The organism is Allobosea sp., assembly GCF_017308015.1.
GTDB lineage: Bacteria > Pseudomonadota > Alphaproteobacteria > Rhizobiales > Beijerinckiaceae > Allobosea.
Genome location: NZ_JAFKFW010000008.1, coordinates 55,396 through 113,066, shown reverse-complemented (window position 1 = coordinate 113,066; position 57,671 = coordinate 55,396). Strand labels below are relative to the sequence as shown.

The following is a 57,671-nucleotide window of genomic DNA, read 5'->3' as shown; positions in this document are numbered from 1 at the left end:
ATCCGCCAGCTGGGAGCAGCGCCAGGTGCCTGACTGCAGGCCGCCCCGAATCATCTTGATTTAAAATAACTTGAAAGCAATCCTCCTTAACGGTATATTACCCTGCGGCATTGTGGAGTGGGAGCGATGAGAAGAATCAAGCTTCTTGCGACGGTCGGCGCCTTGGCGGCCGTCATGTGTATGGCCGAAAGCGCTTCGGCGGCCTTGGTCGTCGGGGGATACACGCTTGAGGCTGGCAGCTTCGGTGGACAGCTGGGCGTACATTCGAACGGGACGCAGTCCGGCAATTTGGTCGGCGGCTTTGTGAATCAAGATGGCTCTGCTGTGACGTTCAGCAGCACCAGTACATTGTCGCTCAATGGCTCCGGTGAAGCGACCGTCCAGGGCAACCCGACCATGGCGAATTTGCTTGTTACGTTCGCTAAATCGTGGGGCGCAGTGACCTTTGACTTCGAGACAGAGAAGAAGACGCCGTCGACCATGAGCCTGTTGGTCAATGGTGTTGACCTCTTTTCGGGAGCGATGTGCGGCACGCTCTGCGATTTGGGCAATGGCGCCAACAAATTCGTTCTGACAGGTCCTGCTATCCAGACTTTGGCGTTCAGCTTCGATCCGGCCATTTCCGATGCGAAGCAGTTCCGTCTTGAGGTAGCAACAGGCGTTCCAGAACCCGCCACCTGGGCGATGATGTTGCTGGGCTTTGCAGGACTGGGCTATGCAGGGTATCGCCGACGCAGCGCAGAGCCCGCTACCGCCTGATGTGTCGGTGCGGTAAGAGGTGTCCTGATGGTCCCGTCAGCTCCCGCTGGCGGGGCCTTATCTTTTGGGTCGGCAGGAGTAAAGCAGAGGCTCTCGTCGCGGGCTCATAGAGCCCTGCGCTGATCAAGATCACGGCTTCGAAATCACTTGTAACACACGGGGCGATGGTGAGCTCCCGCCAGGAGGCTGGCTTCTCTGCGAAGTCGGCACTAAGGCCGCTTCATGATCAGGTCGGATGGGTAGGCGTCTCTATCTTTTTGTCGAACTGCCAGCCTGAGCCAGCGTTCAGCCCCGCCTCGAGATTGCCTGCCCACTTGTCCCTGGACGGGATCTCTATCCACGCAGCGCAGCGGAACTCTTCGCTGGGTTCAGGCGGCCTCGGCCCCCAGCGATAAGGTGTGTTGTCGATCCACATCCGAAGCAGGATGGCCGCCAGGCGCCGGGCCACAGCCACGGTCGCCTTTGCCATACCTCGACGGCGGGCAACGGCGAGACCCCAGGCCTTCAGTGGCGAGCTCTTCTTCGATATCCGCATCACGATCCCAGCAGCCTCGAGCAGATTCCAACGGATCCCGGCATCGCCACAGTTGGATATATCTCGATCCCGATCGATCTCGCCGGATTGATAGCGCGAGGGCGTTAGCCCCAAATGGCCGGCGACCGAGCGGGATCGACCGAAGCGTGCGGGTTCATCGACGCCGGCCCAGAAGCTCAGCGCGACCATCGGACCAACTCCCGGCGCCGCCATCAGCAACTTGCAGGTCTCCTCGCTCTCGGCCAGCCGCCCCATCGTCTTTGCGGGGCTTAGCTATGCAGGCTACCGTAAACGTAAGCGGGCCATCGTCGCTGAAATTGAAAGACCGCCTTGATTGCGCGCTTTTCGTGGGCACTACCCGAATAGCAGGTTCCATCCGGTCCACGCGATCGACCCAATCCAGAGGGTCATCACGAATGCTGCGACTGCAAGATAGATTGGAGCAATCAGCCTTTTCATCGGTCCTCAGAAGCCAAGCAACGACCCGGCCAGCGGTGCGGCCACCAACCGGGCAAGCCAAAGCCAATCGTAAGGTATGGCCAGTCCTCACACTCAAATTATCAGCTTACCATGACGTTACGTCGCCAAAAATTTGAAGGGTTAATTCGCCGACCCTGAACTCATCACCCAAGCTGCCCTGCAGCCTGGGCGCGATAAACCCGCCGTTTAGACACGGCGTCTAAAGTATGGGCCGGTACATTGGCTGAAAGCTGTGCGCATGACCTGACTTTGGATTTTGAACCTGCATCTCGCCGGCTTGGCCATATTCTTGGACATGGCCGAGAACGCGCCCGAGCTTGATTGACACGATTGAGCGCGAGCTGGACAGCAGGTACCACGCGGTTAAACGAGGGCGCGCATTGAACTGCCCCGGGTTCGCCGGAGGCCATTTGGTTTGAGTCACGCCGCGATGGCTGGCTCGTCCTGCATCGCGTAATAGCGTTCCTCGGCTTCGGCCGGCGGAATGTTGCCTATGGGCTCAAGCAGCCGGCGATTGTTGAACCAGTCGACCCAGGTCAGCGTCGCGAACTCCACGGCTTCGAAGGATGGGGGATTCAACCGGTCGTCGCAACACCGGCATCTTACTGCTGAGCGAGGAACTGATCGAGCATTTCGATCGGTGTTTTCCATCCGAGCGTTTTGCGAGGCCGCGTGTTCATCGCGTAAGCGACGGCAGCCAGCTCCCCGGTTGAGTGCCGGCTGAGATCGGTGCCTTTCGGGAAGTATTGGCGCAAAAGGCCTTTGGTGTTTTCGTTTGAGCCGCATTGCCACGGGCTTTGCGGATCGCAGAAGTAGACTTCCAGCCCGCTCTCGATGCGGAGCCGTGCATGCTGAGCCATCTCGGCTCCCTGGTCCCAGGTCAGCGATTGACGAAGCGTCGCCGGCAGTTCGCTCATGGACTGGACGATCGCCGTGCGAACAGCTTCAGCACCGTGTCCGGCCAGTGGCGGGCCGTTCTTGACCCTCTGTCCCCGCTGATATCCCTCTTGGCGCGGCAGGTGCAGCAGCATCGTGAAGCGCGAGCTGCGTTCGACGAGCGTGCCAATCGCCGAGCTGTGCAGGCCCAGGATGAGATCACCTTCCCAATGCCCCGGTATCGCCCGGTCTTCGACCGCCGGTGGTCGTTCACTGATCATGATGGCGTCGCCCACGAAGGCCTTTCCACGACCGCGGGTCCGCTCACGCGGAACACGCAGAGCTCGGCCCGAACGCAAGCAAGCCGTCAACTCCCGGCGCAACGCGCCGCGACCCTGGATGTACAAGGACTGGTAGATCGCCTCGTGGCTGATGCACATGCTGGAATCGTCCGGGTAATCGATCTGAAGTCGGTGGGCGATCTGCTCGGGGCTCCACGCGGTTGACCAGCGCCGGCTCTGCCGGAGTACGGCGCGACGCTTCTTCCATATCACCTTGGGGCCAGCGAAGCCGGCGCCATCGACGTTCGTCACCTCTCCCGAGAGATGCTGCTCGACATAGGCGCGTAGAGCCGGGTTGCTGGCCAACTTGCCCGGGCGAGGCCGTCGTGCTGCACGGTCGGCATGCCACTGCGCGGCGAGGGCGCGATAATCGAGGTTGCCGCTGCGCGTCGCAGCGTTACTGCGCACCTCCCGCGAGATCGTGCTGGGCGAGCGCCCCAGCTTCCGTGCAATCGCGCGAATCGCTGCCCCCTTGGCAAGCTCGATCGCGATCTCTTCACGCTCGCCGAAGGACAGATATCTTCCGGTCGGGGCGGGCGCCGAAGGCGCAAGGTGGGTTGGCGGCATCCCTCCCGAACTCCGAAACCAGCGCGGGCCCAGCGGCGCCGAAATCCCGGCGTCGGCGGTCGCTTGCTCGCTCGTACGTCCGCGCGCGATAGCCTGCCAGAAGCGACAATAATGCTCACGCTGCCAGGCAGGGGGCCTTCCCGGCGAACACAACTTCCGCCGTGTGCATCGTTCTGACGCTCGTCGACCAGCCATCGTCACAACCTCCAATCTTTGGGTGTTGCGACGACCGGTTGAATCCGCCTTGCGAGCCGCGATCCGAGTGATGCCAGCCCACCGCGGTGTACAGGTCGGCGCTCGTGCAGCGCCTGCTCCAACGCGTCGAGCACGAAGCTCGCATGGGCCGTCCGCGACACCCTCCAACCGACGATCCGCCGAGCATAGGCATCGATCACGAAGGCGACGTAGACGAAGCCCGACCAGGTGCTGACATAGGTGAAATCCGAGACCCACAGCATGTTCGGCGCCGGCGCATGGAACACCCGATTGACATGGTCCAGCGGACACGGCGCGGCCTTGTCCTGAACGGTCGTGCGGAGGGGCTTGCCACGAATGACACCTTGCAGGCCGAGGTCGGCCATCAGGCGTTCGACCGTACATCGCGCAACGTCGACCCCCTCGCGCAACATCTGCCGCCAGACCTTGCGTGCGCCATAGACCTCGAAGTTCTCTCCGAACACGCGCTCGATCTGCGGCTTCAGCTCCAGGTCCCGCTTCGCCCGAGCCGACAGCTTCCGGGGATCGGTCCGCTTGGCGACATGCTCATGGTAGGTGGAAGGGGCGATCGGCAGCACGTTGCAGATCGGCTCGACCCCATAGGCCCAGCGGTGATCGTCGATGAAGTCGATTATGACCGGTGTCGGCGGTCGAGCTCCGCTTGGGCAAAATACGCCGATGCTTTGCGCAGGATCTCGTTCGCCTGCCGAAGCTCCCGGTTCTCGCGTTCGAGAGCTTTGAGCTTGGCTGCCATGTCCGTCGTCAGCCCGGGCTTGCGGCCGCTGTCGACCTCGGCCTTCTTCACCCACTCGTTAAGCGTCTGGGCTGTGCAGCCGATTTTGCTCGCGATCGACGTGATCGCCGCCCAGCGCGACGAATGCTCGGCTTCGTGATCAGCACCATCCGCACCGCACGCGCACGCACCTCAGGCGAGAACTTGTTCGTCGTCTTGCTCGTCATAGCCCCATCCTCTCAGGAGTTGGGGCCTCCGACAAACCCGGGGCGGTTCATTACAGCTTTCGTTCGAATGATGGATGACAAGCGAACGACTCGCTCGGCCTCAGACGAAGAAGCGCGTAATCCTCCCTGTCTAGTCGATCCGCCAACAGATTAGTAACAGGGCAATTCCAACAGCGCCGACCAGCAGCGCGCCCGACACCCGCGACCAGCGACGGGATACGGTCGGCAGCAGCGTCTCGCATTCAATGCAACGGGCGAGGGTGACTGGCACAGCACTGCCGCAGCGCGGGCAAATCACCGTCTTGAGTTTTAGACTGGATGCTTCCTGAGGCCTCATTGTTAAGAGCGCGCAGCGAAAGGAACTAATTTACTGTAAGCGAAAAGGTCATGGCGCTAGCGTTCGCTTGGCAACTACGTGCGCATTTGTTGATCTAATCGAATGCGAACGCAATGCGCTATAGCCAAGGAGGGCGACCCGGCTGATTAGAAGATGATAAGCGCGGTCAGGACGAAGTAGCCCATAATCTTCTCAGACCGACCGAACTCCAAGCGTTATCCGATCGTTTCGAATTTGGCCTATTTCATTTCGGCATTTCTTCAGATGCTGAAGGAGTTTCATAGGTCCTGTGCCAACGCCAGCCGGCGAACTATTTCTCGCTAGGCCAGCTTCGGCGTGGTCATGTCGAGATCTCGAGCATGACGAAACGCGCCGCAGCGACACCACGGTGATCGCTGCGGTGAACCACACCTGGATCATCACTCACGTATCCGCTGGAATCTAAGGTTGAATCTCGCGATATCACAACGTAGCTCTTACTAGAGCGGTTCACATAACCTCTTCACGCCTCAGTATAAGTGAAAACGGTTCAATGAGCACGCCTTTCGGTGGACATGCGCTCCGGGCCCATCACATCCAGAGCGTTAGGAGGCCGGCGAGATTGGTCGCCGTCAGCTGCCACTGCTGCACCAGATCGGCTGTTGCGTCGAAGCTTGCGTAATGAACGTCTATGTTGAGAGCTCACGGCGCGACCAGCAGCGGCAGCACAAATATAACAGCAAGGGCGACGACTATTCCCGTTCGTGTCCAAACGCCAGCATTACGACTACTCAACAGCACGTCAGTCCTCCAGATTTTTCACTATTGACGCAACAGATCACAGTCAGCCGGCCGCAGCAACACTAATCGACACTTGAAACGTTAATGGACACGACCGTGGTTCAGCGAGCACTGGTCGCACTTGGCTAATCTTTCGCCTTCCAGGGCGTGCTGGGCCCGAAGACACACGCGGCGCTTTAGACGTTCAAGCGCATAGCCTGGTTGACCTCAGATCGGGCGGTAGGCCCACGTACCGTTGCTGCGTTGCAAAGGTCAGAACCAGGAAAAGCGGTGGATCACCCTGAGGGGCCATGGCGCTCCCGCCGGCGCACCGATGCCGACGGCCCAGATGAAGCGCGGAATCGCTCATTGGACCGCCGGGGGGTCAGGTATCGACCGCAGTTATCACGTTATTCTGATCGAAGGCGACAGCAAGTTCGTTCAAGTTTTCCTTCTATCGACCTCACGACGCGCTCGGCTTGGGCCTTGGTTATGCCGCGCACTAACTGAACTACAACACCGGTTCGATCAGAACTTCTCCGTGCTGTATGGCCAGCACAGTCGAGAGCTCGTTAAAGGCCGAACATGCACCGACAAGACGCATTCAATAGGAAACGCTGCCTGCTATCTCGCCGACCTCTGCCGACGCTATATGCCTCTGGTGTCGCCACATACTGACCCCTCGCACGCCGACGTTCAGGACATGCTCCGGATAAAGCAGCGCGGCAGATCGGACATTTCGCAGCTCGCGTTCGACCCGAGCGTCATCGTAGCGATGGCTTGCAGCGATCATTTCGGATCATCGTCGCCAGCTTTGCTGGGCAGCTTGATTTGAAAAGAGGTGGAGGCTCCGACATCGATCAGCCCCTTCTTTCTTCTTTGGGCCTCAGCCCTCCTTGCATTGGTCATTCGGATGGAGGCCGAATAGTCGCTTCCTGATCTTCATTGCCAGCCCCCTGATGCCGCTAGGCCAAGAACTGGCCGTGCCTAAGATGCTGTATCTCGTAGCGGCCTAGTTCGCCGCCAGTTTCCGGAACATACCATGAATCATATTTTCCTGCTCTCGTCGCCCTAGCGACGTCGCGTTCGCGTCTGCATCGAAAGGCTGCGGGCTACAGCATGACCGTTGTGATGCGCCGTGACGCCAAACGTGTCATGTCCGCTTCACGGGCGAACATGACGCTGCGGGCGCACGATGCGCTGCGGACGCTCACGGATCGTCGGCGTCCTCGCCGTCAGATATTTGAGCGCCTGGCTCGTCGCATCGACCTGATCATCGTTGCGCGCCAGCGGGAAGGCCAGGAGCTCGCCGAGATAATCGGCAAGCCAGCTGGCTTCGCGGGGCAGGAACACCTGCCCCGCCTCAAAGCGCGCGGCCTGCGCCATCAGCCTGGCCTGCTTATCGATCCGCGACTGCTGAAGGAGCGTGTACAAGGCACCGGTACGCATCAGGTCCTGCGACAGCGCCCGCCCGAGCTCGGTATCCTCGACCAGCGTCGCGTCGGCAGCGTGTTTCCGCGAGAGCTCGATCATCTTGCGGCGCAACTCCGGCGCCTCCCAGCGACCGCGGACAAGGTCGATCAGGTAATAGCTCTGCCCGATCGCTCCCCAGACCATCCCGACCGACCAGTCGGAATGCTCGTTCTGAGTCGAAGCGGTATCCCAGGACGCAACCTTCAGATCGAACTCGGCCGGCCGCTCATCGTAGTAATGCAGCCAATCGCGCTTGATGATCTGGCCTTCGGCCGGCAGCGGGTTCTGCTGGTACTGCGCCGAGAAGTTCAAGGCGCCGAGATTGCGCTTGATCGCCTCGAGATCGGCAAAAGTATCGCGGCCGACATGCATGATCTCACCCTGGCGACGTCGATATACCGCCTCCCTCCCTTGGCCGATGCGATAGCTGCAATCCTCCGGCGCGATAGCGGGGATCGAGAGCACCTCCCAATCCTCCATCTCCAGGACATGCCCGACCAGATCATCCTCGTGCAGGCGCTGCATCACGATGACGATGGCGCCGTTTTGACGATCGTTCAGCCGGGAATAGAGGGTACCATCGTAAAAGGCCTGAACCCGACGTCGGGCCGCCGCCGACAAGGCGGCTTCGAGCCCGTTGATCGGATCGTCGATCACAATCAGATCGGCGCCGCGTCCCAACACCGAACCGCCGATCGACGAGGCATAACGATAGCCGTGTTCCGTGGTGCGGATCTCCTGGCCTCGATTGGCCTTGATCGCGAAGCCCGGGAAGGCGCGGCGATACCAGGCGGAGGTCACCACGCTGCGGAAGGCCGCAGCGTGGGTCAGCGAGAGTTCCTGCGCGTAGCTGATCGCCATGACCCGCTTGCGCGGGTTATGGCCCATCAACCAGGCGGTGAAGGCGATCGTGACGCAGATCGACTTGGCCGAGCGCGGCGGCACATTGATGATCAGCCGCTTGCATTCGCCGCTCCAGACCCGCGTCAGCTGATAGGCGATCGCTTCGATATGCCAGTTGTGCTGGTAGGCCGTTCCTGGCTCCAGCGTCACGAAGCAATGCTCGATGAAGCTCGCCAGATCGCGCCGCAGGATGGCGGTGAGGATGTCGTCGTCAGTCATCACCGCCTCCCTTCGCATTCTTGAGCTGACGCGCGAGGAAGCGCGTAATCAGCGCTTCCTCCTCCGCATCGCTCAGCGACGACTCCGCGTCAGTCTTGTTGTCGTTGAGGCTATCGTCCTTCAGGAGCAGCTTCATCGCGTTGAGATTGCCATCGAAGCTCATCGCGAGGAGCTTTTGATAGAGCGCTTCGCGCGCCGTCACCTTTACCCGCTTGCCGCCGAGGGTCATCGGCACCAGCCGAGACAGGACCATCTCACGATAGTCCTGTTTGGCCTGTTCTCCTTTGCGGCGGCCCGAGGGGTTGCCACTGCGTCCCTTCTGGAAGCGGGTGTGCAGCGGCGGCTTCTTGTGACCTACGGCCTTGGGATCATCCTCACGCGACATGGCCCCCTCCAACGCTCTCGTCCGACACCGTGCGGGCGTTGGCGTCGCGCCCGCGCTGCACCGCCATCTCCGCGAAGGTCAGCCCGGTCTCGGCGTGGCGCGCCTCGGCCTTGAACAGCGTCTCCCAGCGCCGGATCGCGCCGTCGACATAGAGCGGATCGAGCTCCATCACGTAGCCACGGCGCTTGGTCTTGGCCGCCGCGATCAGGGTCGTGCCGGACCCGCTGAAGCTGTCGAGGATGATGCCCTTCGGCTTCGAGCAATCCTTGATCGCGTCCATCACCATCGCACAGGGCTTCACCGTCGGGTGGCTCGCCAGCTCCGCCATCCGGCCCTTGCGGAACCCGTTGACGCCCGCATAGCTCCACAGAGTGGTGCGATAGCGCCCGTGCTTGCCGAGCTCGATATTGTTGATGTGCGGCGCCTTGCCCTTCTTCCACAGCGTGACCAGCTCGGTCTGGCTGCGATAGAGCGAACCCATCCCGGCATTGGCCTTGGCCCAGGTGATCACCGACTTCAGCTCGTCGAACACGCCATAGCCGGCGTTCAACATCTCGTGCAGATGCGGACCATCGATGCAGCTATAGACCAGTGCGCCATCCTGCGATGCCTCCGCGATCTCGGCGAAGACCGCGTGCAGGAAGCTCGTGAACTCGAGCTTGCTCATCTCACCGGACGCCATCGCGAACTCGCGATGCTTGACCTTGCCGAGACCGCTGACATGGCCATCGACCCGGACGTTGTACGGCGGATCCGTGAACGCCATCTGCGCGAGTTCACCGCCCATCAGTATCTGATAATCGCCCCGCTCACGCGCATCGCCGCACAGGATGCGGTGTTCGCCCAGCAGCCAGAGATCGCCCCGCACGGTCACCGCCACATCCTGCAGCGCCGGCAACGAGTCCGCCGGATCAACCTTCGCCGCCACCGTCGGGCCGGGATCGAGGAGCAAATCGATCTGCGCCGTCTCGAAGCCGGTGATCTCGACCTCGAAGTCGAGCTCGATCAGCTCGCCCAGCTCCAGCTTGAGGATCGCGTCGTCCCAACCCGACAACTCGGCCAGACGATTATCCGCGATCCGCAACGCCCGGATCTGCTGCGGACCGAGATGATCGATGCAGATCACCGGCACGGTCTTCATGCCAAGCAGCTTCGCCGCCTCGTAGCGACCATGCCCCGCGACGATCTCACCATCAACGGTCACCAGGATCGGCGTCGTGAACTTGAACGCCTTGATGCTCTCCGCGATCAGATGGATCTGTTTCTTCGAGTGCGTCCGCGCATTGCGCACCGACGCCTTGAGATCCGACAGGATCCGCTCGCTCACCTGCGGCGCGAACGACGCCGCAGCACGCACGAGCGTGGGATCTGTGGTGGCAGGCTGGATGCGGCGGCGAACACGCACCGGCGATGTTTGAGAAAGAGAGGACATTACGATCGTTTCCTTTTTCAAGGAGACGACCAGAACAAGCGAGCACTCGCAGCAAAGCGCGACCCGCCCAGCTCCGCTGGGAGGCCTACACCTTGCCTAACGAGGGCTGCTCAAAGAATGAAATGCCTCAATTAGGAGTGCCGAACACGATCTGATCGGTCTCGGCATTTGCTCGCGAATCACGAGCACACTGGACCTTAACGCACTTCCGACCGGGAGCAAAGGACAACAATCTCCACGCTAAGAACATATACTCGATTTGTCAGCTTGGGCGCTGGATTGGCTCTCGCCGCCCCAAAAAGCCGGGGTGCGAATCCCACCAACCGACACCCCTGATCTCGTCTTCCACAATCCCTGCTTATTGCAGGCGAATTCCCTGCTCGACAGCGGGACATTCCCTGCTTCTGAATTCGCCCTACTAGCGAATATCCCCACGCAAACAAGCGCTTAAACCGAAAGCCGGCCATTTCAAAGCCCGCTCTCAGCTTCGAATTCCCTGAATATTCCCTGCTATCAGGGAAAATCTGGGCTTGTGGAGGCTTCGCGCTAGGCGCCAATAAAGTCTCCAGGCTTGCTGACAGCTTCGCCTGGCGGCCGACCCATGCGACGTTTCAAACCCGCTTGTAGACGTCCTCGATCCGCACGATGTCATCCTCCCCAAGATAGGAGCCGACCTGAACCTCGATGATCTCGAGGGGAATCTTGCCGGGATTGGCCATGCGGTGGACGCAGCCGATCGGCAGGTAGATCGACTCGGTCTCGTGAACGATGATCGTCTCGTCGTTGCGCGTGACTTCGGCCGTGCCGCGCACGACGACCCAGTGCTCAGCGCGATGGAAGTGCTTCTGGAGCGACAGGATGCCGCCCGGCTTCACCGTAATCCGTTTGACCTGATAGCGCCCGCCCATGTCGACCGAGAGATACTTGCCCCAAGGCCGGTGAATCTCGAGATGCGCATTCGCCTCCGGCTCGCCATTCGCTGCGACGAGCGCTATCAGCTCCTTGACCTTGTCGACCTTGGCCTTCTGGGCCACCAGCACGGCGTCGCGGGTCGCGATCACCGCGACATCGTCAAGGCCGATGACCGCGACCAGACCGTCATCCGCACGCAGGAGGTTGTTGGAGCCGTCGAGGACATAGCCGCGGCCTTCGACGACGTTGCCACTGGCATCTTTGTCCGAGAGTTCCCAGATGGCGGACCAGCCCCCCACGTCCGACCAGCCGAAATGCCCGGCGATCACGGCGGCCTTCCGGGTGCGCTCCATCACGGCATAGTCGATCGAGATCTTCTTGACCGCACCAAAGCTCGCAGGCTCGAGGAGAAGGAAATCGAGATCCGGCTTCATCCCGGCCACCGCCTCGACGACCGGCTTCAGCACGTGAGGCTCGAAAGCCTCGATCTCGGCATGCATCGTCGCTGCATCGAAGATGAAATTGCCGGAATTCCAGAGATAGCCATCGAGCAGATATTGCGCCGCCCGCTTGGCATCCGGCTTCTCGACGAAGGCTGCGACGGTGCGGGCCTCATCGCCCAGCGCCTCGTCCGGCTGGATATAGCCATAGCCCGTCGCGGGATGGGTCGGCGGAATGCCAATTGTAACGATTCGACCCTGCGCGGCGAACTCGCCGGCCTTCCGGCAAGTATCGACGAAGAGGTCGGCCTCGCGGACAACGTGGTCGGCGGCGAAGACACCGACAACCGCCTGGCTATCGCGCTTGAGGGCCAGCTCGGTCGCAACGGCGACGGCGGCGGCGGAGTCCCGCCGTACCGGCTCCAGCACGATCTCGGCGCCGAGGCCCAACGCCTGCAATTGCTCCAGGACCGTAAAACGATACTCGACATTGGTGATCACGATGGGATCAGCGAAAACTGACCGGTCGCTCAGCAACTTCATCGTCCTCTGGAAGGTCGAATCCCGCCCTAGCAGCGGAACGAACTGCTTGGGCATCGTGTCCCGCGACACCGGCCACAACCGGGTCCCGGCGCCGCCGCACATCACGACAGGGATAATCCTCGGCGCCATCTCAAAGCCACTCCGCCTTGCGCGCCGCCTCCGTTCGAGCAGAGCGCATTTCCCATATCGCAGCCTAACGGCCTCGCTTTACGGAAAGGTGTATGTGGAATCCGATCGGCGGGATTGGTAGCGAAGTCCTTAAGGGAACGAACGGATTCCCGTCGCACCTTAGATCACATAAGTGACAGATCTTCCGAGAAATCGACTCAGGTGCCCGTCTCGGCTTCCTTGCTTTCTTGCGCTGCGAGAACGCGGCCAGCATCTGCATAGATGAAGCCCTTGGTGTGCACGGCGGTAAGAAAACAACATCCCAAATCGCTGGCCGTTTTTTGTGGCCGCGTTCGTCGCTCTGGTTGGCGTGGTCGCGTCTAAGCATTAGATGGACGGCTTGAAATGGATACAATCGCGTCACCTGCATGAAACATCGTTGATCGCTTGACAGCTCAGTCGATTGCTCGTCATCTGCTCCCGTTCCCAGGGGGGCCTCGCTAGGAGGCTGAGATTCCGCCGGCTGGGCTTTCGAGCCCAAGCAACGCGGTGACCCTCCGAACCTGATCCGGATCATACCGGCGTAGGGATGCGGGACATGCGGCCGTCACAGGCCCTGATTCCAGCTTGCGCTCGTGATCCTCCAACGATCGACGCTTCGGCTTGGCCGTGCGTCCGAACGGAGTGGGTTTAAGTGACGCAAGCCGAGATCATCGCGGCGCTGCTGGACTTCATCGCGCTTCCCGACGCCTCGGAAGCCGAATTCGAGGCGATGGCGCTCAAGGTCTTCGCCTATCAGTTCCGCAACAACGAGCCGTACAAGCGCTTCTGCCTGCAGCGCGGCCGCACGCCGCTCTCGGTCCGGCGCTGGCGGGACATTCCGGCCGTGCCGATCACCGCCTTCAAGGACCTCACGCTGAGCTGCATTCCGCCTGAGCAGGCTGAGCGCGTCTTCATGACAAGCGGCACAACGCAAGGCATCCGGGGCCGCAGCTATCACCCGACTCTCGATGTCTGGAAGCGCTCGATGCTGGTGAATTTCCGCGCGCGCTTCATGCAGGGCCGCGAGCGCATCCGCATGGGCATCCTCTTCCCGGACGAGACGGAGCTGCCGAACTCCTCGCTCGCCACCTATCTCTCGCTCGCCAAACGCGAATGCGGCACACCGGATTCCAAGACCTTCATCCATGCCGCTGGACTCGATCTGGACGGCCTTCTGTCGACTCTGGAGCAGGCGGAGGGGAGCGGCGAACCCTATGCCCTGCTCGGCGCAAGCTATTCCTTCGTCCCCGTACTGGATGCACTCGCGGCAAGCGGCCGGCGCTTCGCGCTCCCGGAAGGCAGCCGCATCCTCGATACCGGCGGCTTCAAGGGCCAGTCGCGCGAGCTTGGACCTGACGAATTCTATGACGGCCTCAGCGCCGCCTTCGGCGTGCCACGCGCGTCCTGCATCAACATGTACGGAATGACCGAGCTGAGCTCGCAGCTCTATGACGACGGCAACGCCGTCTGCCCGTCGGTGAAATCCGGCCCGCACTGGATCCGCAGTCGCGTGGTCGACCCTTTGACCGGCTCTGACCTGCCGGAGGGCGAGCGTGGCGTGATCGTCCATCACGACCTCGCCCATTTCAACTGCGTCGCGGCAATCCTGACCGAGGATGCCGGCCAGATCGTGCCCGGCGGTTTCAAGCTGCTCGGCCGGGTCGATGGCGAGGCCTCGAAAGGCTGCTCGGTCGCGGTCGCCGAATTCCTCGCAGCGGCACGAGGCTGACCGTCGTGATCGAGCATGCGGGCCATCTGCCGGGCCTGAATCGCGAAGCGTTGCGCTGGCGCAAGGCCAGCCATAGTGCGTGGGGCGAGAGCGCGACCATCGGGCTGCCGGAGCTCGACGAGGCACAGGCCGCGGCGCTCTGCGCTCACGTACGCGGCAACGCGCGTGCCCGGCTGAAGCAGATGGACACCGCCCGCATCGTCGCCGCGATCGACGCCGCCATCGCGCGCCTGCTCGACCGCCAGCACCCGTTGCGCCGCAAGGCGGAACATCTCCTGCCGATCGTCACCGGCTATGATCGCGAGACCGTCCGGCTCAGCCTCACCGGCTATCTCAAGACCTTCCGCAAGCCGCAGCTCCTGCGCTTCCTCGCCGAGGATTTCGCCAATCCCGGCGTGCTCGACGGCTTCCAGCCGACGCCCAAGGGCGGCTATCTGCGGGCCCATGGCCCGAACTTGCTGCTCCATGTCTGGGCGGGCAATGTCCCGGCGCTCTCACTCTGGAGCCTGATCTGCGGCTTGCTGGTCAAGGCCGGCAGCATCGGCAAACTCGCCTCGGCCGAGCCGCTGACGGCCGGCTGGTTCGCGGGCCTGCTTGCCGAGATCGATCCCGAGATCGGAGAATGCCTCGCCATCACCTGGTGGAAGGGCGGCGAAGCGGCGTCCGAACCGGTCTTCCTGCGCGAGGCCGATACCGTCATGGCCTATGGCGGCAACGAGACGCTGGCGGCTCTGCGCGCCAAGCTGCCGATCACCACGCGCTTCCTGCCGCATGGCCACAAGATCGGCTTCGGCGTGATCGCGCGCGAAGCGCTCGACAGCCGCAAGGCCCCTGCCCTCGCACACCTCGCCGCCCATGACGTCATCCGCTACGAGCAGCAGGGCTGCTATTCCCCGCAGATGCTCTTCGTCGAGCGCGGCGGACGGGTCAGTCCCGCGGAGTTCGCCCGCTACGTCGCGCAGAAGCTTGCCGCCCTCGCCTCCCGCCATCCGCGCCGCGCGCTCTCATCGGGCGAGGCGACGTCGATCGCGGCATGGCGCGGCGCACAGGAAACCCGCGCGATGGAGGGAGCGGCGGAATTGCTCGGCGATCCCACCGATGCCTGGAGCATCGTCCATGTCGAGACGCCGGAAGCCCTGAGCCCCACCGGGCTGAACCGCACGCTCAAGCTGGTCGCGGTCGAAAGCCTCGACGAGGTTCCCGCCCTCGTCGCGCCCTATCGCAGCTTCCTGCAGACGGCAGGTGTCGCCGCATCGCCGGAGCGGCTGTTCCGGCTTTCGGAGCAACTCGGCGAGGTCGGCGTCAGCCGCATCGCCCCGCTCGGCCGCATGACCGCGCCCGAAGCCGGCTGGCATCATGACGGGCGCTTCAGCCTGCTCGACCTCGTCACCTTCACCGAGATCGAACAATCAGCGGAAGCTGCGGCAGAAGGGTTTGCACCCTATGTCGATTGAACCCAAACCCGGCTTCGTCACCATCGAACGAGCCGGCTATCGCTACGATGCGGCCGGCCCGGCCGTCGTCGATGCCATCGACTGGACGATTCCGCGCGGCGAGATTCATTGCCTGCTCGGCCGCAGCGGCTGCGGCAAGACCACCTTGCTGAAGCTCGCCGCCGGCCTGCTGATGCCGACAGAAGGCGCGATCCGCATCGGCGGAGAGGCGCTGGCCGGCCCGAGCCCGCGCGCCGGCTTCGTTTTTCAGGCGCCGACCCTGCTCGGCTGGCTGAGCGCACTCGACAACGTCCTGCTGCCGATCTCGCTGAAGCGCCGCCCTGCAGTCGCCGACGAGGATGAAGCGCTCGACCTGCTGAATCGCGTCGGCCTCGCGGACTTCGCCCACCGCCGCCCCTCCGCGCTTTCCGGCGGGCAGCAAAGCCGCGTCGCGGTCGCCCGCGCACTGGTCGGCAACCCCGACCTGCTGCTCCTCGACGAACCCTTCGCCGCGCTCGACGCGCTCACGCGCGAGGAACTGCAGGACGACCTGCTGCGGCTTTGCGCACTCAATGGCACGACCGCGCTGTTCGTCACTCATGATATCGGCGAGGCGGTCTATCTCGCCGACACGGTTGCCGTCATGGAAGCCGGCCGGATTACGCATGGACGCCGGATCGAGCTGGCACGCCCGCGCCATCGCGACATGCGCTACGCTCCCTCTTTCATCGCTGCCTGCCGCGAATTGCGCGACGTCATGGACGGCGCGGCGACCGTCAGCCGGAGGCCGGCAGCATGATCGCGCGCCTGCCCTCGCTCCTACTGTTCGTCGCGCTGATCGCCGGCTGGGAAGCCTGGTGCCGGCTCGGCGGCTTGTCGCCGCTCGTCCTGCCTGCGCCTTCCAGCGTGCTCGCGACGCTGTGGAGTGAGATCGCGACCGGTCGGCTCTGGCCGCATCTGGCAATGACCGCGGCGGAGATGGCGCTGGGCCTCGGCATCGGCGCCATCGTCGGACTCGGCGTCGGCATTCTGCTGGCGGAATTCCCGGCGCTGAGCCGGTTGCTGCGGCCTTATGTGCTGGCGAGCCAGCTCGTACCCAAGCTCGCGCTCGGCCCGCTCTTCATCATCTGGTTCGGCTTCGGCATGACGCCGACCGTCGTCATCACGGCGCTGATCTGTTTCTTCCCGCTGATGGAGAACACGCTGACCGGCATCAGCGAGGTCGACCCCTCCCGGCGCGAGCTCTTCCGCATGCTCGGTGCCGGCCGCCTCCAGACCTTGTTGCGGCTCAAACTGCCATCGGCGCTGCCCGTCATCATGGCTGGCCTGCGCGTCGCCGTCGTCCTCGCATTGGTCGGCGCGGTGGTCGGCGAGTTCATCGGCGGACGCATCGGGCTCGGCGCCTCGATCATCGCCGCGCAGAGCGTGATGGATTCGAGTCTGATCTTCGCGCTGTTCATCGTCATCACCGCCCTTGGAATGCTGCTCTACGAGGCCGTGCGCCTGATCGAGCGCCGCGTCCTGCATCGTTTCTCGAAAGGCTGAATCCATGTCCGCGCTGCGCGCCTTCCTCATGCTTGCCCTCTCCTGCCTGGTCGCGGTGCCCGCAACGGCACAACCTCTCGACAAGGTCACCGTCGCCGGCTGGAGCCAGCCGATCAGCGAAATCACCAACCTCCTGGCCGAGCCCGACAAGGGCTTCTTCAAGGCCAGGGGCATCGCGCTCGACTACGTGCCCGGCAATGGCGGTGGTGCAGCGCTGCAGAACATGATCGCCGGGCAGGCCGACATCGCCTTCACCGACCCGGCCGCTCTCTATCTCGCGCTCGACAAGGGCGAGAAGCTGGTCGCGATCTACAACATCTATCCGCAGAACGTCTTCAACGTCGTCGCGCTCAAGAGCAGCGGCATCCGCACGGCGGCCGATCTCAAGGGCAAGCGCATCGGCGTCTACAGCCTCGCCAGCGGCACCTACCAGAACCTGCTCGTGCTGCTGCATCAGGTCGGTCTCGGCGAGAAGGATGTCGCGATCCAGCCGACCGGGCTGCTCAACTTCGCGCCCTTGATGCAGGGCCAGGTGGATGCCACCGCCGCGACCGATACCGGCCTGCTCGTCGCCCGCGCCAAGGGCCTCGGCGAGGCCAACGTCATCGAGGTCCGCGACCAGATCAACCTGCCGAGCGACATCTTCGTCGTGAAGGAGAGCTATTACGAGCAGAACAAGCCGCTGCTGAAGCGCTTCCTCGCCGCCTACCGCGATTCCGCCGCCTGGATGATCGCCAAGCCCGAAGAAGCCGCGCGCATCGCCGTCACCCGCGCGATCAACGGCCGCGATGAAGCGGTCAATCTCGAGATCATCAAGCTGCGTAACGCGTCCAGCATCTCACCGACGACCGATCGCGAGGGCCTCGGCCGCTTCGATCTCGACGCCCTGCAGAAAGGCGCCGACACCTTCCGCAGCCTCGGCCTGATCAGCAGCCAGATCGACATGAAGGCGATCGTGAAGAACGACCTGATCCCGCCGAAGGATGGCGCGCCGTGAGGTTTCACGACCGGGCCATCCTCGTCACCGGCGCCAGCCGGGGGATCGGGGCTGCGATCGCGAAGGCCTTCGCCGCCGAGGGCGGGATCGTCATCGTCAACTACCGCTCGAACGAGGCGGCGGCCGAGGCCGCCGCCGCGGAATGTCGCGCCGCCGGCGGCGAGGCGCTCGCCATCGCGGCCGATGTCACCTCCCCCGAAGCCGTCGCCGCCATGGCGACGCGCATCGCGGAAGAGGTCGGAAGGCTCGACGCCGTCGTCAACAACGCCTTCGCACCCTACCGCTTCGACCCGGACAACCGCGCACGCTTCTGGGAAACGCCCTGGGAAGCCTACGAGCAGCAGTTCGAGGGCGCGGTGAAGGCGGCCTATACGGTAAGCCGCGCGATGCTGCCTCTGCTCCAGCGCCGCAGCGGCACGGCGATCGTCAATCTCGCCAGCGATCTGGTGACGCGGCCGAGCATTCCCTATCACGACTATACCACCGCCAAGGCGGCGCTCGTCGGCTTCAGCCGCAATCTCGCGGCCGAGCTTGGCCCACTCGGCATCCGCGTGAACTGCGTCGCGCCGGGGCTGGTCTATCCGACGCAGGCGAGTGCGGATACGCCGGAAGAGGTGCGCGAGATGCTGATCGCGCAGACGCCCTTGCGCCGCATCGCGACGCCCGAGGATGTCGCCGGCCCGGTGCTGTTCCTCGCCAGCGACTGGAGCCGGTTCGTCACGGGCCAGGTGGTCCATGTCGATGGTGGATTGGTGATGGCCTGAACCAGTGATGAGAAGCAGGCCTCCCCTCCGCTCGAAACCTGTGGCATGCCCGCATCCACAGCTCCATTGAGAAGGCCATGACCGGGCCCGACTTCATCTTCATGCTCACGCGCCATGACCGGACGGTTCCGGAAGCCGCCAGCCATGTCGCGACTGCGCTGGAGGCCGGTATCCGCCATATCGGTTTCAAGGATATCGGCCTGTCCTTCGCCGAACTCGGAACCGTTCACCGCCTGATCAAGTCCGGCGGCGCGATGAGCTATCTCGAAGTCGTCTCGCTCGACCGCGCCAGCGAGATCGCCTCGGTGCGAGCGGCGATCGATCTCGGCGTCGACCATCTGCTCGGCGGAACCCATGTCGAGGACGTGCTGGCGCTGCTGCGCGGCACCGGCATCCGCTACTATCCATTCGCTGGCCGCGTTTCAGGGCACCCGAGCATCCTGGAAGGCTCCGTCGCGGAGATCGCCGACAGCGCGCGCTCCATCGCCGGCAGGGAAGGCGTCGACGGGCTCGACCTGCTGGCCTATCGGTCACGCACGGATGTGGAAGCGCTCATTGCGGCGGTCTGCGCCGCGACGGACAAGCCCGTCCTCGTCGCCGGCTCGATCGAGCGCCCCGAGCAGATCGCTGCGATCCATCGATGCGGAGCCGCCGGCTTCACCATCGGCACGGCGGCGCTGGAAGGCCGTTTCCCCGCCTCCGGCCCCGGCTTGCGGGCACAGCTCGATGCCATCGCCGCCTGCCTCTGAGCAGGCGGCGGCCGAGCCACTTCACAGAGCCGGACGTGGAAGGCCGTCAGGGTGCCTTCTTGCCGGCGGCGTCGAACTGCTTGAGATAGGCCAGCAGATCGGCGATGCGCTTCTCGTCCTTGAGGCCGGCATAGATCATCTTGGTACCCGGAACCTTGGCACGCGGGTTCTGGATGTATTCGGCGAAGGTCGCCTCGTTCCAGGTGAGGCCGGAGTCCTTCATCGCCGCGCTGTAGCTGTAGCCTTCGCGCGAGCCGGCCTTCTGGCCGATGACGCCGTTGAGGGCGGGGCCGATCAGGTTCTTGGCGGTCTCGCCGACCTGATGGCAGGCGCGGCACTGGGAATAGACCTTCTCGCCGGCGGCGGCATCCTGGGCGCGAGCGGGCTGCACGACGGCCGCCAGCAGGGCAGCGGCCGCGAAAACTGCAAACTTCATTCTGGAAATCCTATTGCTTGGGAGCGAAGGGGCTGACCCAGCCGCCTCCCTGGGCCGGTGCCTTCGGCGGGAAGGCCTGCGCGAGATAATCGAGCAGGGTCTTGCGCATCTCCGGATCGGGCTCCGGCATGTTATGCTTCTCGGTCATCCAGTTGAGCGTCTCGTCCCAGCGGACGCGATCCATGCCCTGCCGGCCGACGACCTTCATCGAATGGCAGGCGATGCAGTAGCCGAAGGTCTCTTCGCGGCCTGGGAAATCGGGCAGCGTTTCGGCCGTCTCTTCCTGGGCGAAGCCGGCGGAGGGGGCGAGGAGGATGGCCGCGAGAGCGGCCATCCGAAGCGATTGCGCGAGCACCATCGTCAGCCCACCAGGACCGCGATGCGATGCAGCGGATTCGAACCGTAACCCTGCGGGTTCCAGTTCGTCGCGACATGCGGCTGAGCGACGCCGCGAGAATCGGTCGCGCGGGCCCAGAGCTCGAAATAGCCGTCGCTCGGCAACGTGATCTTTCCGGTCCAGCGCACCCAGTCGTATCGATTCTTCGGCTTGGCGAGCGTCATGGCGTGCCAGCGCTGGCCCGCATCGAAGGAGACTTCCACCTTCGCGACCTCGTGATCGCCGGCCCACGCGGCGCCACGCAGCGCAACCTCGCGCGTCGCCGCCGGCAGGCGGGCGCCATTGGCGGGCGCGCTGATGATCGAGCGCACCGGCATCGAGGTCAGGTCGGTGAAGTTGGTCTTGCCGTCGGCATTCGAGCCGGGGACGATCGGCACCGTGGGAACGCGATAGGAGGTGCCGCCCATGCCCTGCCCGTCATGCGGCGTCGCCCGGACCAGGATGCGGTTCAGCCATTTCGAGGAAAGCGAGGCCGGCCAGCCCGGCACCACGAGACGCAGCGGGCCGCCGTGGATATGCGGCAGCGGCTCGCCGTTCATCGCCCAGACGATCAGGCAATGCGGCTCCAGCGCCTTCTCGATCGGCATGCCCCGCGAGACCGCGTCCTTGGCGGTGTCGCCGGAGAGATGCGGATCGGCACCATAGTGGCCGGTGAACTTGGCGGAGGACTTGAGGCCAGCCGCCTTCAGCACGTCGGCAAGGCGCACGCCGGTCCATTCGGCGCAGCCCGCTCCGCCATTGGTCCATTGATTGCCGCGCGCCGCCGGCGTGTAGAAGGAGCGGCCGTTGCCCCCGCATTCCAGCACCATCCGGAAGGTGTGCGGGGTGAAGCGGGACTTCAGCTCCTTGACAGTCAGCGTCAGCGGCTTGTCGACCTCGCCCTCGATCTTGAGCTGCCAGCCATCGACATCCTTCACCGGCTCCGGGATCTGGCCGTTATTGCGGACGAAGAACTTGGAGATCGGCGTCGTGTCGTCGTCGAGCAGGTTCTCGGGCGTCTCGGCGACGAGGGGGCGGTCACCGAGCAGGGTCAGGCCCTTGTCCTTGCCGGGATAGTCGAAGGGCTGGGGTCCCTTGGCCGGAGCGGCGGCCGGGGCGCCCTGCGCGGCAGCCGGCGAGGTCACCGACAGGCGCGGCAGGCCACCGGCAGCGAGGCCGAGCGCGGCAAGGCTGCCGCCGAGCAGAAGACGTCGGGATGTGCGAGGGGTGTCAGAGTTGCCTTCAGCAGGCACGGCATCGGTAGCGGCTGCGCCATCGCGCAGGTCGGCTTCATTGAGCATGGCGTTTCTCCCGAGGACATATTCCTCACCCGAGACGACGCATCACGACTTCGATTTATTCCAACCCGAGAGAATCTTTTTTCAACCGAGGCAGGCCGGTCCGACGCTGCGGGCCTCGGCCAGTACCGCGACCTGCTCGCGCGGGACGCCGGGCTCATCGCGCGTGATCCGGGCGACCAGCGCGGCGATGCCGTCGAGGCGGGCGGCGTCGATGCCGCGGCCGAGCACTGCATAGCTCGCCCGCTCGTCATGCCAGGCGCGGATCGCGAGGCCGTCGCGATCCTGCACCGCGGGATGCAATGGCAGCGCCTCCTCGACGGGCGCGATCCAGAGGCCGACGCGGCAGCCGTTGGGCCCGACATAACCGGCAAGCATGCCGCCTCCCCCGCGCCCGGCAGGGTCGAGCGAAAGATGCACGAGGCGCAGCGAGGCAAGCGACAGATCGGGCAAAGCACCGGCTTCGGCACCGGCAAGCTCGACGCCAAGGCGCGGCGCCGCGCTTGCCGGAGACTGGGCAAGCCAGCTTTGATGCGCTGCGACGGCGGCCGAAAGCGACGATCCCGGCGATTGCCGGTATGCGATACCGAGCGAGGCCGCGCCGATGAGCAGGGCAAAACAGGCGGCGGCGGTCCAGGGCAGCCAGCGCGTCATGGGCGGACGAGCCTGCGGCAGCACGAGCGGCGGCGGCGCCGGCACCGGCGAAGCGGCTTTGACCGTCGCGCGCAGCTTCGTCAGCGTCGCGACCCGGGCGGCGGCCTCGCGATCGTCGGCGAGCGCCGCGGCGACCTTCGCGGCCACGTCGGGCTTCAATTCGCCGTCGACATAGGCGTTGAGCGTGGTCCAGGAGAGTTGTTCGGGGTCGGTCACGTGTTGCTGGCTCGTTTGCGTTGCCGCGCGGCGAAGGGGCGGATCGCTCCGCCCTCGATCGCATTCAGAAGCGAAAGCCGCGCCCGGCTGAGGCGACTCATCACGGTTCCCACGGGCACCCCCAGGATATCCGCGGCCTCGCCATAGCGGAAGCCGGCGAGATCGACCAGTTCCACGATTTCGCGATGCAGCGGATCGAGACGTTCGAGCGCCTGTCTGACGGTGATGGCGGCAATCAATCGGTCATCATGCCGCCAGGACTCGTCTTCGGGCGCCTCCTCGGCAGCCAGCGCACCGGTCACGCCACGACGATGCTCGTCGATCCAGGTATTGCGCAGGATCGCGAAGAGCCAGGCCCGGATACGCTCCCCTTCCTCCGGCGGCGCAGCGGCAAGCGCCTTCGTCGCGCAGGATTGCAGGAGGTCAGCGGCGCCATCGCGATTGCCGCTCAGGCGCAGCGCGTAGGAGAACAGACGCTCCCAGTTCTGGCGCAGCGCACGCTCGACGATGATACGCAAGGACGAAGCCCTCCGCAGCGAATGCGCCCTGTCTATCTCAGCCACAGGGAGGCTCCAAGCCTCGCCGCGGCTGCGATCCCAATGGAAAGCCCCGCCGGCCGGGCCGACGGGGCTTGTGGCGGAGCCATGCTCGCAACGGGGATGTTACGCGAGATCGGCGCGATCGGCGTTCATCACCTTGGCCCAGGCCGCGACGAAATCGTCGACGAATTTCCGGGCATTGTCGTCCTGGGCATAGACCTCGGCATAGGCGCGCAGCACCGAATTCGAGCCGAAGACCAGGTCGACACGGCTCGCAGTCCACTTCACTCCGCCGGTCTTGCGATCGCGGATCTCGTAGAGACCATTCGCCACGGGCACCCAAGCGTGGGCCATGTCGGTGAGGTTGACGAAGAAATCGCTGGTCAACGCGCCGACGCGATCGGTGAACACGCCATGCTTCGTACCACCATGGTTGGTGCCGAGCACGCGCATGCCGCCGAGCAGCACCGTCATCTCCGCCGCAGTCAGGCCGAGCAACTGGGCACGGTCGAGCAGCATCTCCTCGCCGGTGACCACATAGGCTTCCTTCTGCCAGTTGCGGAAACCGTCGGCGAGCGGTTCCAGCACCGCGAAGGAGGCGACATCCGTCTGCGCGTCCGTGGCATCGCCACGACCCGGCACGAAGGGCACGGTCACGTCGAATCCAGCCGCCTTCGCCGCCTTCTCGACGCCGACATTGCCGGCGAGCACAATGACGTCGGCGATGCTCGCCCCGGTCGCGGCCGCGATGGGCTCCAGGACAGCAAGGACCTTCGCCAGGCGCGCCGGCTCATTGCCGGCCCAGTCCTTCTGCGGAGCGAGACGGATGCGGGCGCCATTGGTGCCGCCGCGCTTGTCCGAACCGCGGAAGGTGCGGGCGCTGTCCCAGGCGGTCGAGACGAGATCGGCGGTCGAAAGCCCGCTCGCGGCGATCTTCGCCTTGACGGCCGCGACGTCGTAGCCGACGCGGCCGGCCGGGACCGGGTCCTGCCAGATCAGTTCCTCGGAGGGGACATCCGGCCCGAAATAGCGCGAGGACGGCCCGAGATCGCGATGGGTCAGCTTGAACCAGGCGCGGGCAAAGGCATCCGAGAACGCGTCGAAATCGTTGAGGAAGCGCTCCGAGATCGCCCGGTAGACCGGATCGGCCTTCAGGGCGATATCCGCGTCGGTCATCATCGGGTTGTGACGGATCGAGGCATCCTCGACGTCGACCGGCTTGTCCTTGTCGGCGATGGTGACCGGCTCGTATTGCCAGGCGCCGGCCGGCGACTTGCGCAGCTCCCATTCGTGGCCGAACAGCATCTCGAAAAAGCCGTTGTCCCAGCGCGTCGGATGGGTCGTCCAGGCCCCCTCGATGCCGCTGACCACCGTGTCGCGGCCGACGCCGCGGCCTTTCCGGTTCATCCAGCCCAGGCCCTGATCCTCGATCGAGCCACCTTCCGGTGCCGGGCCGAGATTGGCGGCGTCGCCGTTGCCATGGCTCTTGCCGATGGTGTGACCGCCGGCCGTGAGAGCCACCGTCTCCTCATCGTCCATCGCCATGCGCGCGAAGGTCTCGCGCATCATCGCCGCGGTCTTGAGCGGGTCCGGCTTGCCGTTCACGCCTTCCGGATTGACGTAGATCAGGCCCATCTGGACGGCTGCCAGCGGGTTAGCGAGCGTCTTCGCATCGGCGAGATCGCCATAGCGATTGTCGCTCGGCGCGAGCCATTCCTTCTCCTCGCCCCAGTAGATGTCCTTCTCGGGGTGCCAGATATCCTCGCGGCCGAAGGCGAAGCCGAAGGTCTTCAGCCCGGCGACCTCATAGGCGATCGTGCCGGCGAGCGCGATCAGGTCGGCCCAGCTGACGCGGTTGCCGTATTTCTTCTTGATCGGCCAGAGCAGGCGGCGCGGCTTGTCGGTATTGGCGTTGTCCGGCCAGGAGTTCAGCGGGGCGAAGCGCTGGTTGCCGGTGCCTGCACCGCCGCGGCCGTCCGAGATGCGATAGGTGCCGGCGGCATGCCAGGTCATGCGGGCCATGGTGCCGACATAGCTGCCCCAGTCGGCCGGCCACCAGTCCTGGCTGTCGGTCATCAACGCGCGCAGATCGCGCTTCAGCGCCTCGACATCGAGCTTCTTCAGCTCCTCGCGATAGTTGAAATTCCGGCCGAGCGGATTGGTCTTGCCATCGTGCTGATGGAGGATGTCCAGATTCAGCGCATTCGGCCACCAGCCGGTGACCGAGCCACCGGCCTGGGTCATCCCGCCATGCATGACCGGGCACTTGCCGGCCGTCTTCACGTCACCACCGTCCATGATGTCCCCCTTTGGAGCTTGCTGAGTCGGGTTCTTCCGGAAGGCGCCATCGCCTCGTGCCGGAATACGGCGCATCCCGCACCCGGCCGAAGACCGATGCCGCACCGTTCCATGAGAATAGTTCTAGGGAAAACCAATCATAATGAGAACTTTAATTTTCAAATCATTATGATAATTTTTACAAATGATATCGATCCGACATCTCCGCTATTTCGCGGCTCTGGCGCAGCATCGCCATTTCGGCCGTGCGGCCGACGCCTGCGCCATCAGCCAACCGGCCCTTTCGCTGCAGATCAAGGATCTGGAGGAGGTGCTCGGCGCCCAACTGGTCGAGCGCGACCGTCGGCAGATCCGGCTGACCGGCCTGGGCGAGGCCTTCGCCGGACGGGCGCAGCATATCCTGCGTGCGGTGGACGAACTGGCGGACCTGGCGCGTGCTTCGAGCCCCTCTCTCGGCGGCCGGCTGCGCATCGGCATGATCCCGACGGTCGCGCCCTATCTCCTGCCGGCGGTGATCCGGCGACTGGCGGAGCGCTTTCCGGCGGTCGATCTGCGTCCGCGCGAGGCGGTGACCGGCAAGCTGACGGAGGACCTGATCAGCGGCAGTCTCGATGTCGCGGTGATGGCCCTGCCCGTCTCCGAGCCCTCCCTGCAGGATCACCCGCTTTTCGACGAGGAGTTCGTACTGGTGCGCGCGCCGGCCGACCGGCACAAGCCGCCGCCGAGCGCGGAGAGCCTGGGGGCGATGCGCCTGCTGCTGCTGGAGGAAGGCCACTGCTTCCGCGATCAGGCGCTGGCCTTCTGCGACATGGCGCCGGGGCTGTCGCAGGACCCGATGGAGGGCAGTTCGCTGGCGACGCTGGTGCGCATGGTCGGCGCGGGCATGGGCGTGACGCTGATCCCCGAAATGGCCGTGGCATCGGAAACCTCGGCCGTGGAGGTCAGCATCGCCAGGCTGGCGGAGCCACGGCCACGGCGCAGCATCGGACTGGTCTGGCGCAAGACGAACCCCCTGTCCGAACATTTCGTGCAGATCGGCGAGATCGTGCGCCAGGAGCACGATCTCCTGCGTCACCATCGTGGGGCGGCGCGCATTCCCGATGCGCAGCTTCGGGGCGGGCCAGGCATCTCCGACGATCTGGCCGGTCACGCATAGGAGAAGGCCGGGCCAGCCAACCTGCGTCAAACCGGGAGCAGCGCGAGTGGCGCAGTGGAAACGGGAGGCTCAGTTCATCGCCGTCGCGGCCAAGCCGGCGAGGCACCGCATCCTCATGAGGCCTTTCGACAAGAAAAGCGGCCCGTTACCGGGCCGCTGATCCAAGGGCGGAAGCGTGCGCGAGCCGCTCACCAGCCGCGATGACGGCGATAATAGCCCGGCGGCGGGCCGTATCCACGGCGCGGACCATAGCCATAGCCCGGCCCATAGCCGTGGCGGGGACCATAGCCGTAGCGGGGCCCGTAGCCGCCGCGCCCATAGCGCTGCTGCCGCATCGTCTCCCGCATGATCATATGGCGCCGCTCCGCGGCGGCCGACCAGGTGTATTCCGCGGTCTGCTTGTCCAGGCGCTGCGCCACCGAGGCCGGCAGCTCTTCCGCGGCCATCGCCGGCGCGACGAACGATATGCCGATACCGAGAGCGGCAAGCGTGAGGAATTTCCGCATCCATGTTCTCCTTGTGCTGACTGCACTAAACGCGCCAAAGGGCCAACCGTTCATGAACAGCGTTGTTGGCTCATGTTCATCGACGGCCCCTTCAACCTCCGTCCCGCTCGATCGGAGGGACGGGGATGATTGACCCTGCGAAACCGGCGCGACGGTCCGATACCGTTCACTGGATATTGCGCTTGGTGACATCGCGGATCGTTGTCAGACCGGACAGCGCCTCCGGCGACTTGTTGACCTTGTACAACGTCTCGAAGATGCGTTCGGCATCCTGGTAGCGACCGAGATTGTAATAGGACCATCCGCGCATCAGCATCAGGTCGGTCGTCTCGGGCGCCAGACGACGACGCTCCGACAGGGTGACCAGCGCACCGTTGAAATCCTTGGCGTCGTACTGGGCATAGAACTGTTCCGCGAGGAGCAGCGTGGACAGCTCCTTGCGGCGCGCCGGCGGCAGGTTGGCAGCACTGGCCGCGACCATGGCCTCCGTCGTCAGTCCCTGCTGCATCTTGGCATAGGCCAGACCTGCTGCGGCATCGGCAACGACCTGCGCATTGCCGCCGCGTCGCGCCACTTCGAAAGCCGCCGCTGCGGCGACAGGCCGCTTGAGATTGAGGAGGCACCAGCCCCGCTGCAAGGCGGCCGCGCCGGAGCTGCCGCCTCCGCAATCGCCACCAACGCGGGGAGCGGCCGCTTGCCTGGCGGGTTCCGCGGCAGGCCCGGCCTCGCGTGCGGCCGGGTTGTCGCGGCCGGCCCGGATGATGGCAGCCGGCCGGCGTTCGGCAGGTTCGTCCGCAGGCCCCGCCAACGGCCTCTGACGCATGTCCCGCTGCCCCCCGGTTGGCGGAACCGAACGGGCGCGCCGTGGATTGAGCACGTCCGCGATCCGCTGTGAACGGCCGCCCCATTCGGCGACCAGCGTGCGCAGACCTGCCTGGTCGCGCTGGCGCTCGCGGACAAGTGCCAGCCCATAGGCCGCCGGCTCGTATCCTCGATCCCAGGACAGCGCGGTGTCGAACCAGGTGCCGGCGGGGGTGATCTGCCCGGCATTATAGGCATACCAGCCGAGCGCTCCGGCGCCGGGAGCGTATTTGTCCTGCCCGACGGTCCGGACGATGCGCTCGATCACGGTGCGGTCGAGCCGCGGCGGCGGCTCCTGCGTAAGCAGGGCGGTGACGGCGTCGAGATAGGCCTTGCGATTGGCCGCGCCGGCCTCCAGCCACCGGGCGCCGAGCGTCTCGGCTTCCTGGTAGTTCCGGGTCGCGCCGAGTGCGAGAACGGCGCCCTCGGCGGCCTTGGCGCCGCCATCGCGGCCCAGCGCCGTCTGGAACCAGGTCACTGCCTTGGCCGGTTCCTCATGGTGGAGCGTGTAGAAGCCGAGCAGGATGGCGTCGTCGGGCGTTGCAGCCGCGTTGGCCAGGGCTTCGATGCGCTGGATCTCCGCCGGCGTCGCCTTCTGCGCCGGGTCGTCGGCAGCCTTGCCGATATGGCGCCGGGCGATCTCGTCGCGGATGCTGGCGAACTCGTTCTGCCGCTCCTGACCGAGCAGGGCCTCGACGAGGTTCTCCGGCAGGGTCGCGAGCGCCTTCTGCAGCGTGCCGACCCGCTCGGCCGGATTGGTGCAGTTGGTCAGGACATAGGCATAGGCGTCGCGGGCACGCTCGGGCTTGCCGGTCTGGACGAAGGCCTCGGCGACCCGCCAGAGCGCATCGACGCTGGCGCAGGTCAGCATGGCCGGCGTCTCGGTGCCAAGGCGGATGACCTGCTCCCACTGCCGGGCGTCCGAGGCGTTGACGAGGCGCTGGCGCGCTTCGGCGGTATCGAGCTGGGCGGCGAGATCGGCCGGGGCACGCCAGTTCGGATCGGCACTGCCGCGCTGGACGATCGCGGCACGGACTTCGCCATATTTGCCCTCGGCAAAGAGCCGCCACATCCGCTCCAGTTCGGCATCGCCGGTCTGACCTTGCGAGGAGAGGTCCGTCGGCGGCCTCCACTCCGGGTAGAGCGCGCGCAGCCTCGCGAGTTCGGCTTCGTAGCGGCGGGTATCTCCCTGTCCCGCGAAATAGCGCAAAGCCGTCTCGTCGATCTTGGGCGGGGGCTGCTGAGGCGTCGCTGCCGGGCGGTTCGGATCAGCGGGGGCCTGCGCCGTGTCGACTGGTGTCGTGGCGACGCCGGCAGGAGGTTGCGGCGGCTGTTGCGGGACCTGTGCCTGCGCCGGCTGGATCATCGGCTGAGCGAGTTGGGGCGAGGCGATGTCATGGCCATAGCGGCCGAGTGTGTAGAAGGCGACGCCCGAGACGGCGACGGCGACGAGAATAGGTTTCACAGGCATTGCGGATACCTCTCGCCAAGCATCGAGAGGGCGAGGAGATGCAGCGTCGACGGATAATAGGCGGTGGGCTGGAACGTCTTGAGTTCGGCCGGAATCGGCGTGCCCTCGATAGCGCAGGCGATCGAAGCGGAGAGGATGCGGTAGCCTGCATCGGGCAGAGGCTCGACCGGCTTGCCGCTGACGACATCGACGACCGCGGTGCCGGCGGCCCAGGCCTGGCGGAAGGGTGCCAGGCGTGCCTTGTCACCGAGCCCCGCGCGCAGCAGGTAAAGCGGGATGCGGATGGCGTTGTAACCGAACTGCGCCGGGAAGCCTTCGGCAGGCTTCGGCTCGGCCTTGACCGAGAGCCATTCCGGTGCCGGCATCCTCCGCTTCGCGAGATCGTCCAACAGCTTCAAACCGCTGGCCTGGACCTGCATCCAGCGCTGATCCCCGGTGAGCTTCGCCAGGATGGGGAAGGCCTCGAAGACCCAGTAGGACGGATTGACCACCGGCCCGTCGGTGCGGTCCTTCTCCGAGAAGCCCGCAGCCCCCGGCATGAGCCAGGTCTGGCCCGCATGCTGCCGCAGAGCGACCTTGGCGAGCGATGTCGCGATCTGGCGTGCGGCAGCGCTATGAGCCGGCATGGCCCAGCGTCTACCGGCACAGGCCAGGGCATCCGCGATCAGGAGATCGCCGTCGCTGGCATTGTTGATGTCGGTGACATGCGGGCTCGCCTTCGGGTCCCAGCGCCAGGCTGCGAGACCGTCGTCGCGGATCAGAAGCTCGGTCCGGGTGAAGGCGAAGATGCGCGCGAAGGTGGCGCGGTCATCGGCGAGGCAGGCGAGCAGCAGGCCGTAGCCCTGGCTCTCGCTATGGCTAATGCCGCCGTTGAGATCATCGACGACGCGTCCTTCGGATGTGACGAATTTCTGCCGGTAGAGCGCCCAGGCGTCGGCCGGCACAGCCGCGCGCGCACCGGGCGCGAGACCCAGGAAGACGACGGCCATGGCTGCGAAAACCCGTCTCATGATCGCCGACCCAACCGCCCGAGCATCAGGGAGGTTCCGATGCCGAGTCCGATGCAGGCCGTCAGCAGGGCCAGAGCGTAGATGCCGATATTGCTGGACATCCAGTTGGCGAAGACGAGGCGCATATTCACGAGGCTGAAGGGGCGCGTCATGACGAAGGAGGTGCTGTCGGCCGAGATCACATGAGCCTCCTGTGCGCCACGGAAGGCGGTGATCTTGCCGGCCATGCCGGCCCAGTTCCCAGGCGAGACGATGCGGCTGACGGCGCTCTGCAGGGTCTCGTCCCGGCGCGCGATGAAGGCGGTCCAGACCTGCCGTGTGTCGGGATCGGCGGCCTGGGCCGCGATCAGATCCGTCCCCTCGGCCGGCTCATAGAGCGTCGGTGTCCGCGACGGTGCCCGCAATTGCGCGAAGGAGAGATCGAACGTGCGCTGGAGCCATTGGTCGAAGCCGATAAAATAGCGCACCAGCGGGCCGCCATGCGAGCCACGCCAGCGCTCGCGGATCGCCTCGGTCGTCGGCGCTGCGCCGCCGGAGGCTTCCGGCGTGGCCTCGCGACCCTGCAGCCGGTCGATGACCGCGTCGAAGACGGCCGCTCCCTCGGCATCCGGCGTCACCACAACGGCATCGGCGCGCTGCGGCCAGGTGGCCCGGACATTGTCGGCGATGCCGACCCGCGGCAGCAGACCCGCCGGCATCTGGCCGGCCGCGCCGACAACCAGTGCCGGTCTGTCGCCTACGGTCGCAGGCCCGGCCAGGACATCGACGGCCAGGGGGCGGCTGGCATTGCGCGCGATGCGCGCGAGAAGGGTCGCGGCGGCACCGAGATTGGCGGTGTCGTGGCGCCCCATGATCAGGGCGACGCGCGACGCGACCGAATAGGGAAAGCCGGTGCCGGCGACGGCACCGAGATTGGGGCTGACACCGATCTTGGCGAAGTTCGGAATGGCCAGAGCGGAGGTGTCGAACAGTGCGAAGCGGCTCTTCCCCGGCAGCGTCGCGCCCGGGCCGCAGGCGAGATCGGGCTTGGTTACCGTCACCGCCTCGAACCAGATCTCATTGATCCCCGGCCGGAAATGCCGCAACGGGATCGTGATCGGGAACTGCTGGAAGAGCCCGCCCGTCGCGGCGTTGAGCGGCACCGTCGCCGCGACATTGCCGTTGACGAAGATTTCGACATGGCTTTCGCCCGGCAGAACATCCTGCGAATAGCCACCGTCGAGATAAAGCGTCGCCTCGCCATAGGCATTGGCGTAGAAATCGCCGGGCATCGCGACGACCGCACGCACACGCATGCGCCGGCCGGTGGATTCACGGGTGGTGATGCCGAGCTCGGAGAAGCTGATCGCCTGCTTGTCGGAGATGAAAGGCGCATCCGGCACATGCCAGCTCGCCGTCTCCATGGTCTTGCGGTTGATGTTGGCGGGCCGCGAGACCGGCGCCGTGAGGAGCCGGGCGATCAGGGCTTCAAGATCGGGCCAGCCTTCGGCCGTCACGAGCAGGAGGTCGGTATTCTTCTGCGGACCGGGGATGAAGCCGAGGAAGCTGCGGCCGCCCGCATCGGCCGGAAGCCCTCCCAGCAGCGCCCGCATCTCCTCCCCGGTGCCGAGCGCCACGGTCAGCGTGCCTGGCCGGATGCGAGCGGGCAATTGCTCGGTCACGGTCACTGCGACCTGCCCATATCGGCCGCGCAATGCGAGCGCCTGTGCAACGGCGAGGATGCTGTTGGCCGCAACCGCCCGCGAGGCGCCGGGCGCGACGATGACGATGTTCGTCTGGCCGCCTTCGTCGGCGCCGACAGCCGGCAGATCGTCGATGCTGCGCAGGCTCGACGGCCGGGCGCCGGGATTTCTGAAGGTCAGGCGGGTGCCGGCACCGTCGATGCGCGTCCAGAGTTCATAGGTCGATTCCACGGTGCAATCGGTACGATGACGCTGCAGCGCCTCGAAGCCGATCGTGTTCTGCCCGGCCCGGAGCAAGCCCTTGCGCAAGGCGATGGAGGAGCGCTGCAGACGATCGGACGAGACGATCGGCACTTCGCTGACACGCTCGCCATTGATGCGCACCGTCAGCCGCGAGGCTTCCGGCATCACGACGAGGGCGTTCTGGAAGGCGATGTCGAGGCTGGAATCGGCCGCGGCCTCGTCCTGCGTCAGATAGAATGCCCAGTTGCGGGCATCGCTCTCGCCTTCCAGCGTAACGCGCGCCGCCGGCAGCAACGGCTTGAACACGAGGGCCGGGGCTGGCGTCGGACTCGCGTCTCTCGGCAACGCCGGCGCCGGCGTTGCAGGCGCGGCCGGGCTTGCCGGAGCAGGCGCGGGCGGCGCGATCATGAAAGGCGCCGGGCCGGGTTGGGCAGGTGGGGCCTCCTGCGCCGGAAGCGGCAAGGCGGTGAGCAAAACGGAAGCCGCGATTGCGGCGAGGCGGGCCGGGAACCGATGGCGCTTCATTCCGCAGCTCCCGGCCGGCTGGTCGAGCGGGACAGGCGGTAGAGACCGAAGAAATAGGACAGTCCCCGGCTCGTCTGGAAGATGGCGAGGCGAAGGAAGCGCAGCGTTCCCAGGATCACGCCGGGATTGTGGCGCCGCGCCTTCTGGAAGCGGCTCCAGTTCTCGGCATCGGAGAAGGCGAGGTCCGCGATGATGCGGCTGTGCACCGGTTCGGTCGGCTCGTAGCTGCAGCCCAGCAGCAATCCCTTGTCGTCGGGGAGGACACGCCGGACACGCACGGGCAAGGCCGCGGGAGGCATGTCGATCGTGGTCTCGAAGGTGATCGCCCCGTTTGTGCCCACCGGCAACTTGTCGAGCTCCCTGGACATCACCCTGACCGCGATGCCGTCGACGGAGACGTTCTCGGTGACGACCCGGGCCTTGTGCCCGTCGATGGCGATCTCGCCGCGGCGCTTGACCGCGAAGCGCCGGGCGCCGCGCCCTTCGGGCCGCTCCGAGACCACGCCGAGCGCGCAGCCGGCCATCAGCAGGTTGAGGATGTTCCACAGGCCGACGACGAAGGTGATGTCGGCGTTATAGGGTTCCGTGATGATGCGCCAATAGGTGGCGACGAGGCCGAGCGCGAGCACGGCGAAGATAATGAAGAACGGCCGGCCCAGCTCCGAGACGCGCCGGGTTTCCAGCGACTCGTTCTTGGCGGTGACCTTGAAGGTCGGCTTGCTCGGATTGAGCAGCACCGAGACCACTGCCGGCAGCAGATAGACCGACTGGATGAACTCGTAGAGCTCGGAGATCCATGGCCAGCGATAGCGGCCATAGAGGTAGTTCTGCATCATCAGGTTCACCACCATGTAGCTCAGCACATAGGCGATGAACTCCGCGCCGGAGGCGGTGAAGATCTCCAGCCCGAAGAACAGGTAGAACAGCGGCGCGACCAGGAAGGTCAGCCGGGCGAAGGGGAAGAGCCAGAACAGGGCGGAGGAGGAGTAGCAGAGCCGCTGCGGTAGCGAGAGGCCGCGCTTGAACATCGGGCGGTGGAACATGAGAATCTGCATCATGCCCTGCGCCCAGCGGGAGCGCTGACCGATGAAACTCGTGAAGGTCGCCGGCTGAAGCCCGGCGATCAGCGGCTTGTCGACATAGACGCTGTGCCAGCCGGTGGCATGCAGCGTGATCGCCGTCTCCGCATCCTCGGTGATGCTGCGCCCCGAGAAGCCGTTCGTCGTCTCCAGCGCCGTGCGCCGGAGCACCGCGGCCGAGCCGCAGAAGAAGGAGGCGTCCCATTTGTCGAGGCCGCGCTGGATGATGCCGTAGAACATCTCGTTCTCGGAGGGCATCGAGCGGAAGGTCTGGAGATTGCGCTCCAGCGGGTCGGGGTTGATGAAGAAATGCGGGGTCTGGACCAGGAAGAGCTTCGGGTCCTGGCCGAAATAGCCGACCGTCTCGGTCAGGAAGTCGCGCGCTGGGGCATGATCGGCGTCGAAGACGACAATCAGCTCGCCCTGCGAATGGGCGATGCCATTGTTGAGATTACCGGCCTTGGCGCTGAGATTGCGCTCGCGCGTGAGATAGGTGACGCCGAGGCCCGCGCAGAGCTTCTGCAGAGCTAAGCGACGCTCGCGGGCGGCGCTGGCCGCGGCGAAGTCGTCGGCATTGCATTTCTCGTCGGTGGCACCGTCATCGAGGAGGTAGATCTTCAGACGATCGGCCGGATAGTCCATCGCCAGCGCCGCCGAGAGCGTCGTCGCGAGCAGTTCCGGCTCCTCGTTGTAGGAGGGCACGAAGACGTCGACCGTCGGCGCGTTGGCCAGATCGATCGGTGGCGTCTTGCGCTTCGGCAGCGGCATCGCCACGACGAAGAGGCTCAGGCCGAGCATGCCGATATTGTAGAGCTCGGCGAGATAGACGATCAGGCCGGGGATGAAATCCTCGAGCTGGTTGACCGGCGGCAGGGTGCTGGTCGTGCGCCAGTAGACGTAACGCAGCACCATCGCGGTCCCCAGGCCGAGCGCGATCAGGCGCCAGACGCCGTAGGGCCGCAGGAACTTCAGCACGACCATCGCGCCGACCACGATCGTCCCGGCGATCAGATGCGCCTGCAGGCTGATCGGCATGGTGACCAGCGCAATGACGACCATCGCGGTGACGGCCCAGAAAATGACGTAGCTCGCTGTGCGCATCGGGCTTTCGACAATCCGGGTGCGCTCAGGGCGCGGTCGGCGGCGGAACGGTGGGATATCCCTCGAGCGGCCTGATCGAGACCGGATCGGGCGCCTGCGGCTCCGCCGGGACCGAGCTGCGCTGGCGCGCCGGCCGCGGGCGGGCAGCTTGCGGACGCTGTGGGGCTTCGTCGAAGGAGGCTTGCGGCGCCTGCGGATAGATGGGTGCGCCGGCCTGGCCGAGCTCCGGCGCAGGAGCAGGTCCGTCGCCGATCGGATTCCAGCCGGGCCGCTTCAGCCTAGCGTTGAAGGCGTAGCCATAGGCCAGGCGCAGCAGCGAGGCCTCGGTCGCGGCAGGGTCGCAGATGCGCAGACGCACCGAGATCATGCCGGATTTCGGTCGGAAAAGGCTATCGCTCCCCGCCAGGCGCTGCCAGGCGTAGAGGCAGGCCTCGCCGCCGGTGCCACGGCCGAAGGCGTAGCCGAACGGGCCGTATTTGTTCTGGACGAAAACTGCCGAGGGCGCCATGGCGACCCCGGGGAGGCGCTCTTCCATCTCCTTGGCGATGGCGAAGTCTTCGATGCCGGGGTCCTTCAGCAGGTTACCCTCGACACCTGCGGCCTCGGGAATATCGGCCGCCGTGAAGAAGGCGATATGGATCGCGTTCTCGCCGGGCGTCCTGCCGCGGGTGGCCAGGGAGACGGTCTGCGAGACGGCGTTCTCGTAGGTCCTCTGCGTGACGCCGGTCACCGGAAAGCTTGCGGGTGGCGGCAATGCAAGGGCGCGGCCGATATCGACGGTCACCGAGCGCGAGGCGGTAACGAGCTCGTCGGCGGAGATCCGCTGTTCGCCGCAGCCGGTTGCAAGAAGGGCCAGCCAGGACACAACGAGCACCCGCGCCGCAGGCCGCGGCAGGCCTGAGCATTCGCCGCCAAGCTTGGGATCGATGAAGTTCCAAGCCTTCATAGGCACGCGTGCCGATGTCGGTCCAGCATCGTCATGTCTTGACCATTGGTTAACACAGGTTAACGCTAGGTTAATCCTGCCGGAGGGATCACGCTGCATCCTGCGCGCGTGCTACGCGCCCCCAATACAAGTGATTCGGGAGTTTATTCCAACCTGCGTCAGGACAAATGTTCGCATTGTCCATGAAGGATGCCGATTTCACTCTGGCCGATGGCGAGCCGAATGGGGGGATTTTGCGGGCCCCCTCTGTCCGGGCCAATTTCCGGTCGTAGGCGCATATGCGCCCTGACGAAGCCTGTGCGCGGACTGGAGCAGACGGAGCCAATCTGCCGGTCGTGCCCCTGCTGGTGGCGCCTTGCCTTCAAAGCCGCGACAACGGTGGAGACCCGGCGCCTGAGCGCCGGTAACTCCGGATCAGCCTCTCTCAGCGTCGCATGCTGCCCGTATCCACGAAGTGCTGGTGCCAGGACAGGGCCTCGCCGGGCAGGCAGGGCGACTGCTGGCCGTAGGAGCCCGCCAGGGCCCGGCGGAAGTAATCCTCCAGCGCCGGCCGGTAGTCCGGGTGAGCGCAGTTGGCAATGATCGTCCTGGCGCGCTGCTTCGGGCTGAGGCCACGCAGGTCGGCCAAGCCCTGCTCGGTCACGATCACCTGCACGTCCTGGGTGATGTGGTCGACATGGCTCGCCTGCGGCACGATGGCCGAGATGGCGCCGCCCTTGGCGGTCGAGGGCGTCATAAAGATCGACACGAAGGCGTTACGGGCAAAATCGCCGGAACCGCCGATGCCGTTCTGGATGCGCGAGCCCATGATGTGGGTCGAATTGACGTTGCCGTAGATATCCGCCTCGATCAGCCCGTTCATCGCGATACAGCCGAGCCGGCGCACCAGCTCGGGATGATTGCTGATTTCCTGAGGCCGCAGGATCATCCTGTCGCGATAGCGCGCCATGTCGGCATTGAGTTTCGCGGCCGCCTCGGGGCTGACAGAGAAGGCGGTTGCCGAAGCGAGCGTCAGCTTGCCTGCGTCGATCAGGTCGATCATGCCGTCCTGGATCACCTCGGTATAGGCGGTGAGGTTATCGAAAGGCGCATCGAGCAGGCCGGAGAGGACCGCATTGGTGATGTTGCCGACGCCGGACTGCAGCGGCAGCAGCGAGGGAGGCAGCCGGCCCCTGGCCACCTCGTGGCGCAGGAATTCGATGAGGTGGCCGGCAATGGCGCTGGCCGTCCTGTCAGGCGGGGCATAAGGCAGGTTGCGGTCGGGCGACTCGGTTTCGACGATCGCGACGATCTTGTCGGGATCGCAGCGCAGATAGGGTTCGCCGATCCGGTCCTGCGGCTTCACCAGCGGGATTGGCACGCGGTTCGGCGGCAGCGCCGTGCCGTAGTAGATGTCGTGCATGCCTTCGAGTTCGCCGCTCTGCCAGCGGTTGACCTCGAGGATCACCTTGTCGGCACGGTCGAGCCAGGTCTTGTTGTTGCCGATCGAGGAAGACGGAATCAGAGAACCGTCCGGCCGGATACCGGAGACCTCGACGACCGCCATGTCGAGCGGCCCGAGGAAGCCCTGCCAGGCCATCGGCGCGACCTGGGAGAGATGCATATCGAAATAGTCCATCTCGCCACGGTTGATTTTCTCGCGTGCGACCGGATCGGAATTATAGGGCAGACGGAACTCGATCCCATCGGCCTTCGCCAGCGCACCATCCAGCTCCGGGCCGGTCGAGGCTCCGGTCCAGACGCGCACCCGAAAGGGCTGGCCGGCGCCGTGCGCGGTTTCGATGCGCTCGGCCAGTGCGAGCGGCACCGCCTTCGGGTAGCCGGACCCGGTGAAGCCGCTCAATCCCAGGGTCATGCCGCTCCGGATGAGCGCCGCCGCATCCTGTGCGCCCATCACCTTCGCGCGTAGCGCCGCGTTCGCAATTCTCGACATTTCGGTTTCCGTCTTGCTCGGCCACCCTTGGCCTACCGGTCGTAGCGTCAGTCAAGCCCGCCGCAACGCGTTGTCGTGTCCGGGATGGGCAGCATGGGTACCGATCGAGACGGCCCGCAGCTCGCACCGATCGCCACATGCAGGCCGACGACGACGGAAGCGGGCCCCGGAACGAGGGCTGCTCTCAGCGCGGCAGCATCCCCGAGATCACCCGATCGTGCAGGATCATCCCCGCCGCCATCGCGGCCACGAACAGGAGAACCGGTGCGAGCCCCATCGACAGGGCCGAGACCGCCGGACCCGGGCAGAAGCCGGCGAGCCCCCACCCGGCTCCGAACAGCGCCGAACCGGCCACCAGCCGCCCGTCAATCTCCGTCTTCTCCGGCAGATGGAAGCTGTCGTCGAGCACCGGGCGCCGCAGACGGCGCTGCAACATCAGCCCCGGCACCGCCACGAGCACGGCGCCGCCGAGCACGAAGGCCAGGCTCGGATCCCAATGGCCGCTGGCGAGATTGAGGAAACCGAGCACGCGCGCGGGGTCCAGCATGCCGGAAAGCGACAGGCCGAAACCGAAGAGCGCGCCGGCAAGGAGCGCGACGAGGATACGCAGGGGCGCGAGACGGTTCACCGCAGAACCTCCATCAGCGTCGCCATGGCGCTCCCCGCAAGAAGGAAGGTCGCAGTCGCGGCGAACGAACGCTTCGAGAAACGGGCGAGGCCGAGGATGCCGTGGCCCGAGGTGCAGCCCGAGCCCATGCGCGTGCCGATGCCGACGGCGAGACCAGCCACGAGGATCACAGGCCAGGAGGCAGCAATGGTCACGGGCGGGAAGGTCCCGAAGGCCAGCATGTAGAGCGGCGGACCGCTCAGGAGCCCCAGCACGAACGCCGCATTCAACGGGACCTGCCCGCCGCCGAGCAGACGGCCGACGATGCCGCTGATCCCGGCGATCCGCCCGTCGAGCAGCAGCAGCGCGACGGCGGAGAGGCCGAGCAGCATGCCGCCGATCAGGGAAGGCCAATAGACGCTCATGGCTGCTGCTCCGGTCCACAATAGATGCCGTAGAGAGCTTCGATCAGGCGCGCGGCCTTGTCCTGGCTCAGGCGATAGAAAATCTGCTTGGCCTCGCGGCGCGTCGCGACGACCCCGGCTTCGCGCAGCGCGCCAAGCTGCTGCGACAGACTCGGCTGGCGAATGCCAAGCCGCTCGCCAAGTTCGCCGACGGCGTACTCGCCTTCGGCAAGTGCGCAGGCGAGTTGCAGACGCGCCGGATGCGCCAACGTCTTGAGCAGGCCGGCAACCTCGCCGGCCCGCGCCGCCATCTCCGCCGGCGGCAGCTTGCGGGTTGTTGCGACGACCATCACCATGCGGCCCCGGCGAGCGCATCGAGCGGAAACTTGAGATAGCGCCGGCCATTGGCTTCGGGCTCCGGCAACCGGCCGCCGCGAATATTGACCTGGAGCGCATGCAGGATCAGCTTCGGCATCGGCAGGGTGCGGTCACGCGCCTCACGCAATGCAACGAAGCGCTCCTCCGTCATGCCGGCCAGATGCGGGTTCGCGCGCTTCTGCTCGCCCACCGTGCTCTCCCATCTGGCCGCGCGCCCGCCTGGCTCGTAATCGTGCCCGGTGAACAGGCGCGTATCGTCCGGCAAGGCCAGGATGGCCTGGATCGAAGCCCATAACGCCCTGGCGCTGCCGCCCGGAAAATCCGCCCGCGCCGTGCCCCCATCCGGCATGAAGATCGTGTCATGGACGAAGGCCGCATCGCCGATCACATAGGTGACGGAAGCCAGCGTATGGCCGGGCGAAAACATCACGCGGCCGTCGAGATCGCCGACCTTGAAGCTGTCGCCTTCGGCGAAGAGCCGGTCCCATTGCGAGCCGTCGGTTTTCAGATCCGGCCAGTTGTAGAGGCCCTGCCAAAGCTTCTGGACATCGGTGACGCGTGCACCGATGGCCGTCGGAGCGCCCGTCTTCTGCTTGAGGTAATGAGCGGCCGAGAAGTGATCGGCATGGGGATGGGTGTCGAGAATCCACTCGACGCTCAAGCCCTCACGCGCCACATGGGCGAGAATCTCATCGGCCTGATGCGTCGCGGTCGCTCCGGATTTCTCATCGAACTCATAGACCGGATCGATGATCGCGCAGCGCTTCGTCCTGGGGTCGGCGACGACATACTGGATGCTGCCGGTGCGCGGCTCATAGAAGCCCTTCACCTGCGGCGCCCGGGCGGCGTTGCGGGCAAGCCACTGGACCGCGCCCGAAAGATCGAAACCGTGCACGCGACCGAACGCCTCGACCTCGCCGGGCTTCATCCGGCCTGCCAAAACCTCGCCCAGTACATGCAGAGTCAATGAACGCGTACCGCTGCGGCAATGAGCGTAGACCGGCCCCTTCGCTTCGGCCACCGCCTCCTGGAAGGCGCGAATATCAGCTTCCGTGATCGTCGCCCCCGTCACCGGGATAAAGCGATAGTCGAGCCCGGACTGATCGAGAATTGCCTTCTCGACAGCGTTGCCCGGCTGTCCTGGCTCCTCGCCCTCGGGCCGGTTGTTGATGATGGTGGCGAATCCACCAGCCGCGAGGGTAGCGAGCGCCTCCTGCCTCGGCTGGCTGGCGACCGTCAGCCGGTCGTCGATCTTCACGACAGTCATCGCGGACGTCCTTTCGTCATATACATTATATGATTGCATATAATGTATATTGTAAAAAGGCAAGCGCCCCCGATCGGGCAGGCGCATGAGGGTCACGCGACCTGAGCCGGGCCAGCTTTTGGGGCGGCGCCGATGTTGCCGATTGGCGCTCCGAAGGCAGGGCGAAGGCGACAGCCGAGACAGGCATACGCCCGACCTTCGGATCGGCGCCCGCGATGAAGGAGAAGGCTGCCCTCCGGCCTGACGACCCTGACCGGAGATCGATCACCGCATCGAGACCGGGCCGATTCGGGACGCGAGCGTGACGGGATCGGCCAGGATCTCATGGCCATGCCCGCCGGCCTCCTCTGGAAGGGTAAGCCGAAACTGCCGGGCCAACTCACTGCAGGCATGGCTGGGGCGGGAGGATTCGAACCTCCGCATGGCGGTACCAAAAACCGCTGCCTTACCGCTTGGCGACGCCCCAATGTGCGGCGCCTTCTAGAACGCGGCGGCGCGGCGCGCAACCATCAAGCGACCGCGCCCGCTCCCGTCCCGCAAGAATTCCTCCAGAACCTGCAAAGAGCCTGTTGCGCCGGAGCCGCGTGCTGGCTATAAGCCGCCCACCAGCGGATCGGAGTGTGGCTCAGCCTGGTAGAGCACCTCGTTCGGGACGAGGGGGTCGCAGGTTCAAATCCTGCCACTCCGACCAAAATTTCCCGAGACATATCAGAAGTTTACGGAAGCGGCCCTCACGGGCCCTTTTCTTTTCCCGGCAGCCTGCTGACCGGAAAGCCGTCACCCAATCGTCAAATGGCATGCCTATTGCTCCGGCCCTGAAACGGAGACGACCATGCTACGCGACTGCCCGACCGATGCAAAAGCCACCCTGGCCGTGATCGCCCTTTCGGCGCTCTGCATCCTCGGCTGGCTCGCCGACCTGAGCCTCTGACCACCTCGATACGGTGCCCCTGTCACCCGGCCCCGACAGCCTCTAGAATGCCGCTTCATCGAATCGAACGGTCGAGGCCATGAAGCGCATCACCCTCCTTGCCGGCATCCTCGGAATGGCCGTGCTCCTCTCCGGCTGCGACAAATGCGGCAATTTCGGCCCCCTGTTCGGCCCCTACGATACGAAAAGCTGCAGCGACAAATCGACAGGCTAGGGCCGCAGCGCCAGAGATGACCGACGAGATCGCATTCGACCGAAGCGCGACGACCGCCGCCGGAACGGTCGCGCACCTCTCCCCGCTGGTGCGCCGGATCATCGCCGGCAATGGCGGGCCGATGACCTTCACCGGCACCTGCTCCTATATCGTCGGCCGCGGCACGGTGGCGATCATCGATCCCGGCCCCGACGATCCCGGCCATGTCGAGCGCCTGCTGGCAGCGGTGCGCGGCGAAACGGTCAGCCATATCGTCGTAACCCATACCCATCGCGACCATTCGCCCGCCGTTCCGATGCTGAAGGCCGCGACCGGCGCGACGGTCGTGGGCTGCGCGCCGCATCGCCCGTCGCGGGAGCCCGGACCGGGCGAGGGCCGCGTGCTCGATGCCGCTGTCGATACCGAATTCGCGCCGGATTGGGCGATGGGTGACGGCGACGGCATCTCCGGGCCCGGCTGGAGTCTCGCCGCCGTCGAAACGCCCGGCCATACCGCCAATCACCTCGCCTTCACGCTCGCCGAGGAGGAGACCCTGTTCTCCGGCGATCATGTCATGGCCTGGTCGACCTCGGTCGTCGCGCCGCCGGACGGCTCGATGGCCGCCTATATGAGCTCGATCGAGAAGCTGCGCGGGCTGGAGCACGCCCGCTACTGGCCGGGCCATGGCGGCCCGGTGACCGAGCCGCAGCGCTTCCTGCGCGGCCTCGTCCAGCATCGCCGCCAGCGCGAGGCCGCGATCCTGAACCGGCTCGCCGCGGGCGATGAAACGATCGCGGCGATGGTACCCGTGATCTATCAGGGCCTGGCACCGGCCCTGCACGGCGCCGCGGCGCTTTCGGTGCTGGCCCAGATCGAGGATCTGGTCCTGCACGGTGCCGTGCAATGCAGCGACGCCATTCCGTCCCTCGCCAGCCGCTACAGGCTCACCTGAAGCGCTTCGCTCAACGGCTCTCCATCAGCAGTTCGATCTCGTCGGCGAAGGCCGCCACTCGCGCGGCATTGGCGCCGAGATCATGGCTGCCGAGACGCGAGGCCGAGCGGATATCGATGCGGCTGCCATCGACGCGCGGCCTGACGCGAATGGCGATATCCTCGGAGAAGCGCAGAATGCGGCCGCGGGCGACGGCCTCGACCCGGCCGGCACCGCTGCGTCCGCCCGGCCGCGCCGTTTCCAGCACCTGCCAGCCGAGGCCGAGCGCCGCGCGCCTGGCGAGGTCGAAAGCCGCATCGGCCGGCAGCTCGAGCAGGATCGGAACGGCCTTTGGGTAGGCCTGCCGCTGCAGGCGCCGACGTTCGGCCGGAACATCCGGCGGGATGCGCCCGGTGCGGGCCGTCAGCGCAGCCTGCGAGCGGCTGAAGGCTGGAGGATCGTCGATATCCGTCGAAACATCCGCCAGGGCCGGCTTTGTCATCAGCTTGAGCGCAATATAGCCCGCCGGCGCAAGCAGGATGAGCGAAAGCAGCATCGCGCCTGTCGCCATGCCGACGCCGCGATGGCCGGACTGCCAGATCCGAATGAAGGCGAGGATGGCGAGCCCGAGCGCCGCGAGCACGATGACATACGCCCCGACAACCGGCGCAAGCCCCTCGATGCTCGGCTCCCGCAAACGGACGAGCAGCAGCGACAGCAGCAGTACCGCGAAAGAGAACCAGGCCAGCCGCCGGCTCCAGACGGCAGCGCGCGAAACCGGTTCCTCGAAGACGAGACGGCGGTGCATCATGCTTTCGTGCCTGTCGCCGACCCGGAAGGCAAGTCGCCAGGCAGGCCGGGCGGTCGACGCGGCCAGGGGCATTCCGGGCTGATCTCGTCGTCGAGTGCCGGTGTCGGCGAAAGTGTCAAGCCGGCGCGCCTCACCGCCGGGGAGGCAAGGCGATTCCGGACGAAGCAGTTCCGAGGCGACACAGCAACGGCGCCCCCCAGGAACCGTTCGCGCTTCAGGCACGAGGCACGGCTCATCCCGGCAGCCGGTAATCCCTGAACATCTCACGCAGCTTGGTCTTCTGGATCTTGCCGGTCGCAGTGTGCGGAATCGCCTCGACCAGCACGACATCGTCCGGGAGCCACCATTTCGCGATCTTGCCGGTCATGAAGGCGAGAATCTCGTCCTTGCCCGGCGTCCGTCCCGGCTTCGGCACGATCACAAGCAGCGGCCGCTCGTCCCATTTCGGATGGGCGACGCCGATCACAGCGGCTTCGGCGACATCGGGATGGCCGACCGCGAGATTCTCAAGATCGATCGAGGAAATCCACTCGCCGCCGGACTTGATGACATCCTTCGAGCGGTCGGTGACCTGCATATAGCCGGCGGGGTCGATGGTCGCGACATCGCCGGTGTCGAAGAAGCCGCGATCGTCGAGGATATCGTCTCCGCGCCGGTAATAGCCGCCTGCGACCGCCGGCCCGCGCACCTTGAGCCGGCCGAACGTCCTGCCGTCCCAGGGCAGGTCCGTGCCGGCATCGTCGGTGAGCCTGAACTCGACGGTGAAGGGCGGATGGCCCTGCTTCACCTTGAGATCGTAGAGCGCATCGCCCGAAAGCCCCTCATAGACCGGCTTCAGCGAACAGAAGGAGCCGAGCGGACTCATCTCGGTCATGCCCCAGGCATGAGCGACGGTGACGCCGAATTTGCGTTCGAAGGTCTCGGTCATCGCACGCGGGCAGGCCGAGCCGCCAATGACGACACGCTTCAGCGTCGAGAGCTTGCCGTTCGTCGCCTCCAGATGTTGCAGGAGTCCGAGCCAGACGGTCGGCACCGCCGCCGTCATGGTCACACCCTCCTCCTCCAGCAACTGGTGCAGCGAGGGACCGTCGAGCCTGGCCCCGGGCATGACCAGCTTGGCGCCGGTCATCGGAGCGGAATAGGCCAGCGACCAGCTATTGGCGTGGAAGAGCGGCACGACCGGCATCACCGTGTCGCGCGCCGACAGGCCCATATAGTCGGGCGCGGCGCAGGCGAGCGCATGCAGCACGTTCGAGCGATGCGAATAAAGCACGCCCTTGGGCCCGCCGGTGGTGCCCGAGGTGTAGCAGAGCCCGGCAGCGGTATTCTCGTCGAAGCGGCCCCAGGCGAAATCGTCGTCCGACTCGGCCAGCCAGTCCTCATAGGCGACGGCGTTCCGGAGGCCGGTCTGCGGCATATGCGCGGCATCGGTCAGGACGACATAGCGCTCGATGCTCGGCAGCTTGTCCTGGATCGCCTCGATCATCGGCACGAAGGTCAGGTCGAGGAAGAGCAGACGGTCTTCCGCATGACCGACGATCCAGGCGATCTGCTCCGGGAACAGGCGCGGGTTGACCGTATGCGTGATCGCGCCGATGCCGCTGATGCCGTACCAGAGCTCAAGATGCCGGTCGGTGTTCCAGGCGAGCGTCGCGATCCGGTCGCCCAGCGCGATGCCCTCGCGCTGCAAACGCTTCGCCACCTTCAGGGCGCGGCTGCGGATCTCGACATAGCTGCGTCGCCTCAGCGCGCCATCCTCGACAGCGCGGCTCACCACCTCGCGCGTGCCGTGCTGGATGGCAGCGTGGTCGATGATGCGGTGGAGCAGAAGGGGCCAGTCCTGCATCAGGCCGAGCATGCGCTTGTCCTCCCAAATCCGTCTTGACCGCAGGATAGCGAGCGGTTTCCACGAAAGGGAAGTCATCCCATCGAAGGCTCGCCTGCGCGTGCGGGATGGTTTAGGTCTGATCCTTCAAGAGCGGGGGGAAGCGCCATGACCGCAGCGAAAGCCTTGCAAGAGGCCGTGACAGAACCGGACAGGGTCTGGTTCCGCTTCATGCGGCTGCACCAGCGCATGCTGATGCAGATGACGGCGCGCATCCGCATGCTCGGGCTTTCGATCCCGCAGTTCGACCTGCTCTCGACCTTGACCGAGCAGGAGGGCATCAGCCAGAGCGAACTGGCCGAGCGGCTCTATGTCACCAAGGGCAATGTTTCCGGCCTCGTCGACCGGCTGGTGCAGGCCGGCCTCGTCGAGCGCCGCGCCATCGCCGGCGACCGGCGTTCCTACGCGATGCACCTGACCCCGGAAGGCCGCCGGCTCGCGGAAGCCGGGATCGCCGCGCAGCGTGACTTCGTCGCCAATACGCTCGGCAAACTGAAACCGGACGACCTCGCCGAGCTCGACCGCCTCGTGCTGGTCTGGCGCGATCTCGCCCGCGCCGTCGACGCCGAGTGAGCTGCGATGGCTGACGGCATCGACCTGACCGCCTCCGCTACCGCCCTGCGTCAAGCGCTGCTCGCCCGCCGCTTCAGCGCCACCGATCTCCTTGAGGCGACCTTCGCCCGTATCGATGCGCTGAACCCGCACCTCAACGCGATCGTGACCGAGGATCGCGCTGCCGCCCGCATCATGGCGAAAACCTCCGACGCACGCATCGCCGAGAGCAGGGCCCGCCCGCTCGAAGGGCTGCCGATCACGATCAAGGACGCGTTCGACGTCGCCGGCCTGCCCTCCTCCGGCGGGCTGCCGGCGTATCGCGAGCGCGTGCCCACCGAAGATGCCGCAGCAGTGGCAAGACTGCGCGCGGCCGGCGCGGTCATCATCGGCAAGACGAACGTTCCCGTCTTCTCCGGCGACTTCCAGAGCTACAACCCGGCCCATGGCGTGACCAACAATCCCTGGGACGAGGCGCGCTCGCCCGGCGGCTCCTCGGGCGGGGCTGCCGTTGCGGTCGCGACCGGCATGAGCGCCTTCGAGCTCGGCTCCGATCTCGGCAGCTCGATCCGCTGGCCGGCCCATGCCTGCGGCGTCTTCGGCCTGAAGACGAGCTGGGGGCTGGTCTCGACCTGGGGCGCGATCCCGCCGCCACCGGAGCGACGCACGCCGCGCAATGCCGACCTGATGGTCGCCGGCCCGATCTCGCGTGCCGCCGAGGATCTCGATCTGATCCTGCCGGTCATCGCCGGTCCGCGCGACACCGCCCTGCCCGCGCCGGGCCTTGCCGAGCCGCGCCGGGCGAGCGCGAAGGGTCTACGCGTCGCGCTCTGGGCAGACGACCCCTTTGCCCCTGTCGACAAGGAAGTCTCGGATGCCGTGCGCGAGGCCGCGCGCCGCCTGGCCGAGGCCGGCGCGATCGTCGACGAGACGGCGAGACCCTCCGTCCGCTTCGCCGACGCCTTCGAGGTGTATGCGCTGCTGAACCATGCCGTCGTCGCCTATGGCCTGCCGCCGAAGGTGCGCGCCCGCATCCAGGCGCAGGCTTCGCGCTTCAGCCCGAATGACCTCTCGCATCAGGCCCTGCAGGCCCGCGGCGCCCGGATGACGCCCGGTCTCTACCAGCAGATCGACCAGCGCCGCCGCGCCCAGAAGCGGCAATGGGCCCGCTTCTTCTCGTGTTACGACGTGGTTCTCTGCCCACCGGCCCCCGTCGCCGCGATCCCGCATGACCATGGCCCGGATATCCATGCGCGGCGCCTGATGGTGAACGGCGAGCCACGGCCCTATCTGGATTTCCTGCTCTGGGCTTCGCTCGCCACCGGCGCGGACCTGCCGGCCCTGTCAGCGCCCGTCATGCATTCGCGTGACGGCCTGCCGCTCGGCGCCCAGATCATCGCGCCCTTCGGCGAGGACCGCACGGCCATCGCCGCCGGCGCCATCCTGGAAGGGCTCGGCAGTCGCTTCACGCCGCCGCCAGTCGCCGGTTGAGCCGCCCGCAAGCGGCGCTGCACCCGCCGCGAGCGAAGCCTTTCCGTTTCACGCGCTCTGCGGCAGAGTCTACCGTACCCTGCGCCAAAATCGCTCAACATTTGCGGTCACATCGGCGTATATTGGAAAGAATATTCAACAAAACCGGGAGCCATCATGCTGTCGAATGTCGCCGTCAGGGATATCGAGACCCTCGTCCATCCCTATACCAACCTCGCCACGCATCGGCAGACGGGCCCGCTCATGCTGGAGAGCGGCAAGGGCGTCTACGTCTACGACTCGTCGGGCAAGGAATATATCGAGGGCATGGCCGGGCTCTGGTGCACCTCGCTCGGCTATTCCAACCAGGAACTGGTCGAGACCGCCTATGAGCAGATGAAGAAGCTGCCCTTCACCCATATCTTCGGCGGGCGCAGCCATGATCCGGCGATCGAGCTCGCCGAGAAACTCAAGGAAATCGCCCCGGTTCCGATCTCCAAGGTGTTCTACGGCGCCTCCGGCTCCGACGCCAACGATACCCAGGTCAAGATCGTCTGGTATCTCAACAACGCACTCGGCCGGCCGCAGAAGAAGAAGATCATCTCGCGGCTGAAGGGCTATCACGGCGTCACCGTCGCCTCGGCCTCGCTGACCGGCCTGCCGAACAACCATATCGATTTCGACCTGCCGCTGCCGGGCATCCTGCACACTTCCTGCCCGCACCATTACCGCTTCGCCGAGCCGGGCGAGAGCGAGCAGGATTTCTCGTCGCGGCTTGCCGCCGAGCTGGAGGAGATGATCCTGCGCGAGGGGCCGGACACGGTCGCCGCCTTCATCGCCGAACCGGTAATGGGCGCCGGTGGCGCAATCATCCCGCCGGAAGGCTATTTCGAGAAGATCAACGCCGTGCTCGCCAAGTACGACGTGCTGTTCATCGCGGACGAGGTCATCACCGGCTTCGGCCGCACCGGCAAGATGTTCGGCACCGAGACCTACGGGCTCAACGCCGACTCGATCTCGCTCGCCAAACAGATCACCTCGGCCTATTTCCCGCTCAGCGCCGTAATGATGAACGACAAGATCTATGACGTGCTCGTCGACCAGAGCCGCAAGATCGGCACGTTCGGACATGGCAACACCTATGCCGGCCATCCGGTCGGCTGCGCCGTCGCGGTCAAGACGCTGGAGATCTACCAGCGCGAGAAGATCGTCGATCACGTCGAGAAGGTCTCGCCGACCTTCCTGCGCCGCCTGAACAAGCTGACCGATCACCCGCTCGTCGGCGAGGCCAAGGGCGTCGGCCTGATCGGCGGCGCCGAGCTGGTCAAGGACAAGCAGACCAAGGCCTCGTTCGAAGGCAAGAAGGGCGTCGGCGCCAAGGCCGTGGCCTATGCGCTGGAAGAGGGCTTCATCACCCGCGCCATGGGCGACCGCCTCGCCTTCTGCCCGCCGCTCGTGATCAACGAGGCCGAGATCGAGGAAATGTTCAACCGCTGCGAGCGCGCCCTCGACAAGACGCTGAACTGGGCCAAGGCCGAAGGCCTGATGGCCTGAGCGGTCCGATCGCGCAGGAAGACCAGGGCCGGGCGGCAACGCCCGGCCTTTTTCGTGACCAGCAATATGGCAGGGCACGCAGCTTCGCCGGAAATCGCCACGAACAGATCACAGTGGCGCCGCGACGCCGTCCCGATCCGCCATCAGACAGGCCGGGCCGGCAGGCATGAGCCGCCGGCACGAGGTCCATCAGCGCGAGTCAGGAACATGCTTCAACGCGACTCCCAGTCCCCGGCACCGACCCGGAAGGGTTTCCACGATGCGGCGGCGCGGGCGACCTATGCCTCCCGCTTCCGCCCGATCGCAATTCCGGCGGTTGCTGCTGGAACCAGACAGGTTCCGCCTGCGTTGAAGCAGCACGGTGAGGCGCGCCAGGCCGATTTGCCCGGCGTTCTCCGCCATGGTTTCTACGACTGAAACCTCCCCTTCGAGACCCTCCACTTGGCCGGTGCGGAGCTTGCTCCCACCGGCCTTTTTCGTAGGCGGGAGTACGCTGCCTCTACGCGGAAACACACCGTCAGTCCGGGGCGGCCGCGGGCCTGAGCCCGGAATTGGCGATTGTCGCTCTGCAGAAGGGATCCCAAACGAAAACGGGCGGCCCGAAGCCGCCCGCCGGAAACTCCCGTCGCCCGATGACGATCAGACGACGACGACCTTCGCGCCAGCCGGAACGCGGTTGAAGAGGTCGATCACGTCGATATTACGCATCCGGATACAGCCGGACGAAGCCGAGCGGCCGATCGTCTCCGGCTCGTTGGTGCCGTGGATGCGATAGAGCGTGTCCTGGCCGTTCTGGTAGAGGTAGAGCGCGCGCGCACCGAGCGGATTGTTCGGGCCGCCATTCATGCCGCCGGCGACCGGCTTCAGATGCGGCCAGCGCTTGACCATCTCGGCCGGCGGCGTCCAGCGCGGCCATTCCGCCTTGCGCTGCACCACGGCCTCGCCGGTCCAGCCATAGGCTTCCTCGCCGGTGGCGACGCCGTAGCGGATCGCCTTCTTGTTCGGCAGGACGAGATAGAGGAACTTTTCCTTGGTATCGATATAGATCGTGCCCGGCGGCTGCCCGGTCGGATCGCTGATCTCGTAGGGAAGATAGGGCAGGTAGGTGTCGAACTTGGGGACGAGCGCGATATACTCGGCGTCGCGGGCTGACAGGGCCGGCGCGCTGACGCTCTTGTACTGGCAGGCGCCCAGCAGGGCGGACAGCGCCAGTGCAACGAAAACGGTCTTTTTCATAGCCTCCACCCAGCCGACCCGAAGGCAGCCTTTATGATGAATCGAACGTTAACGCTTCGTATCGCCAGGGCGCTTCCCCACAAGCGGCGGCTCGGCGAAGCACTAGGCCTCAAACGGCCATGGTGCAATCCGGTTCCCTTTTCAGGCTCCAGAAGGCCGTTTAGCGTGGCAAAGCGGCCACGCATGACGTTTCGGCCGGCCACCATGCAGGGATGACCGGCCTTGACGACCCTGCTCTTCACCCACCCGGCCGGTCTCCGACATGCCATGCCGCCGGGCCATCCCGAATGTGCGGACAGGCTGAAAGCGATCGAACATGCGCTGGAGGCCGAGCGCTTCGCGGCACTGATTCGGCTCGAGGCCCCGCTCGGCACACTCGATCAGGTCGCCCTCTGTCATCCTGAACCCTATGCGCAGGCCCTGATCGCATCGGCGCCCACAGCCGGTTTCATCCAGGTCGATGCGGACACGCTGATATCGCCCGGCACCATGGAAGCGGCGCTGCGCGGCGTCGGCGGCGCGGTCGCAGCGGTGGACGAGGTGATGGCCGGCAAGGCGCGCAACGCCTTCGTCGCGATGCGCCCGCCCGGCCACCACGCCGAGCGCGAACGCGCCATGGGCTTCTGCTTCTTCAACCACGCCGCGATCGCGGCGCGCCACGCGCAGAAGGCGCATGGGGCCGGGCGCGTCGCCATCATCGACTGGGACGTGCATCACGGCAACGGCACGCAGGACATCTTCTGGGACGATGCCAGCGTGCTCTATGCCTCCGTGCACGAGATGCCGCTCTATCCGGGCACCGGCGCGGCTTCGGAGCGCGGCGCGCAGGACACGATCGTCAACGCCCCCTTGCGGGCCGGCGACGGCTCCGACGAATTCCGTGAAGCCTTCGAGGTCGCAGTCCTGCCGCGACTCGACGCGTTCCGCCCCGATCTCTTGGTGATCTCGGCCGGGTTCGACGCGCATTGGCGCGACCCGCTCGCCAGCCTGAACCTGCGCGAATCCGATTTCGCCTGGGCGACGCAGAAGCTGATGGAGACGGCCGACCGCCTTGCCGGCGGCCGGGTCGTCTCGGTGCTGGAGGGCGGCTACGACCTCGACGCACTCGCGAAATCGACGGCCGCCCATGTCTCGGCGCTGATGGAAGGCTGAGCGCGGGGAAGCGCTGCGTTTATTCCAGCGGCTCCGTCCCGGCGATCTCGATGCCGAAACCGGAGAGGCCGACGAAGGAGCGCGGGGAGGAGGCGAGGTTCACGATCGAGCGGACGCCGAGATCGCGCAGGATCTGGGCGCCGAGCCCCACCTCGCGCCATTGCTGGCTGCGCAACGCATCCGAACCCTCATCATCGACGCTCTTGATCGGCACGCCGGCGCTGCCGTCGCGCAGATAGATCAGCACGCCCTTGCCGTCCTGCTGGAAGCGGCGGAGCGCGCACTGGATCGAGCCGGCGCCGCCGAGCACGTCGGCGACGACGTCGGCGCGATGCAGACGAGCCGGCACCTTCTCGCCATCGCCGAGCTTGCCCATCACGAAGGCGAAGTGCTGGGTGCTGTCGAAGGGCGTGACATAGACATGGCCGGTCACGTCGCCGAACTCGGTTTTGACCGGGAAGGAGTGCACGCGCTCGACCAGCTTCTCGCGCGACTGGCGATAGGCGATCAGGTCCGCGACGGTGATCTGCTTCAGCCCGTGCTTCTCGGCGAAGGCGGTGATCTGCGCGCCCTTCATCACCGTGCCGTCGTCATTGGCGAGTTCGCAGATGACGCCGACCTGAGGGAGGTCGGCGAGCTTGCACAGGTCGACGGCGGCTTCCGTATGGCCCGAGCGCATCAGCACGCCGCCATCCCTGGCGATGAGCGGAAAGACATGGCCGGGTCGGACGAAATCGGCCGCGCCCATGTTGCCGTTGGCGAGCGCGCGGACCGTGTTGTTGCGCTGCTCGGCCGAGATGCCGGTGGTCAGCCCGTGCTTGACGTCGACCGTGATGGTGAAGGCCGTGCCGAGCGGAGCATCGTTCGACGAGACCATCGGATCGAGCCGCAGGCGCCGGGCCTCGCTCGTGGTCAGCGGGGCGCAGACGATGCCGCAGGTATTGCGGATGATGAAGGCCATCTTCTCGGGCGTGCAGAGAGACGCGGCGATGATGAGATCGCCCTCGTTCTCGCGATCGTCGTCATCGGTGACGATGACGATCTCGCCACGGGCAAAGGCTTCGATGGTCTCGGCGACATTTGTGGTCATGGCAGCCTCGCGCGCCCCGGACAGGCCGAGGAAATCATTGGGGGTGACGGCGCCGCCCGTGGCGGCGGTGATGCGCTCAGCGCTTTCGCGGGAGATCCAGGCAGCCGGATCATTGCACAAAGCGGTCACGCTGGCCGGCGACAGGCCGACCTGTTTCGCGAAGGCGCTGCGTGCGATCCTGTTCTGCCGGAGCCAGACGTCGAGCTTCATGCCGCCAAGTTAATACGGCACCGTTTCACCTGCAATGAATCATGTCTGCATTTTCAGTATTGCTGAAATGCAAGCAGCAACGCAGCGGCAAAGGCCCTCCGCGTCACTCCTGGAACGGCCAGCGCGGCTCGACGACGCCAACCTGCGCGCGATGGCGCAGATACTGGTCCGCCAGCACGCAAGCGACCATCGCCTCGCCGACCGGCACGGCGCGGATGCCGACACAAGGGTCATGGCGGCCCTTGGTGAACATCTCCGCTTCGCCGCCGGTGCGCGTGACCGTCGCGCGGGTCGCCAGGATCGAGGAGGTCGGCTTCACCGCGAAGCGCGCGACGATCGGCTGCCCGGTCGAGATGCCGCCGAGGATGCCGCCGGCATGATTGGAGAGGAAGAGCGGCTTGCCGTCATTGCCGGCGCGCATCTCGTCGGCATTATCCTCGCCGGACAACTCTGCTGCCCCGAAGCCTTCACCGATCTCGACGCCCTTGACCGCATTGATGCTCATCAGCGCAGCGGCGATCTCGGCATCGAGCTTGGCATAGATCGGCGCGCCCAGCCCCGCCGGCACGCCCTCGGCGACGATCTCCAGAACGGCGCCGATCGAGGAGCCGGATTTCCTGACGCCGTCGAGATAGCCCTCGAAGAAGGCCGCGGCCTTCGCATCCGGGCAGAAGAACGGATTGCGGCCGATCTCGTCCCAGTCCCAGTTGGCGCGGTCGATCTTGTGCGGTCCCATCTGGACGAGGGCGCCGCGCACGATCATGCCCGGCACGACCTTGCGGGCGATGGCGCCGGCGGCGACGCGCATCGCCGTCTCGCGGGCCGAGGAACGGCCGCCGCCACGATAATCCCGGATGCCGTATTTGACGTCGTAGGTGTAGTCGGCATGGCCCGGCCGGTACTTGTCCTTGATGTCGGAATAATCCTTCGAGCGCTGATCGACATTGTCGATCATGAGCCCGATCGAGGTGCCGGTCGTCACCTGCACGCCGTCGCTCTCGCGGGCAAAGACGCCGGAGACGATGCGGATCTCGTCCGGCTCCTGACGCTGCGTGGTGAAGCGCGACTGGCCCGGCCGGCGGCGGTCGAGATCGCCCTGGATATCGGCCGCGGTCAGCGGAAGGAGCGGCGGGCAGCCATCGACGACGCAGCCGATGGCGGGGCCATGGCTCTCGCCGAAGGTGGTGACGCGGAAGAGATGTCCGAAGCTGTTATGCGACATGGGAGCCCGATACGTTTGCTACCGGCTCTTAAGCCGGATCGGCGCGCGGCGAAACCCCGGAAGGACGGCCGCCGCCATTGACAAGGCCGGGCGGTACCGGCTTCAAGCAGAACATGAAGCGGACGCCCAGCCCTTCGCGCTCCTGGCGCCCCGGGAGCCCCATCATCGCGGGAGCCTAGCCCCGAGCCGCCCGGCAGGGCCGCTTCGGGGTCGATCCGGCTTTCGACCAGCCTGCCTGCAGGCATCGGGCCACGCTTTTTCCGCCATCGACAGGCTTCCGCATCGAAGCCAGCCGCCGCCCGAGGATGGGACCAGCCGCTCGCGACCTTTCCAGCGCGGCGAGCCTGCCCGCGGCGCCGCGATCAACAGCCAGGCTCATCATGAGATTCCTTCGCAGGGCCCCGACCCAGGCATCGACGGCAACCGTCAGCCTTGCGCGCGCGCTGTCCAAGCTCGGCTACTGCTCGCGGACTCAGGCCGAAAAGCTGGTGCGCGAGGGGCGCGTCGCCGTCGATGGGCGCATCGTGCGGCAGGTCGAGTTGCGCATCGACCCTCAGAGGGCACGGCTGGCAGTCGACGATCGGCCGGTGACGGCGGCCCGGCGCATCTACCTGATGCTCAACAAGCCGCGGGGCATGGTGACGACCGCGAACGACCCGGAAGGGCGCCAGACCGTCTATGCCTGCCTGGGGGGCCTGAACCTGCCTCATCTCGCCCCGGTCGGACGCCTCGACATGGCAAGCGAGGGCCTGCTGCTGATGACCAACGACACGCGCTGGGCACAGCGCATCCTCGACCCGGCCTCGGGAGTGGACAAGACGTATCACGTCCAGATCGACCGGATACCGGACGACGCCTTCATGGCGAGGCTGAGGGAGGGCGCGGTCGACGGAGACGAGGTGCTGTCGATCCGTTCAGCGGCCCTGCTGCGCTGCGGAGAGCGCAATGCCTGGGTCGAGATGGTGATCGACGAAGGTCGCAACCGGCAGGTCAGGCGGATCGTCGCAGCCGCCGGCGCCGAGGTGCTGCGCCTCGTCCGGGTCAGGATCGGCGAACTCGCGCTGGGCGATCTCGCCAAGGGCGCCATCCGCGAACTGGCCCCCGAGGAAATGGCGCTGCCGCTCGCCGGCCATCCTGCCGGCGCGCCTCACGCCGACGCAGGCTGAGCCGTCAGCGCCTCAGTGCGCCGGCCCCTTAGCCGGCGCTGCCGGGGCGCCCTCCCAGCGCGTATGCGCCGGCAGGCTCTCGCCCTTCATGATGACGGTGAGCAGGCCGATCTGGGCGAAGTCCCCGACATGGGTGTCGTAGAGCACCGTGGCGCCTGCGCCGACGCAGACGCCCTTGCCCAGCCGCACGCGGCCGACTTTCATGACCCGATCCTCGTAGAGATGGGTCTGCAGCGCCGAATGGGCGTTGATCGTGCAGAAATCGCCGACCTTGATACAGTCGAACTCGGTGATATCCGTGGAATCGAGCCAGACGCCCTTGCCGTATTTCGCGCCGAACAGCATCAGGAACCAGGGCAGGAAAGGCGTGCCGCGCAGATAGTCGAACAGAACCTTGCCGCCGAGGCCCCAATACATCACCGCCACGGCCTCGGTGCGCATCGCCCACCACGACCACATCGGCTTCATCACGGGCTTGTAGACGCCCATCATCAGCCATTTGACGGCGGCACAGATCAGGGCCTGCACGATGGCGATCGCCATGGCGACGCCCATGAAGGACAGAACGAGGCCGAGCCAGTCGCCCTCGTTGATCTTCTGCTGCAAGACCATGTCGACCGCGATCGTGCCGAAGGTGATGAACAGCATCGCCGGGAAGGAAGTGTGCAGCGCCTCGAAGACGCCGCGCCCGAACTGCTTGGCGAAGGAAGGCTTGTAGGTCCAGTCGGCGCCGAGATCGACCTTCTGCCGCGTCGGCAGGCGGATCGGCGGCGAGCCGAACCAGGTGTCTCCGGACTGCATGCGGTCATTGGCGGGGGGCTTGGACTTGATGCCGATCAGCACGCGGTCGGGAATGACGGCGCCGGGGGGCACCACCGCATCATTGCCGACGAAGACCTGCTCACCGGTACGCGTCGCGTCGAGGCGCATATAGCCGCGGCGCATGTCCTCGTCGCCGAAGACGACCTCGTCGGCGATGAAGTTGCCGGCACCGATGCCGGTCAGGTCGTAGCGACCGGAGAGATTGGTCGAGATCTCCGCGCCCTTGCCGATGCTGGCGCCCATCAGCCGGTACCAGGCCCGCATATAAATGGTGGCGAAGAGCGAGGAGAGCGTCTCCAGCGTCACCTCGGTCGCCAGCGCCACCGTCCATTTGCGAGCGTAGAAGCCGGAATGGATCGACCAGGAGCCGGAGGTCACGCGCGGCAGGATCGCCCAGCGCAGGGCGGCCATCAGCAGCACGGTGAAGGCAATCAGGCCGATCGCCGTCGGCCAGGTCAGCAGCGGCAGGAACCAGAGATAGCTGATATCGGTCCAGCCGGCGATGAAGTAGTCGATCTTGTCGAACAGCCAGAAGGCCGGGAAGATCGGCAGCAGGCTGACCGGCGGCAGCACCACCAGCATCAGGATATAGAAGCACGTCAGCAGCGCGCGCCGCCCTGCCGACGCCTCGGCCTGCGGCGGCAGGGCAGCGACATCGACCGTGCCGATCTTGCGCGCCGGCGTGCCGTCCCAGACCTCGGCTGCCCCGATCCGGGCGCCGGGCCGAACGGCGGTCAGGTCGCCGATTTCGGCATGGTCGCCGATCACCGAATCGTGGCCGAGCACGACGGAGGCGCCGACGGAGACATCCTTGCCGATGGCGATGCGACCGATGATCAGCTTGTCACCGATCGCCTCGCCATTGGCGAAAGTGGTCTTCGAGCCGAAGGTCGTGAAGTCGCCGATCTCGATCAGGTCGATCGCGCCGGCCTCGTAATCGGAGATGATGACGTCGCGGCCGACCTTGGCGCCGAGCAGGCGCCAGTAGAAGCGCATCACCGGCGTGCCCTGCAGCCATTTGATATGGACGAGCCCGGCGATGCGGGCGGCAAACCACCAGCGGAAATAATAGACGCCCCAGAGTGGATAGACACCCGGCTTCGTCCGGCCCAGCACCAGCCATTTCAACCCGATGGCGATCAGGCCGGTGACGACGATGATCGCGACGTAGACGCCGAGCAGCGCGGCGATCTGGCCGAACAGCGGCAGGTCCTCGCCGGAGAGGATCATGTAGGTGACGAAGACGCCGAGCCATTGGGCCGTCGCGAGGCCGATGATGACCGGCAGCGCCACCGCCTGGGCGAGGCCGCAGAGGAAGCGCCGCAGGAAAGGCGGCGGGGTGAAGGAGAGATCCTCGGCCACGGCGACGCCGCGCTCGTCGAGAAGCACCGCCATCGCCCGCAAGGTGCGGGCGGCATAGACATCCTGCAGTGTGATGCCGGCATAGGCCGGCATCTCGCGCACGATCGAGATGAAGCGGGCCGCCAGCAGCGAGTGCCCGCCGAGATCGACGAAGAAATCAGCCTCCAGCGGCAAGCTCGCGGTGCCGAGCACGCGCTTGGCCGCTTCCAGCAGCGCGGCTTCCGTCGCATTGCGCGGCGGCTCCTGCTCGCCATCCGCACTCGGCGCCGTCAGCGGCGCCGCCTTCAGCATCTTGCGGTCGACCTTGCCGGAAACCATGCGCGGCAGCGAGCCCGCCGCCTCGAAATGCGCCGGCACCATGTAGGGCGGCAGCTTTTCCCGCAGAGCCGCCCGCAACGCCGGACCATCGACCGCGACGCCTGGCTCTGGCACGACGAAGGCGACAAGCCGCTCGATGCCGTCATCGGTGCGCAGCACGACCGCAGCCTGCGCGACGCCGGGCTCGTCGGCAAGCTTCGACTCGATCTCGCCGAGCTCGACGCGGAAACCGCGAATCTTGATCTGGTCGTCGATGCGACCGTGGAAGACGATGTT

46 protein-coding genes, 2 tRNA genes, 3 pseudogenes, 1 riboswitch and 1 other annotated feature (2 of these 53 only partly in view) are annotated in these 57,671 nt (G+C 65.8%); of the genes and pseudogenes, 19 read left to right on the top strand and 32 right to left on the bottom strand.

The window, feature by feature from the left end; translation table 11 throughout:
• Together J0I42_RS09220 and J0I42_RS09215 are read left to right on the top strand one after the other, a co-directional pair.
• A pseudogene (locus J0I42_RS09220) lies at positions 1–33 on the top strand (lysozyme) (it extends 772 nt beyond the left edge of the window).
• Between the two features lie 93 nt (positions 34–126).
• Positions 127–759: a PEPxxWA-CTERM sorting domain-containing protein gene (locus J0I42_RS09215; protein ID WP_291654528.1), complete on the top strand. Its 633-nt coding sequence runs from the start codon at positions 127–129 to the stop codon at positions 757–759.
• A gap of 226 nt (positions 760–985) precedes the next feature.
• On the opposite strand, the gene J0I42_RS09210 is transcribed toward J0I42_RS09215, so the two are convergent.
• From J0I42_RS09210 to J0I42_RS09175, 8 genes and pseudogenes are all read right to left on the bottom strand, one after another.
• Complete coding sequence (locus tag J0I42_RS09210; protein WP_291654589.1) at positions 986–1,507, bottom strand: transposase; 522 nt, start codon at positions 1,505–1,507, stop codon at positions 986–988.
• 687 nt (positions 1,508–2,194) lie between these two features.
• Positions 2,195–2,341, bottom strand: a pseudogene (locus J0I42_RS09205) (IS3 family transposase); the annotation flags it as partial.
• 35 nt (positions 2,342–2,376) lie between these two features.
• The gene (locus J0I42_RS09200; protein WP_291654527.1) at positions 2,377–3,753 is read right to left on the bottom strand and encodes an IS30 family transposase; all 1,377 of its coding nucleotides are present in this window, start codon (positions 3,751–3,753) and stop codon (positions 2,377–2,379) included.
• A 49-nt stretch (positions 3,754–3,802) separates the two neighbouring features.
• A pseudogene (locus J0I42_RS09195) lies at positions 3,803–4,734 on the bottom strand (IS3 family transposase); the annotation flags it as partial.
• Positions 4,335–4,451, bottom strand: a sequence feature (AL1L pseudoknot). It overlaps the preceding pseudogene by 117 nt.
• Positions 4,735–6,994: 2,260 nt before the next feature.
• Positions 6,995–8,425: a phage terminase large subunit gene (gene terL / locus J0I42_RS09190; RefSeq protein ID WP_291654526.1), complete on the bottom strand. Its 1,431-nt coding sequence runs from the start codon at positions 8,423–8,425 to the stop codon at positions 6,995–6,997.
• On the bottom strand, positions 8,418–8,810 hold the full coding sequence (locus J0I42_RS09185) for a DUF5681 domain-containing protein (RefSeq protein WP_291654525.1): 393 nt from the start codon (positions 8,808–8,810) through the stop codon (positions 8,418–8,420). Before J0I42_RS09185 ends, terL begins: the two co-directional genes overlap by 8 nt.
• Positions 8,800–10,242 (bottom strand): site-specific DNA-methyltransferase, encoded by a 1,443-nt coding sequence (locus J0I42_RS09180; protein WP_291654524.1) that lies wholly within the window; start codon positions 10,240–10,242, stop codon positions 8,800–8,802. Before J0I42_RS09180 ends, J0I42_RS09185 begins: the two co-directional genes overlap by 11 nt.
• Before the next feature lie 611 nt (positions 10,243–10,853).
• Entirely contained in the window at positions 10,854–12,266 is a 1,413-nt protein-coding gene (locus J0I42_RS09175) for a mannose-1-phosphate guanylyltransferase/mannose-6-phosphate isomerase (protein ID WP_291654523.1), read from the bottom strand.
• Between the two features lie 457 nt (positions 12,267–12,723).
• A riboswitch (TPP riboswitch) is annotated at positions 12,724–12,853 on the top strand.
• A gap of 86 nt (positions 12,854–12,939) precedes the next feature.
• On the opposite strand from J0I42_RS09175, the gene J0I42_RS09170 reads away from it, so the two are divergent.
• The 7 genes from J0I42_RS09170 to J0I42_RS09140 all read left to right on the top strand — a co-directional run bounded on the left by J0I42_RS09170 (position 12,940) and on the right by J0I42_RS09140 (position 19,504).
• Positions 12,940–14,016: a LuxE/PaaK family acyltransferase gene (locus J0I42_RS09170; RefSeq protein WP_291654522.1), complete on the top strand. Its 1,077-nt coding sequence runs from the start codon at positions 12,940–12,942 to the stop codon at positions 14,014–14,016.
• 5 nt (positions 14,017–14,021) lie between these two features.
• Positions 14,022–15,470 (top strand): acyl-CoA reductase, encoded by a 1,449-nt coding sequence (locus J0I42_RS09165; RefSeq protein ID WP_291654521.1) that lies wholly within the window; start codon positions 14,022–14,024, stop codon positions 15,468–15,470.
• Positions 15,460–16,248 (top strand): ABC transporter ATP-binding protein, encoded by a 789-nt coding sequence (locus tag J0I42_RS09160; protein WP_291654520.1) that lies wholly within the window; start codon positions 15,460–15,462, stop codon positions 16,246–16,248. The genes J0I42_RS09165 and J0I42_RS09160 overlap by 11 nt, the downstream gene beginning before the upstream one ends.
• The gene (locus J0I42_RS09155; protein ID WP_291654519.1) at positions 16,245–16,994 is read left to right on the top strand and encodes an ABC transporter permease; all 750 of its coding nucleotides are present in this window, start codon (positions 16,245–16,247) and stop codon (positions 16,992–16,994) included. Before J0I42_RS09160 ends, J0I42_RS09155 begins: the two co-directional genes overlap by 4 nt.
• 4 nt (positions 16,995–16,998) lie before the next feature.
• A complete protein-coding gene (locus J0I42_RS09150; protein WP_291654518.1) occupies positions 16,999–17,991 on the top strand; it encodes an ABC transporter substrate-binding protein in 993 nt (330 codons plus the stop codon).
• Positions 17,988–18,755, top strand: a complete 768-nt coding sequence (locus J0I42_RS09145; RefSeq protein ID WP_291654517.1) for an SDR family oxidoreductase — start codon at positions 17,988–17,990, stop codon at positions 18,753–18,755. The genes J0I42_RS09150 and J0I42_RS09145 overlap by 4 nt, the downstream gene beginning before the upstream one ends.
• 77 nt (positions 18,756–18,832) lie before the next feature.
• The gene (locus tag J0I42_RS09140; RefSeq protein WP_291654516.1) at positions 18,833–19,504 is read left to right on the top strand and encodes a nitronate monooxygenase family protein; all 672 of its coding nucleotides are present in this window, start codon (positions 18,833–18,835) and stop codon (positions 19,502–19,504) included.
• Between the two features lie 46 nt (positions 19,505–19,550).
• Here the strand turns inward: J0I42_RS09140 and J0I42_RS09135 are convergent, their stop codons facing one another.
• The 6 genes from J0I42_RS09135 to katG form a co-directional block, all read right to left on the bottom strand.
• Positions 19,551–19,940 (bottom strand): c-type cytochrome, encoded by a 390-nt coding sequence (locus J0I42_RS09135; protein ID WP_291654515.1) that lies wholly within the window; start codon positions 19,938–19,940, stop codon positions 19,551–19,553.
• A gap of 10 nt (positions 19,941–19,950) precedes the next feature.
• Positions 19,951–20,274 (bottom strand): hypothetical protein, encoded by a 324-nt coding sequence (locus tag J0I42_RS09130; RefSeq protein WP_291654514.1) that lies wholly within the window; start codon positions 20,272–20,274, stop codon positions 19,951–19,953.
• A gap of 26 nt (positions 20,275–20,300) precedes the next feature.
• Positions 20,301–21,617, bottom strand: a complete 1,317-nt coding sequence (locus tag J0I42_RS09125) for a sulfite oxidase (RefSeq protein ID WP_291654513.1) — start codon at positions 21,615–21,617, stop codon at positions 20,301–20,303.
• An 81-nt stretch (positions 21,618–21,698) separates the two neighbouring features.
• Positions 21,699–22,484 carry an anti-sigma factor gene (locus J0I42_RS09120; protein WP_291654512.1) on the bottom strand — a complete coding sequence of 262 codons (786 nt, stop codon included), beginning with the start codon at positions 22,482–22,484 and terminating at the stop codon, positions 21,699–21,701.
• On the bottom strand, positions 22,481–23,002 hold the full coding sequence (locus J0I42_RS09115; protein ID WP_291654511.1) for an RNA polymerase sigma factor: 522 nt from the start codon (positions 23,000–23,002) through the stop codon (positions 22,481–22,483). Before J0I42_RS09115 ends, J0I42_RS09120 begins: the two co-directional genes overlap by 4 nt.
• Positions 23,003–23,146: 144 nt before the next feature.
• Positions 23,147–25,321: a catalase/peroxidase HPI gene (gene katG, locus J0I42_RS09110; RefSeq protein WP_291654510.1), complete on the bottom strand. Its 2,175-nt coding sequence runs from the start codon at positions 25,319–25,321 to the stop codon at positions 23,147–23,149.
• Between the two features lie 184 nt (positions 25,322–25,505).
• Between katG and J0I42_RS09105 the strand changes: the two genes are divergently transcribed.
• Positions 25,506–26,477: a hydrogen peroxide-inducible genes activator gene (locus J0I42_RS09105; RefSeq protein ID WP_291654509.1), complete on the top strand. Its 972-nt coding sequence runs from the start codon at positions 25,506–25,508 to the stop codon at positions 26,475–26,477.
• A gap of 188 nt (positions 26,478–26,665) precedes the next feature.
• On the opposite strand, the gene J0I42_RS09100 is transcribed toward J0I42_RS09105, so the two are convergent.
• From J0I42_RS09100 to J0I42_RS09045, 12 genes are all read right to left on the bottom strand, one after another.
• On the bottom strand, positions 26,666–26,983 hold the full coding sequence (locus J0I42_RS09100) for a hypothetical protein (RefSeq protein WP_291654508.1): 318 nt from the start codon (positions 26,981–26,983) through the stop codon (positions 26,666–26,668).
• 166 nt (positions 26,984–27,149) lie between these two features.
• Complete coding sequence (locus J0I42_RS09095; RefSeq protein ID WP_291654507.1) at positions 27,150–29,315, bottom strand: hypothetical protein; 2,166 nt, start codon at positions 29,313–29,315, stop codon at positions 27,150–27,152.
• Positions 29,306–30,325 carry a family 8 glycosyl hydrolase gene (locus tag J0I42_RS09090; protein ID WP_291654506.1) on the bottom strand — a complete coding sequence of 340 codons (1,020 nt, stop codon included), beginning with the start codon at positions 30,323–30,325 and terminating at the stop codon, positions 29,306–29,308. Before J0I42_RS09090 ends, J0I42_RS09095 begins: the two co-directional genes overlap by 10 nt.
• Positions 30,322–32,775, bottom strand: coding sequence for a cellulose biosynthesis cyclic di-GMP-binding regulatory protein BcsB (locus J0I42_RS09085; RefSeq protein ID WP_291654505.1), 2,454 nt, complete (start codon positions 32,773–32,775; stop codon positions 30,322–30,324). Before J0I42_RS09085 ends, J0I42_RS09090 begins: the two co-directional genes overlap by 4 nt.
• Positions 32,772–34,955, bottom strand: a complete 2,184-nt coding sequence (bcsA, locus tag J0I42_RS09080) for a UDP-forming cellulose synthase catalytic subunit (protein WP_291654504.1) — start codon at positions 34,953–34,955, stop codon at positions 32,772–32,774. Before bcsA ends, J0I42_RS09085 begins: the two co-directional genes overlap by 4 nt.
• Before the next feature lie 25 nt (positions 34,956–34,980).
• On the bottom strand, positions 34,981–35,901 hold the full coding sequence (gene bcsN, locus J0I42_RS09075) for a cellulose biosynthesis protein BcsN (protein ID WP_291654503.1): 921 nt from the start codon (positions 35,899–35,901) through the stop codon (positions 34,981–34,983).
• Between the two features lie 424 nt (positions 35,902–36,325).
• Positions 36,326–37,834, bottom strand: a complete 1,509-nt coding sequence (locus tag J0I42_RS09070) for an acetyl-CoA hydrolase/transferase family protein (protein WP_291654502.1) — start codon at positions 37,832–37,834, stop codon at positions 36,326–36,328.
• Positions 37,835–38,018: 184 nt separating this feature from the next.
• Positions 38,019–38,462, bottom strand: coding sequence for a YeeE/YedE family protein (locus tag J0I42_RS09065; protein WP_291654501.1), 444 nt, complete (start codon positions 38,460–38,462; stop codon positions 38,019–38,021).
• Positions 38,459–38,866, bottom strand: a complete 408-nt coding sequence (locus J0I42_RS09060) for a YeeE/YedE family protein (RefSeq protein ID WP_291654500.1) — start codon at positions 38,864–38,866, stop codon at positions 38,459–38,461. The genes J0I42_RS09065 and J0I42_RS09060 overlap by 4 nt, the downstream gene beginning before the upstream one ends.
• Positions 38,863–39,195 carry an ArsR/SmtB family transcription factor gene (locus J0I42_RS09055; protein WP_291654499.1) on the bottom strand — a complete coding sequence of 111 codons (333 nt, stop codon included), beginning with the start codon at positions 39,193–39,195 and terminating at the stop codon, positions 38,863–38,865. The genes J0I42_RS09060 and J0I42_RS09055 overlap by 4 nt, the downstream gene beginning before the upstream one ends.
• Positions 39,195–40,490: a bifunctional sulfur transferase/dioxygenase Blh gene (gene blh / locus J0I42_RS09050; RefSeq protein WP_291654498.1), complete on the bottom strand. Its 1,296-nt coding sequence runs from the start codon at positions 40,488–40,490 to the stop codon at positions 39,195–39,197. Before blh ends, J0I42_RS09055 begins: the two co-directional genes overlap by 1 nt.
• A 391-nt stretch (positions 40,491–40,881) precedes the next feature.
• Positions 40,882–40,956, bottom strand: a tRNA-Gln gene (locus J0I42_RS09045).
• A gap of 148 nt (positions 40,957–41,104) precedes the next feature.
• Between J0I42_RS09045 and J0I42_RS09040 the strand changes: the two genes are divergently transcribed.
• From J0I42_RS09040 to J0I42_RS09030, 3 genes are all read left to right on the top strand, one after another.
• A tRNA-Pro gene (locus J0I42_RS09040) sits at positions 41,105–41,181 on the top strand.
• Positions 41,182–41,500: 319 nt separating this feature from the next.
• Positions 41,501–41,635, top strand: a complete 135-nt coding sequence (locus tag J0I42_RS09035) for a hypothetical protein (protein ID WP_291654497.1) — start codon at positions 41,501–41,503, stop codon at positions 41,633–41,635.
• 16 nt (positions 41,636–41,651) lie between these two features.
• On the top strand, positions 41,652–42,566 hold the full coding sequence (locus tag J0I42_RS09030) for an MBL fold metallo-hydrolase (protein ID WP_291654496.1): 915 nt from the start codon (positions 41,652–41,654) through the stop codon (positions 42,564–42,566).
• 10 nt (positions 42,567–42,576) lie between these two features.
• Here the strand turns inward: J0I42_RS09030 and J0I42_RS09025 are convergent, their stop codons facing one another.
• The gene (locus J0I42_RS09025) at positions 42,577–43,356 is read right to left on the bottom strand and encodes a DUF1499 domain-containing protein (RefSeq protein ID WP_291654495.1); all 780 of its coding nucleotides are present in this window, start codon (positions 43,354–43,356) and stop codon (positions 42,577–42,579) included.
• Positions 43,357–43,588: 232 nt separating this feature from the next.
• The gene (locus J0I42_RS09020; RefSeq protein WP_291654494.1) at positions 43,589–45,214 is read right to left on the bottom strand and encodes a long-chain-fatty-acid--CoA ligase; all 1,626 of its coding nucleotides are present in this window, start codon (positions 45,212–45,214) and stop codon (positions 43,589–43,591) included.
• Positions 45,215–45,349: 135 nt separating this feature from the next.
• On the opposite strand from J0I42_RS09020, the gene J0I42_RS09015 reads away from it, so the two are divergent.
• The 4 genes from J0I42_RS09015 (at position 45,350) to J0I42_RS09000 (ending at position 49,234) form a co-directional block, all read left to right on the top strand.
• Positions 45,350–45,814 carry a MarR family winged helix-turn-helix transcriptional regulator gene (locus J0I42_RS09015; protein WP_291654493.1) on the top strand — a complete coding sequence of 155 codons (465 nt, stop codon included), beginning with the start codon at positions 45,350–45,352 and terminating at the stop codon, positions 45,812–45,814.
• Between the two features lie 6 nt (positions 45,815–45,820).
• Complete coding sequence (locus J0I42_RS09010) at positions 45,821–47,284, top strand: amidase (protein WP_291654492.1); 1,464 nt, start codon at positions 45,821–45,823, stop codon at positions 47,282–47,284.
• 156 nt (positions 47,285–47,440) lie between these two features.
• Entirely contained in the window at positions 47,441–48,817 is a 1,377-nt protein-coding gene (locus tag J0I42_RS09005; RefSeq protein ID WP_291654491.1) for an aspartate aminotransferase family protein, read from the top strand.
• A gap of 207 nt (positions 48,818–49,024) precedes the next feature.
• Positions 49,025–49,234, top strand: coding sequence for a hypothetical protein (locus J0I42_RS09000; RefSeq protein WP_291654490.1), 210 nt, complete (start codon positions 49,025–49,027; stop codon positions 49,232–49,234).
• Positions 49,235–49,456: 222 nt separating this feature from the next.
• Here the strand turns inward: J0I42_RS09000 and J0I42_RS08995 are convergent, their stop codons facing one another.
• A complete protein-coding gene (locus J0I42_RS08995; protein ID WP_291654489.1) occupies positions 49,457–50,053 on the bottom strand; it encodes a L,D-transpeptidase in 597 nt (198 codons plus the stop codon).
• A gap of 222 nt (positions 50,054–50,275) precedes the next feature.
• Here J0I42_RS08995 and J0I42_RS08990 point away from each other — a divergent pair, with 222 nt between their 5' ends.
• Positions 50,276–51,205 (top strand): histone deacetylase family protein, encoded by a 930-nt coding sequence (locus J0I42_RS08990; protein WP_291654488.1) that lies wholly within the window; start codon positions 50,276–50,278, stop codon positions 51,203–51,205.
• A 19-nt stretch (positions 51,206–51,224) separates the two neighbouring features.
• On the opposite strand, the gene ribB is transcribed toward J0I42_RS08990, so the two are convergent.
• Both ribB and aroC read right to left on the bottom strand, forming a co-directional pair.
• Positions 51,225–52,505, bottom strand: a complete 1,281-nt coding sequence (gene ribB, locus J0I42_RS08985) for a 3,4-dihydroxy-2-butanone-4-phosphate synthase (protein ID WP_291654487.1) — start codon at positions 52,503–52,505, stop codon at positions 51,225–51,227.
• A gap of 103 nt (positions 52,506–52,608) precedes the next feature.
• A complete protein-coding gene (gene aroC / locus J0I42_RS08980; protein ID WP_291654486.1) occupies positions 52,609–53,727 on the bottom strand; it encodes a chorismate synthase in 1,119 nt (372 codons plus the stop codon).
• A gap of 380 nt (positions 53,728–54,107) precedes the next feature.
• On the opposite strand from aroC, the gene J0I42_RS08975 reads away from it, so the two are divergent.
• Positions 54,108–54,893: a pseudouridine synthase gene (locus J0I42_RS08975; RefSeq protein WP_291654485.1), complete on the top strand. Its 786-nt coding sequence runs from the start codon at positions 54,108–54,110 to the stop codon at positions 54,891–54,893.
• 12 nt (positions 54,894–54,905) lie between these two features.
• On the opposite strand, the gene J0I42_RS08970 is transcribed toward J0I42_RS08975, so the two are convergent.
• Positions 54,906–57,671, bottom strand: the 3' portion of a protein-coding gene (locus tag J0I42_RS08970; RefSeq protein ID WP_291654484.1) for a Pls/PosA family non-ribosomal peptide synthetase. 1,254 nt of this gene lie beyond the right edge of the window; 2,766 of the gene's 4,020 nt are visible here — the last part of the coding sequence; its start codon lies beyond the right edge, outside the window; its stop codon occupies positions 54,906–54,908.

Coding starts and splice junctions, on each gene's coding strand:
- J0I42_RS09215 (WP_291654528.1), top strand. CDS start 127: ATGAGAAGAATCAAGCTTCTTGCGACGGTCGGCGCCTTGGCGGCCGTC.
- J0I42_RS09210 (WP_291654589.1), bottom strand. CDS start 1,507: ATGGCGGCGCCGGGAGTTGGTCCGATGGTCGCGCTGAGCTTCTGGGCC.
- J0I42_RS09200 (WP_291654527.1), bottom strand. CDS start 3,753: ATGGCTGGTCGACGAGCGTCAGAACGATGCACACGGCGGAAGTTGTGT.
- terL (WP_291654526.1), bottom strand. CDS start 8,425: ATGACTGACGACGACATCCTCACCGCCATCCTGCGGCGCGATCTGGCG.
- J0I42_RS09185 (WP_291654525.1), bottom strand. CDS start 8,810: ATGTCGCGTGAGGATGATCCCAAGGCCGTAGGTCACAAGAAGCCGCCG.
- J0I42_RS09180 (WP_291654524.1), bottom strand. CDS start 10,242: ATGTCCTCTCTTTCTCAAACATCGCCGGTGCGTGTTCGCCGCCGCATC.
- J0I42_RS09175 (WP_291654523.1), bottom strand. CDS start 12,266: ATGGCGCCGAGGATTATCCCTGTCGTGATGTGCGGCGGCGCCGGGACC.
- J0I42_RS09160 (WP_291654520.1), top strand. CDS start 15,460: ATGTCGATTGAACCCAAACCCGGCTTCGTCACCATCGAACGAGCCGGC.
- J0I42_RS09155 (WP_291654519.1), top strand. CDS start 16,245: ATGATCGCGCGCCTGCCCTCGCTCCTACTGTTCGTCGCGCTGATCGCC.
- J0I42_RS09150 (WP_291654518.1), top strand. CDS start 16,999: ATGTCCGCGCTGCGCGCCTTCCTCATGCTTGCCCTCTCCTGCCTGGTC.
- J0I42_RS09140 (WP_291654516.1), top strand. CDS start 18,833: ATGACCGGGCCCGACTTCATCTTCATGCTCACGCGCCATGACCGGACG.
- J0I42_RS09135 (WP_291654515.1), bottom strand. CDS start 19,940: ATGAAGTTTGCAGTTTTCGCGGCCGCTGCCCTGCTGGCGGCCGTCGTG.
- J0I42_RS09130 (WP_291654514.1), bottom strand. CDS start 20,274: ATGGCCGCTCTCGCGGCCATCCTCCTCGCCCCCTCCGCCGGCTTCGCC.
- J0I42_RS09125 (WP_291654513.1), bottom strand. CDS start 21,617: ATGCTCAATGAAGCCGACCTGCGCGATGGCGCAGCCGCTACCGATGCC.
- katG (WP_291654510.1), bottom strand. CDS start 25,321: ATGGACGGTGGTGACGTGAAGACGGCCGGCAAGTGCCCGGTCATGCAT.
- J0I42_RS09105 (WP_291654509.1), top strand. CDS start 25,506: ATGATATCGATCCGACATCTCCGCTATTTCGCGGCTCTGGCGCAGCAT.
- J0I42_RS09100 (WP_291654508.1), bottom strand. CDS start 26,983: ATGCGGAAATTCCTCACGCTTGCCGCTCTCGGTATCGGCATATCGTTC.
- J0I42_RS09095 (WP_291654507.1), bottom strand. CDS start 29,315: ATGCCTGTGAAACCTATTCTCGTCGCCGTCGCCGTCTCGGGCGTCGCC.
- J0I42_RS09090 (WP_291654506.1), bottom strand. CDS start 30,325: ATGAGACGGGTTTTCGCAGCCATGGCCGTCGTCTTCCTGGGTCTCGCG.
- J0I42_RS09085 (WP_291654505.1), bottom strand. CDS start 32,775: ATGAAGCGCCATCGGTTCCCGGCCCGCCTCGCCGCAATCGCGGCTTCC.
- bcsA (WP_291654504.1), bottom strand. CDS start 34,955: ATGCGCACAGCGAGCTACGTCATTTTCTGGGCCGTCACCGCGATGGTC.
- bcsN (WP_291654503.1), bottom strand. CDS start 35,901: ATGAAGGCTTGGAACTTCATCGATCCCAAGCTTGGCGGCGAATGCTCA.
- J0I42_RS09070 (WP_291654502.1), bottom strand. CDS start 37,834: ATGTCGAGAATTGCGAACGCGGCGCTACGCGCGAAGGTGATGGGCGCA.
- J0I42_RS09060 (WP_291654500.1), bottom strand. CDS start 38,866: ATGAGCGTCTATTGGCCTTCCCTGATCGGCGGCATGCTGCTCGGCCTC.
- J0I42_RS09055 (WP_291654499.1), bottom strand. CDS start 39,195: ATGGTCGTCGCAACAACCCGCAAGCTGCCGCCGGCGGAGATGGCGGCG.
- blh (WP_291654498.1), bottom strand. CDS start 40,490: ATGACTGTCGTGAAGATCGACGACCGGCTGACGGTCGCCAGCCAGCCG.
- J0I42_RS09035 (WP_291654497.1), top strand. CDS start 41,501: ATGAAGCGCATCACCCTCCTTGCCGGCATCCTCGGAATGGCCGTGCTC.
- J0I42_RS09030 (WP_291654496.1), top strand. CDS start 41,652: ATGACCGACGAGATCGCATTCGACCGAAGCGCGACGACCGCCGCCGGA.
- J0I42_RS09025 (WP_291654495.1), bottom strand. CDS start 43,356: ATGATGCACCGCCGTCTCGTCTTCGAGGAACCGGTTTCGCGCGCTGCC.
- J0I42_RS09020 (WP_291654494.1), bottom strand. CDS start 45,214: ATGCTCGGCCTGATGCAGGACTGGCCCCTTCTGCTCCACCGCATCATC.
- J0I42_RS09015 (WP_291654493.1), top strand. CDS start 45,350: ATGACCGCAGCGAAAGCCTTGCAAGAGGCCGTGACAGAACCGGACAGG.
- J0I42_RS09010 (WP_291654492.1), top strand. CDS start 45,821: ATGGCTGACGGCATCGACCTGACCGCCTCCGCTACCGCCCTGCGTCAA.
- J0I42_RS09005 (WP_291654491.1), top strand. CDS start 47,441: ATGCTGTCGAATGTCGCCGTCAGGGATATCGAGACCCTCGTCCATCCC.
- J0I42_RS09000 (WP_291654490.1), top strand. CDS start 49,025: ATGCTTCAACGCGACTCCCAGTCCCCGGCACCGACCCGGAAGGGTTTC.
- J0I42_RS08995 (WP_291654489.1), bottom strand. CDS start 50,053: ATGAAAAAGACCGTTTTCGTTGCACTGGCGCTGTCCGCCCTGCTGGGC.
- ribB (WP_291654487.1), bottom strand. CDS start 52,505: ATGAAGCTCGACGTCTGGCTCCGGCAGAACAGGATCGCACGCAGCGCC.
- aroC (WP_291654486.1), bottom strand. CDS start 53,727: ATGTCGCATAACAGCTTCGGACATCTCTTCCGCGTCACCACCTTCGGC.
- J0I42_RS08975 (WP_291654485.1), top strand. CDS start 54,108: ATGAGATTCCTTCGCAGGGCCCCGACCCAGGCATCGACGGCAACCGTC.